Origin of the sequence: Streptomyces sp. PA03-1a (assembly GCF_033792805.1) — a bacterium.
In the GTDB taxonomy this organism is placed as follows: domain Bacteria; phylum Actinomycetota; class Actinomycetes; order Streptomycetales; family Streptomycetaceae; genus Actinacidiphila.
The window spans coordinates 1-55,975 of sequence record NZ_JARAVO010000007.1 but is presented as its reverse complement, the minus strand read 5'-3'; the positions used below and the strand labels follow the sequence as shown (position 1 = coordinate 55,975).

Sequence of the window (55,975 nt, the reverse complement as noted above, 5' to 3'; positions counted from 1 at the left end):
GACGATGACGGGGGCGGAGTACACGAGGTACGGGCCGCCGTCGAGGGAGTACTCGATCCGGTCCACCCCGGAGCCCGCATCGGTGGCGGTGACGGTGACCTTGGCGCTGGTGATGTACGCGCCATTGGAATTCCTGGTGCCGGTCACGGTCGCCGAGGTCTCCGGCGCGGTGGTGTCCTGGGTGGGCGGCGCCACGACGGTGAACGCGACGGACTTCTCGGCCGACGCGTTGCCCGCCTTGTCGGCGGCGCGGTAGCGGACGGTGTGCGAGCCGACCTGGTGCACCATCACCGGCGCGGTGTAGGTCTGCCAGGCGCCGGTGGCGCCGACCGCGTACTCGATGGTGTTGACGCCCGACCCGGTGTCCGAGGCGGTGACGGTGACCGTGGCCATCGTCAGGTAGTTGCCGTCGGCGTCCTTCTCGCCGCTCACGGTGGCCGAGGTCTCCGGCGCGGTGGTGTCGTCGGTCGGCGGCGCGACCACGTCGAAGGCGACGGACTTCTCGGCGGCGACGTTGCCCGCCTGGTCGGTGGCGCGGTAGCGGACGGCGTGGGCGCCGACCTGGTCGACGACCAGCGGTGTGGTGTACGGCTGCCACGGGCCGTCCTGGCCGATCGCGTACTCCACCGTCTTCACACCGGATCCGTCGTCGGTCGCGCTGACGGTGACCGTGGCGGAGCCGACGTAGGCGCCGTCGGCGTTCTTCTGGCCCGTGACCTCGGCCGCGGTGGTGGGCGCGGTGGTGTCCTCGCCGCCGGGCTCGGTCACCGTGAGGATGCCCTGCATCTGGCCGTGGCCGGGGATGCTGCAGAAGAAGCGGTAGCGCCCGGGTGTGAGGGTGACGTCGACGGTGTGCCGGCCGCCGCTGTCGTCGCCCGGGTTGGCCAGGATGTTGACCGGGACGTCATGGTTGTACTCGGGGTCCGACACGTCGAAGGTGAGCGTGTGCGGCATGCCGATGTCGTTGCCGGTCGCCGCGCTGTTCTCGAAGACGAGCGTCGTCGGCCCGGCGACCGCCGTGGTCGGGAAGCTCGCGTACTGGTCGGTGCGTGAGCTCGCCGTCCAGGTGAGCACCTGGGCGGCGGCCGTGGTCCCGCCGGCCGCCGCACGGTCGTCGGTGCGCCCGTAGGCGACCGTCGAGGTGAGCCCCAGCACCATCAGCAGCGCGCCCAGCAGGGCCGCCAGGGGGCGTAGAGGTCGCTGTCTCACTGTGCCGCCTTCCTGACCAGGTCCTGCGCGGCGGGGGTCGCCGCGCCGCCCGTGTACGTCACGCGCCACAGCGCGGACTGGGAGTCGGAGGTGAAGAAGCCGCGCCCGTAGTCGAGGACGTAGAGCGAGCCGTCCGGGGCGAACTTCCAGTCCATGAGGTTGCGGATGCCGCCCTGGCCGACCGGGATGATCTTCTTCAGGGACTCGGCGGTGACGGGCAGCCCGCCCTTGCCGACGGTCTTGGGGTCGGTCAGCACCGCGTGACGCGGATTGTCCGCGTCGTAGAAGTCGCCGACGAACCACTTGCCGTCCCAGTACTGCGGCCACGCGCCGGCGCCCGCGGTCGTGGCGTCGTAGCGGTAGACCGGGCCGTCCATGGCGGCCTGGCCGCCGCCCTTGAGCCACGGCAGGAGGTAGGTGGCCTCCTCGTTCTTGTAGCTCGGGACCCCATTGGCGTCCCGGGGGAAGTCGGGGGCGCCGCCCTGCGGGGAGTACCAGATGGTGTTGCCGGTGACGGGCGGGAGGTTCACCAGTCCGTCGTTGTTCGGCGACTCGTTCTTGGGGGCGTCGCAGTCGTACCAGCCCAGCGGCTTGCCCGGGTCCGGCAGGTTGCGGTCCCTGTAGGGCTGCTTGTTGCCCATGCAGAACGGCCAGCCGTGGTTGCCGGCCTTGGTGATCGCGGCGAACGTGTCGTACTTCGCCGGTCCCCAGGTCGTGCTCGGTGCGCCCGCGTCGGGGCCGACCCAGCCCGCGTAGAGGACGTCGGTCTTCTTGTCGACGGAGATCCGCGCCGGGTTGCGCACGCCCATGACGTAGATCTCGCCGCGGGTCTTGCCGCCGCCCTCGTCCTGCTCCTTGCCGGTGAAGAGGTTGCCCTCGGGCAGGGTGTAGGTGCCGTCCGGCTCCGGGTGGATGCGCAGGATCTTGCCGTTGAGGTTGTTGGTGTTGCCCGCGGTGCGGCGGGCGTCGGCGAAGGACAGGCCCTTGAAGTTGGGCTGTGGGTTGTTGCCGGAGTAACCGTCGCTGAACCCGGACGAGTTGTTGTCACCGGTCGCGATGTACAGGTTGCCCTTGGAGTCCCAGGCCATCCCGCCGCCGGCGTGGCAGCAGCTGTGGACCTGGACGGGCCACTTGAGCAGGACCTTCTCGGAGGCGAGGTCCAGCTTGTCGGTGGCGAGGTCCAGCGTGAAGCGGGAGACGCGCCGCTCCGCGACGTGCTTGTCGCGGTCGAGACCGGAGTGCGGGGTGTAGTGGAGGTACACCCAGCCGTTGGTCTCGAAGGCGGGGTCGAGCTCGATGCCGAGCAGCCCCTCCTCGACCTTGGTGAGTTCGTCGCCGCCGCCCTTGTTGCCGAAGACGGTCAGGGCGCCCGCGAGGGTCACCTTCTTCGTCGCCGGGTCGTAGACGTGGACCTGGCCGAGACCCTTGCCCATGTCGGGGCTGTTCCAGTCGGTCACGACCGGCGCGCCGTTGGCACCGCCGCCGCGGCCGATGTACAGCACCCGTCCGTCGGGGGCGACGACCATGCCGTGCGGTTCGCCGATCTGGTCCTGCTGGCCGGGCTGGTTGGGCTGGGTGACCTTCACCGCGCTGTAGTTGGCGTCGATCGTCGCCTTGCAGTCGGCGCGTGAGAGCCGGGTGGTCCACTGCAGGGCGCCGCGCAGGTGGTCGCGGAAGTCGGTCTCGGCGAACGAATCCGCCGTACCGCCCATCCCGGTGTAGAAGGACCGGCCGCCGTCGTAGTCACGGCACCAGGAGACGGGGTGGTCGACGCCGTTGGCGCCGGTTCCCGGCTTGTAGCTGCTCTCCCTGACCTTGGCCACGGTGTGCACCTTGCCGGTCGGGTTGCTCGCCCAGTTGAGCCACTTGTCGGGCCGCTTCCACTCCAGCGGCAGGTCCTTCGTGGCCGGATTGGTCCGGTCGGGGATCTCGACGACGGCGCGCTGGACGGCGGCCGGGTTGGTGGCCGCGGGCCGGGCGCCGATCAGGCCGGCGAACCAGTCGGAGTACGGTTCGGTGCGCGCCGCGTCGTGGATGCCGAGGAAGCCGCCACCGGCCTCCATGTAGGCCTCCAGGCCGGCCTCCTGCTCGGGGTCGAGCACATCGCCGCCCCCGGTCAGGAAGACGACCGCGTTGAAGGTGCCCAGGCGCTTGGCGTTGGTGAAGACCGAGGCGTCGTCGGTCGCGACGGTCTTGTAGCGCTGGGCCGCGGGCCCGGTCAGGCCGATCGCCTCGATCGCCTCGATGCCCGCGTCGACGGTCGGGGACTCCTCGGTGGCCGAGGCGTGGAACACCAGGACCTTGACGTTCTTGCCGCCCGGTGGGGACGGCAGGGATAACGTTGTCGGCACCGGCTCCGGATACGGTCTGGCCGAGGCGGTGGTACCACCCAGCAGGGATGCCGCCAGGGTCCCGGTCACCAGGACCGCGGCCGCGCCTCGCCGGGATCTCGACCGGTGATGTGGTGCGCTCTGCATCGTTCACCCACCTTCGTAGGTCACAGCAACAGCGCCTGAAGCTAGACGGCTTTTGACGGTCCGCCAACAGCTATGGACGGAATCTCACCAACTTTGTCCTGGGTGTGGATAAACGGAGATCCCTGGTCTACCGTGTGGCCGTCCCCGGGGACCCTCGCGCCCCGACCGTCTCCTCACGGCACTGGAGAGACCGGTATGGCTTTGGACAGAAGGAGTTTCAACCGGCGGCTGCTGGCCGGTGGCGTGGTCGCCGCCACCGGGACGGCCTCGCTGGCGGTGGCCTCCGCCCCCTCGGCTTCCTCCGCGGAGCCCTCACCGCCCACCGCACCGGCCGGCGGCCAGGTGCGCCACCTCAAGCTCTACGCCGAGACGTTGCCGAACGGCCGGATGGGGTACGGCCTGGAGAAGGGCAAGGCCACCGTGCCCGGCCCGCTGATCGAGCTGGTCGAGGGCGACACCCTGCACATCGAGTTCGAGAACGCCTCGGACGTGGACGCCAGCCTCCACGTCCACGGCATGGACTACGACATCGCCAGCGACGGCACCCGGATGACCCGCAGCCACGTCGAGCCGGGCGGCACGCGGACGTACACCTGGCGCACCCACGCCCCGGGCCGGCGCAAGGACGGCACGTGGCGGCCGGGCAGCGCGGGCTACTGGCACTACCACGACCACGTCGTGGGCACCGACCACGGAACGGGCGGGATCCGCAAGGGCCTCTACGGGCCGGTCGTCGTGCGCAGGAAGGGCGACATCCTGCCGGACAAGCAGTTCACGATCGTCTTCAACGACATGACGATCAACAACAGGTCCGGCGCCGACACCCCGAACTTCGAGGCGACGGTGGGCGACCGCGTCGAGATCGTCATGATCACGCACGGCGAGTACTACCACACGTTCCACATGCACGGTCACCGCTGGGCCGACAACAGGACGGGCCTGCTGACCGGACCCGACGACCCCAGCCGGGTGATCGACAACAAGATCACCGGACCGGCGGACTCCTTCGGCTTCCAGATCATCGCGGGCGAACACGTCGGCGCCGGCGCGTGGATGTACCACTGCCACGTCCAGAGCCACTCCGACATGGGAATGGCCGGTCTGTTCCTCGTCGCCAAGCCCGACGGCACGATCCCGGGCTACGAACCGCACCACCCGGACCACCCCGCGGGCGCGGCGAACTCCGGGAGGAGCGGCGCGAAGACGTCCTCCGGCGGGGAACACGCGCACCACATGGGGTGACGCGCGTCCCTTCGGTGCCGACGCCGTTCCCGCGGGTTCAGGACAGACGTGCGAGGAGGGTGCGGCACGTCCGCGCTGCCGAAGGTGGCGAGCGCGTTGAGGGCGGCGGCGGTGCGCCACCGACCGTGGCGCGCCGTGACCGCGACAATCTCGGTGAGCGTGTCTACGGCCGCCGGGCCGCCCGGTCGGACGGGCGCGGACAGCAGGGCGTTCGTGCTCGTGTCCCCCGTTCCGCGGTGAGGTCGACGCCGCCGTCCCGTGCCGCCAGGAGGCGGGCAGGGCGCGCGGCGCTGTGCCGGAGGGCACTGACACGGGCGCCGTGACGGGAATCCCGTGCGTCGCTTTGTCGATATATGATCCGCGCGGCCCCTCCCCGCCAGGGGTCGTGTTCCGGCCCGCGGGCGACGTGCACCAGAGAAGAGAGCCAGGCCTCACATGAACGCAGTGGTCCCCCCGGCGGTCGCGGAGCGGTCCGAGGCCGAGGCGATGTACCGGTTCGAGACGGAGGCGCCCGGAGCCGTGCGGGCCGCGCTCGGGATGAACGCCGCGCGGATCGGTGGCGGTGTCGTGCTGTCGATGCGCAACGACCCCACCCACTACTGGAGCAAGGCCCTCGGCTTCGGCGTCACCACCCCGGTCACGGCGGAGGTCATCCACGAGGTGTGCGACTTCTACCGCTCGGAGGGGACCGCGCAGGCCGTCCTCCAGATCGCGCCCGCGTTCCTGCCCGAGGACTGGGACGACATCCGCGGCCGCGAGGGCATCACCGCGGGATCGTCCTGGGTGAAGCTCGTCTGCCCGGTCGAGGAGGCCGTGGCGCGCGCCGAAGCGCTGGGACGGCCCGCCGCCGGGATCCGGGTGGCCCCGCTGGAGCCGGAGCAGGCCCAGGAGTGGGGCGCGGTGGTGACCCGTGCGTTCGGCATGCCCGAGGAGCACTACGCGCAGATGACCGCCGCCTCGGCGAGCCGGACCGGGTGGCATCCGTTCGCGGCCCGGCTGGACGGGGAGATCGTCGGCACGGGCACGATGCACGTCAACGGCGACGCGGCCCAGATGTTCGCCGGTGCGGTGCTGCCGCACGCCCGCAAGCGCGGCGGACAGACCGCCCTGCTCGCCGCACGGGCCAGGAGGGCACGGGAGCTCGGCTGCGGTGTGCTGGTCGCCGAGACCGGCGCCGAGGCACCGGGCACCCACAACTCCTCGCTGCACAACATGCTCCGGCTCGGCTTCCAGGTGGCGTACGAGCGCCGCAACTGGGTCTGGCGGTCGTCGCCCGAGGCGTGAGGTTCCGTGGTCGGCCGTGATGCGTCCGCCGCCCGTGCGGCGGAACGCGGCCCGCGCCGCGACGATGGGTGGACCGGGTCCGCGCGACGGGACGGGTCCGGCCCTCCCCCGGAAGGTGCCCATGACCCGCGACCAGGCAGACCGCGCCCAAGCCGCACTCATCACCGGCGCGTCCTCGGGGATCGGGCGTTGCTACGCCGAGCAGCTGGCCCGGCGCGGCTATGCGCCGGTCCTCGTCGCCCGCCGCGCGGACCGGCTGGCCGCGCTCGCCGAGTCCGTCCGGCGGGAGACCGGTCTCGAGGCGACCGTGCTCGCCGCCGACCTGGCCGACCCGGGCGGCCTCGCCCGGGTGGAGCGGGCCGTCCTCGACCACGACGGCCTCGCCGTGGTCGTCAACGCGGCCGGCCTCGGGGCCCTCGGGCCGCTGCGCGAGGCCGCGCCCGCGGACCTGGACCGTCTCGTCGCGGTGAACGTGCTCGCGCTGACCCGGCTGTCCCGGGCGGCGCTGCTCTCCTTCGACCGGCACGGCTCGGGGACGTTGATCAACGTGTCGTCGATCGGCGCGTTCCACGCCCCGCCCGGCGGCACCGCCTACGCCGCGAGCAAGGCCTACGACCTGCACTTCTCCCGGGCCCTGCAACGCGAGGTCGAGGGCAGCGGCATCCGCGTGCAGGTCGTGCTGCCGGGTCCCGTGCGCACCGAGTTCTTCGAGGCCTCCGGCGTGGACTCCGCCCTGTTCCCGCAGGAGTCGTTCGTCGACGCCGACGACTTCGTCCGCGCCGCGCTCGTCGGCCTGGACATGGGTGAACTCGTCTGCATCCCCACCCTCCCCGACATGTCGGCCTGGGAGGACGAGGCCGCGCGGGGGCAGGGCCTGCGGAACGCCGCGGGCCTGCGCGGCGTCATCAGCGACCGTTACGCCCGGCCCTGACCGGGCCCCGACCGGCCCCCGGCGGCCTCAGGAAGGCCCGGAAGCGGTGTCCAGCCGGGCGCGCAGGGCCTGGGCGATCTCACCCGCGGCGGCCATCTGCTCCGCCGTGAGGGAGTCGACGAACATCTCCCGGACGGCGCCGAGGTGCGGCAGCGTGGCCCGCCGGAAGGCCTGGGCCCCGTCGTCGGTGAGGAGCACCTCGGCGCCCCGGTTGTCGGTGGTGCACTCCACGCGCCGGATCAGCCCGCGCCGCTCCATGCGTCCGAGGTGGTGGGAGAGGCGGCTGCGTTCCCAGCCGATCGCCGCCGCGAGCTCGGAGGAGCGCAGCCGGTGGCCCTCCGCCTCCCGTAGCGTGAGCAGGACGCCGTAGTCCCCGGGGGAGAGCCCCGAGTCGCCCTGCAGGCGCGACGCCAGGTGGGAGCGGAGCCGCTCCGTCGTCTCGATGAAGTCACGCCAGATCCCGAGTTCTTCCGTGGTGGGCAGAGGCCCGTGTCCGCGTCCCATGACCGCCCCTCTATTTGACACGTCAATCATATCGATGCATGCTTGACGCGTCAATCACTTGGCCACCGGACGTGGAACCGTTCCGGAGGCGGGAGGAGGGGACCATGACGCCCACTGCCTTCGAACTGGGTCTGAACTCGTTCGGAGAGATCGCGACGGACGACGGCCGCGTGCTCGGCGACGCCGAGACCGTCCGGCTGCTCGTCGAGGAGGCCGCGCTCGCCGACGCCGCGGGACTCGACGTCTTCAGCGTCGGCGAGCACTACCGGGCCGGGCACATGGACACCGCCACCCCCGTCCTGCTCTCCGCGATGGCCACCGCCACCGAGCGCATCAAGCTCGGCACCTCGGTGACCGTGCTCAGCACCAACGACCCCGTACGGCTCTACCACGCGTTCTCCACCCTGGACGCGGTGTCGGACGGCCGCGCCCAACTCGTCCTCGGCCGGGCCTCGGTCACCGAGTCCTTCGCCCTGTTCGGCCACGACATGGCCGACTACGACCGGCTCTTCGACGAGAAGCTCGAACTGTTCATGCGCCTGCAGCAGGAGGAGACGGTCACCTGGTCCGGCACCGTCCGGTCCCCGCTGACCGACCAGCACCTGCGCCCCCGCATGCGCAAGGGCGGCATCCCCACCTGGATCGGCGTGGGCGGCAGCCCCAACTCCACGATCCGTGCCGCCCGGTACGGCCTGCCGCTGATGCTGGCGATCATCGGTGGCCGCCCGCAGCGCTTCGCCGGCCACGTCGACCTCTACCAGCGGGCGCTCCAGCAGTACGGGCACCCCGCCCAGCCCATCGGACAGCACTCCCTGGGCCTGGTCGCCGACACCGACGAAGAGGCGGTCGAGACCTGGTGGCGGTACTGGGAGCCGGTCGTGGCCGCGATCTCGGAGGAGCGCGGCTTCTACAAGCCCAGCTACGAGCGCTACCGGGCGGAACTCGTCGACGGCGCGCTGTTCGTCGGCTCCCCCGAGACCGTCGCCCGCAAGATCGCCCGGGTCGCCCGCGACCTCCACCTGGACCGCTTCGACCTCAAGTACGACATCATGCACCTGCCCCGCCAGGCCCGCGCCCGCACCATCGAGCTCCTGGGCCGGGAAGTGGCCCCGATGGTGCGTGAACTGCTCACGAAGGAACCCTCTGATGTCTGACCTCGAATTCGGCCTCGACACGTTCGGCGACGTGCCGGTGGACGGCACCGGTGCCCCCGTCTCCCACGCCGCGGCGATCCGGCAGGTGCTCGACGAGGCCGTCCTGGCGGACCAGATCGGCGTCGACGTCATCGCGCTCGGCGAGCACCACCGCCCCGAGTACTCCGTGTCGACCCCCGAGACCGTGCTCGCCGGGATCGCCACGCGCACCGAGCGGATCAGGCTCGCCTCCGGCGTGACCGTGCTCAGCTCCGACGACCCCGTCCGGGTCTTCCAGCGCTTCGCGACCGTCGACGCCCTCTCGCGGGGGCGGGCCGAGGTGATCCTGGGCCGCGGCTCCTTCACCGAGTCCTTCCCGCTGTTCGGGTACGACCTCAGTGACTACGACGTGCTCTTCGAGGAGAAGATCGAGCTCTTCGCGAAGCTCCTCGACGAGAAGCCGGTGACCTGGAGCGGCACCACGCGGGCGCCGCTGAAGGACGCCGACGTCTTCCCCAAGACCGAGTCCGGCCGGCTGAAGACCTGGGTGGGCGTGGGCGGCTCGCCCCAGTCCGTCGTCCGCACCGCGCGCTACGGCCTCCCGCTCATGCTCGCCATCATCGGCGGCTCCCCCACGCGCTTCGCGCCCTACATCGACCTGTACCGGCGCGCCGCCGACCAGTTCGGGACGACCGCCCACCCGGTGGGGATGCACTCCCCCGGTTTCGTCGCGGACACCGACGAGGAGGCCCGGGAGGGGTTCTGGCCGGGCTACAAGGTGATGCGCGACCGCATCGGCAAGCTGCGCGGCTGGCCCCCCGTCCGTCGCGAGGAGTACGACGCGGAGATCGAGCACGGCTCCCTCTACATCGGGTCGCCCGAGACGGTCGCCCGCAAGATCGCCCAGGCCGTCGGCGACCTCGGCGTCGGCCGGTTCGACCTGATCTACACCGTGGGCCCCCAGCCGGTCGCCGCCCGCATGCGTGCCGTCGAGCTCTTCGGCACGAAGGTGATCCCCATGGTCCGCGACATCCTCGCGGACTGACGCCGACACCGACACCGACACCGACGCCGACGCGGACGCCGGAACGGAACCCAAGGAACGGAGACCACACGATGAACACCGAGGGCGTGCGCACGATCGGCATCCTGGGCGCGGGCAAGGTCGGGACCGTACTGGCCCGGCTGGCCCTGGCCGCGGGCCACCGCGTGCTGATCGCGGGCTCGGGCGACCCCGCCGCCATCGCGCTCACGGTGGAGGTCCTCACCCCGGGCGCGGTCGCGGTCACCGCCGCGGAGGCCGCGGCCCGGGCCGACCTCGCGGTCCTCGCCCTCCCCCTGGGCAAGTACCGCACCGTCCCGGCCGAGGCGCTGCGCGGCAAGCTCGTGATCGACGCGATGAACTACTGGTGGGAGGTCGACGGCATACGCGACGACCTCACCGATCCGCGTACGTCGTCGAGCGAGACCGTCCAGGCGTTCCTGCCGGATTCGCGGGTGGTGAAGGCGTTCAACCACATGGGCTACCACGACCTGGAGGACGGGGCCCGGCCCGCCGGGACGCCCGGCCGCAAGGCGATCGCCATCGCCGGCGACGACCCCGACGACCTCGCCGAGGTCGCCGGCCTGGTGGACGCGCTCGGCTTTGAGCCCGTCGTGGCCGGCCCGCTCGCCGAGGGCGTCCGCCTGGAACCGGGCACCGAGCCCTTCGGCGCCAACGTCGACAGCGGCGAACTGCGGGCCATGCTCGGCCGCTTCCCGGAGACCGACCGCGGGCGCAGCGTCGCGGCGGCGCGCGCGTAGGCGGCCGGGACCGCAGGGCCCGGGCGGAAGGCGACGGCCTCCCGCCCGGGCGCTGCGTTGTCGGACCCCCGTGACACGATCCGCCGTATGGATCTCGACACCGTGTTCGCCGAACTGGACCGCGTCGCCTGGGCGGAGCTGCACCATGCCTACGGTCCCGCCGGTGATGTCCCCGCCCTGCTGCGGGCGTTGACCTCCCCGGAGCAGGAGACGGCGGAGGAGGCCGAGCAGGAGCTGTGGGGCGGTGCCGCGCTCTCGGCCAGCGTGTACGGGTCGTTCACCGCCGACGCCGAGGGGGCCGGGCTCTGGGTGCTCCGTCCACTCGGGCTCGCCCCCGACGGCGTCTTGGCGCCCTCGCCCTGCTTCCCCTCACTCGTGCACCCCGCCAGCAGCAGCGCCCCTGCCGCCGCCAGCAGCACCGGTCTGCGTAAGCCCACTCCCACCCACCCCTTCGCACTCTTCGCACCGTCTTGACGACCGGCGACCGCCGCTTGCCGCGCGCACATGCCATGGTGCGCCAACTGGCGTGCTCAGGCTATGAGTTGGCCTGCTGAGACGAACCGTGACCCCATGACCACGGCTCGGTGACAGTCCTACGGCCGCGTGACGACGGAGTCCCGCAGCGGCCCGTCCTCCCAGCGGGCCGCCTCGATGTGGCTCCGGATGCGCACCACGGTCAACTCCGGCCGTTCGTGCAGCAGTTGGGACACCCGCGCCGCCGTCTTGCCGTGGGTGGTCCACGCCCAGCGGACGATGTGCTCGGGGTCGGTGAGGATCGTCCACAGGGGCGGCTCGACGTTGCCGTTCCACAGCCGCTGCCGGCGAAGGCGACGCACCAGGGTGCGCCGGATCACCTGGCGCATGACGCGGCGCCGGGGAAGGTCCAGCCAGAGCAGCACGTCGGCGCGGGCGGCGAGGTGGGCGCGCACCGAGCCGTACTGCCACTCGGTCACCCAGCCGGGCCCGGCGCTGAAGTGGTGGACGTCGGCCTCGAACGAGGGGCGCCTGGTCCAGCCGGGGCCGTGGAAGAGCGCGTCGATCTCCACGTGCGGCACATGCAGCGCGGCGGCGACACGGGCGGCGAGCGTCGTCTTGCCCGCGCCGGACGTGCCGGCGACGAGCACCCGCCGCGGTCGGTGGGGCAGTGGGTCAGCCGGTCCCAGGAGTGGCACGCCGCCACGGTAGCAACGCCGCCGCCGGCCACCGCGCCGGGGCACCCCGCCCGTCGAACGACGCCGACGGCCCGACACCGCCCGCGCCCGACATGTACTGGACACCGTCCCTTCCCCGCAGCGACACCCGCCCGGCCGTACGGCTGCTGCACGATCTTGGGACGTGACCACCACCCCTGCACTGCGCACCCTCGACCGACGCCGTTTCCTCGCCCTCGCCGGGGGCACCTTCGGGGTCCTGGCCGCGGGCCAGTTGACCCAGGCGCTCTCCGCGCGCGCCGCGGAACTGGACCCCGCGCCCTTCTCCCTCGGCGTCGCCTCCGGCGACCCGGACCACCACAGCGTCGTGCTGTGGACCCGCCTGGTGCCCGACCCGCTCGACGCGGAGACCGGCGGCATGCCCGCGACGCCCGTCGAGGTGCGGTGGGAGGTCGCGAAGGACGAGTCCTTCCGGAAGGTCGTCGCGAGCGGCGCGGTGACGGCGCTGCCCGAGTCCGCGCACACCGTGCACGTCGTCGTCGACGACCTGGCCCCCGACCGCTGGTACTGGTACCGCTTCCAGTACGGCGAGGTCCGCAGCCGCACCGGCCGCACGCGGACCATGCCGTCGCCCGGGGCGAAGGCCGAGCGGCTGCGGTTCGCGTTCGTGTCGTGCCAGTCGTGGACGGGCGGTGCCTACCCCGCCTACCGGGACCTGGCGGAGCAGGACCTCGACTTCGTCCTCCACCTCGGCGACTACATCTACGAGACGACCGACGGCGGCCTCACCGAGTTCCGCCGGCTGCACGCCCTGTACAAGACCTCGCCCGAACTGCGGGCGGCCCACGCCCGGTTCCCGTTCTTCGTCACCTGGGACGACCACGAGGTCCAGAACAACTACGCGGCCGACGTGCCGGGTGGCGCCGGTGACGGCCGTCCCTTCCTGGAGCGCCGGGCCAACGGCTACCAGGCGTACTACGAGCACCTGCCACTGCGGCCCGAGCAGCGGCCCACCGGCCCGGACGCGCTGATGTACCGTCAGGTGCGGTTCGGGAAGCTCGCCGAGTTCAGCGTCCTCGACACCCGCCAGTACCGCACCGACCAGGCGTACGGGGACGGCCGCAAGGAACCGGGCCCCGAGGTCTGGAACCCGGAGCGCACGATGACCGGCCCGGAGCAGGAGAAGTGGCTGCTCGGCAACCTGGACCGCTCCAAGGCCCGGTGGAACGTCATCGCCCAGCAGACCATCATGGCCGCCTTCGACTACGACCTCGGCCCGGGGAAGATCGTCAACCTCGACCAGTGGGACGGGTACGCGGGTGCCCGCGCCCGTATCCTCGACTTCCTCGCCGACCGTGACGTCGCCAACCCGGTGGTGCTCAGCGGCGACTGGCACACCCACTGGGTCAACGACCTCAAGACCGACTTCGACGACCCGCACGCGCCGGTCGTCGCCACCGAGTTCGTCGGCACGTCGATCTCCTCCGGCGCCGGCTGGGACGCCGACGTCCGGGCGGGTCTCGTCGCCAACCCGCACGTGAAGTTCTACAACGGCACCTACCGCGGCTACGTGATGTGCGACGTGACCCGCGACCGGTGGCGCGCCGACCTGCGCATCGTCCTCAAGGGCGACGACGCGGCCTCCCCGGCCTTCACCATCGCCGCCTTCGAAGTGTGCGACGGGCGCCCCGGGGCCCGGCGGATCGACGCCGGCGACGGACTGGTCGGCCGGATCACCGACAAGGTCACCGGCAAGCCGCTCGCCAACGTCCAGGTGACGGTCACGGCGGCGGACGGCACCCGGTTCGCGGCCGTCACCACCGACACCACCGGCGAGTACCTGGCCTTCGCGCCGCCCGGACAGTACGCGGTCGCCGTGGGCGGCGTCGGCTACGAACCGGCGACCGCCACGGCCACCGTGCGCGCGGGCGCGCAGACCCGGGGCGACGTGGCCCTGACGCGTGCCGCCGTACGGGCCGGCACCGGCCGTGCGGTGCCCGGGCCGCAGTCGCAGGCGGCGGCCACGGACGTCACGCTGTCCAACGGCATGCTGTCGCTGGCCGTCTCCGCGGGCTCCCAGGACCCCCAGCTGTCCGGGGTCACCCTGGGCAAGCCGCTGGACCTTGCGGCCGTGGGTCACCTCGACCAGCTGGACTGGATGAACCTGCCGTACGCCTCGGCGGCCCGGCCGCGCGGGAGCAGCGCCTGGCAGCAGCTGACCGTGCGGTCCACCGCCCTGGAGGTGCTCGCCGCGGGCGGCCCGGTCGCCTCCGCGCGCGCCACCGGGGCGAGCACCCAGGTCCCCGACGTCGAGGTGGTCACGACGTTCACGATCGGCGACGGCGAGCCCTGGGTGACCGCTGAGAGCGTCTTCACCAACCGGGGAACGCAGTCCCGCACCTTCTGGCTGGGCGACGTGCTGGACCACGACGGCGCCGGCCAGCGCAGCGGCGTCGCGGGGCACGGCACCGTGACCGCCTCCGCCCCGGCCGACTTCGAGCCGACGGCGCCGTGGGTGGGCATGACCGGTTCCGACGGTCAGACGTACGGGCTGCTCTACGACGAGCCTGGCTTCACCGTGTACGCCTGCGGGATATGGGCGATGACCCAGCGTCAGGTGACGATCGAACCGGGCGCCGCGTTCACCCTGCGGCGGCGGATCGCCGCCGTCGACAACGGCGGCGCGGCCGACCCGTTCGCGGTGCTCGCCGGGCTCTGATCCGGGCACGGAGCCGCCGCGGCGGCGGTCCCCCGGTCGCGGGGACCGCCGCCGCGGCGCTCGGTCGGTCGTCAGCGGTTGGTGGACTCCAGCGCCCGCGCGGTGTAGCGCGCGCCGCTCACCTCCCGGGCCGGGACGGCGGCTCCGAGCGCGGCGCGTTCGTCCCGCGACAGGACGAGGTCGGCCGCCGCGGCGTTCTCCTCGAGGTACTTCCGCCGCTTCGTACCGGGGATGGCGACGGCCCCCTGCGCGTTGACCCAGGCGAGCGCGACCTGGCCCGGTGTCGCACCGCGCGCCTCGGCGATCTCGCGTACGCGCTCGACCAGGGCGAGGTTCGCGGCGATGTTCTCCGGCGAGAAGCGGGGCAGTCCGCGCCGCGCGTCGTCCGGCGCCAGGTCGTCGACGCTGCGGATGGCCCCGCTGAGGAAGCCGCGGCCCATGGGCGAGGAGGCGACCAGGCCGATGCCCAGTTCGTCCATCGTCGCCTTGCGGCCGTTGTCCAGCAGGTCCTGGGTGAACAGCGACATCTCCGACTGGACCGCGGTGAGGGGGTGGACGGCATGGGCCCGGCGGATGGTCTCCGAGGAGACCTCGGAGAGCCCGATGTAGCGGACCTTGCCGGCGGTGACCAGTTCGCCCATCGCGCCGATGGTGTCCTCGACGGGCGTCCCCGGATCGACCCGGTGCATGAAGTAGAGGTCGATCACGTCCGTGCCCAGGTGGCGCAGCGAACGCTCCACGGCCCGGCGGACGTGCTCCGGACGGCCGTCGAGGGGACCGGGCGTACCGTCGTCGGCGAAGTCGAGGCCGAACTTCGTCGACAGGATGACCTCGTCCCGGCGGTGTCCGAGGGCGCGGGCGATCAGCCTCTCGTTCTCGAAGGGGCCGTAGGACTCGGCCGTGTCGATGAACGTGACGCCCAGGTCGACCGCGCGGTTGAGGGTGATCACGGACTCCCGCTCGTCCCCCGCACCGTAGTCCACGCTCATCCCCATCGCACCCAGGCCCTGCACCGGCACGCGCAGTCCCTGACCGCCGAGGTCCACCGTCCGCATCGCCATTCCCTCCCGCAGTGGTGTCGATCCGCCCCGGTGCGCCGGCGCGCACGGCGGTCGTCAGCTACCTGCATGACCGGACAGCTCCCGTGTCCGTGACACCGGCGGCGACAGGGCCCCGCGGCTACGCGTTCCGGATGGCGTGCACCAGGCCGGCGACGAGGGTCGCCCGTTCGGCCATGGCGTCGACGACCACGTACTCGTGGTCGGCGTGCGCCCCGCCCCCGACCGCTCCGAGACCGTCGAGGGTCGGCACTCCCAGCGCGGCGGTGTGGTTGCCGTCGCTCCCGCCGCCGACGGCCCTGCCCTCGATGCCGGGCAGCAACCGCTGCGCCAGGGCGAAGAGCGCCGCGGACGCCGACTCCGCCATCGGAGGCCGCCGGACGCCGCCGCGGACCGAGATGGCGGCTCCGTCCAGGTGCGGGGTCAGAGCGGCGAAGCCGGCTTCGACGCGTTCCTTCTCCTCGGCCGTCTCGACCCGTACGTCGGCGACGACGGTCGCCTCGGCGGGCACCACGTTGTCGACGGTGCCCGCCGACGCCACGGTCGGGGTGACGGTCGTACCGGCCTCGGGCCGGCTGAGCGCCGCGACGGCCAGCACCTGGTGCGCGGCCTCGACGAGGGCGTTGACCCCGGCCTCGGGCTCCAGTCCCGCGTGCGAGGCGCGGCCGGTGACGGTGACCTCGAACGTGCCGCAGCCCTTGCGGCCCGTCTTCAGCGCCCCGCCCTCGGCCGCGCCCTCGAAGACGAGCACGGCGCCGCAGGCGAGGGCCCGCTCCTCGATGAGGGCCAGGGAGTGGGCGGAGCCGACCTCCTCGTCGCAGGTCACCAGGATCTCGACGCCCGACCGGTCCTCCAGGAGCGCCACACCGTGGACGGCCTGCACGAGACCGCCCAGCATGTCGAAGACGCCGGGGCCGGTGGCGTGGCCGCCGGCGACGGTGAACGGGCGCCGTGCGAGGGTGCCGAGCGGGAACACCGTGTCGTGGTGTCCCAGGATCAGCACCTTGGGGTCGCCCCCGGAAGACCAGCGGACGTGCGGCCCGACCGGGCTCTCGACGCAGACGGCCTGACCGCCGAGGCGCCTTTCGATGACGCCGGCGACGGCCTTGGCCGATGCCGTCAGGGCGTCGACGTCACGTGAGGGGGACTCGACCTCGACGAGCGTCCTGAGGTCCTCGATCATCGCGTCGACACTCACGGGGCCGATCTTGTGCATCGTCATCCCGCCAGCGTAGTGAGCACACCGCCCGGCACGCTCGGGTCACTTGCCGGCCTCGCGTGCCACGCGCTCGAGCCGGGCGCGGTACTCCTCCCACCAGGCCCGGTCGTCCGACGGGATGCTGTCGTTGCCCTGCAGGAAGCCGACGCTGCCGTCGATCAGCTCGCGGAGGATGTCGGCGTGGCCGGCGTGCCGCTGGGTGTCCGCGATCACGCGGACCAGGACGTGGTTGAGGGTCACCGCACGGCGTTCCTCCGGCCACCACGGGACGTGGCCGACCGCGTCGAGGGGCAGCTCCTCGATCGTGGCGTCCGCGTGCTCCCAGGCCCGGCGGTACAGCCCGGTGATCTCCTCGCGCGTCTCGTCCGCCGTGGCCCACATGTCCGCGTTGGCCTCCGCGTCCTCCCGGTACCAGGAGGGCCGCTCCGCACCGAAGAACGGCCGCCCGAAGGTGTCGCCGAGGTAGCCAAGCTCCACACCGGCGGCGTGCTTGACCAGCCCCAGCAGGTTCGTCCCCGTGGGTGTGAGGGGGCGGCGGACGTCGTACTCCGACAGCCCGTCCATCTTCCACAGCAGGGTGTCCCGCGCGTCCTGCAGGTACCGGAGGAGGTCCGCCTTGGGATTCGGTTCGATCATGCCGGGCAGTCTCCCACCCGGCACCGACACCGGCCCCCGTGCGCGGGCGGTCGCGGACGCGGAGAAGCCGGGCGGTGCGCAGCGGTCGGCGGTCTGTCCTTCACCCTCCGCTCCCCCGGAGTTCGCGTGGACGATCTCCGGCCGCGTCAGGGTCGAACCCTGCCCTGTCACCGGATCCACCGAGGGGAACCATGCGCGTACGGACCAAGATCGCTTCAGCCGCGGCAGCCTGCCTTGCGGCTGCGGCACTCATGGCGGCCACGGGCCTCGGATCCGCCGAGGCCTCGACCCCGGCGGTCGCGAAAACGGCGGTCGCCAAGGCGGCCCCCACGGAGTACACGGCCGAACTCCGGCACACCTTCGCCGCCTTCGACGCGCGGCAGGGTGTGGCCGTCGACCGGAAGTACTTCTACGCCGTCAACAACCAGACCATCACCAAGCACGACAAGGCGACCGGCAGACCTCTCCTGCAGTTCGTCGGCGACGCCGACGGCCCGATCATCCACATGGACAGCGCCACCGTGGTCGGCGACAAGCTGTACGCGGCGACCTCGAACTACAACACCACGCCCGAGAAGAGCTCCGTCGAGGTGTTCGACACCCGGACGATGAAGCACGTCGACACCTTCAGCTTCGGCATCGACCGCGGTTCGCTGACCTGGCTGGACCGGCACGACGGGGCGTGGTGGGCGGCCTTCGCCAACTACGACAAGCCCCCGGCGGGCTCCACGGAGCCGTACGGCGGTACCGACAACACGCAGATCGTCAAACTCGACGACCGGTTCCGCGTCGTGGAGGCCTGGACGCTGCCGCAGGAACTCCTGGACAAGATCCGGCCCATGAGCAACTCCGGAGGTTCGTGGGGCCCCGACGGCCGACTGTGGATCACCGGCCACGACTACGACGAGGCCTACGTGATGGACGTCCCGTCCGAGGGCTCGGACCTGCGCTGGGTGGCGACCGTCAAGCTGCCCGACGTCGAGGGCCAGGCCATCGCCTGGGACCGCTCCGGCAGGACCCCCGAGCTGTGGACCATCAAGCGCTCCACCGAGCAGGTGCTGGTCTTCCAGGCCCCCTACACCTCGATCGAGGACCCGCACACCCGCCAGTGGAAGGTCGTCGGCCCGGGCCACTTCGTGGAGTGACGCCGCTCGCGTCCGCCGGGCGCCGTGGGGCACCCACGCCACCCGGCGGACGCAGCGCGGGTTCGATCCCCGTCGCCCGCTCCAGCGGAAAGCCCCGGGCAAGCAGCCTGGGGCTCCTTTCCCGTCGAATCCGGATGCGGCGTCCCCGCGCCGGGACCCGTGCCCGATGCCATGTCATCCGCCTCCGCACGCCGGCTCCCGGACCGGGCGCATGGGACTCAAAGCTCGGGCAACCGTATGGTCATCCCGTACAGTCGGGTGGTCTGCATGGCGCTCTGGTTGTCGTCAGTGACCATGAGGACCTTCAAACGGCCGTCCGGGGCGGTCCCGGTGATCGTCATGCCCTCGATGTTGCCGAGCAGGGGGTTGGCCTGCGACTGCTTGTTCGTGGCTCCGAGCGGCGGGCAGTTGACCATGTCGACCAGCAGGGTCTTGTTCATCAGGGAAACGTCGTCCTGGCCGGACAGCTTCTCGACGTGGGTGATGTCGTCCGCCTCGCGCGGGTCGGCGAGATAGACCCGGATGATATTGCCGACGCTCTTGTCGAAGCCTCGCTCCAGAACGAGGAGCCTGCCGTCACCGGACGCGCAGATGTCCGACAGCAACAGGCCCTTGTCTCGCACGTAGCCCCACTGCACGCCGATCCGGAACTCGTCGCCGGTCGTCTCGCGTTTCCACGCCTGGAAACGCACGTAGGCGCTCTCGTCACCCCTCAGCGCACCCTCCATCGACGCCACCAGGGTGAGGCCGCCGGGCTGCATGGCGAGGCCCTCGAAGGTCTCGTTGACCACGGCCCGGCCCGCAGGCGCGAGGAGGAGGCTGTCCGGCACCGGCAGCCTGTCGATGAACTTTCCCTCCGGGGTGTAGCGACGAACGGCCGGCTCCTCGGAGGCGATCAGGAGCGTGCCGTCCTCATCGAAGACCAGGGCCTCGAAGTCCGTCTCCTTCCCGTTCTCGTCGTACAGCGCCACGACTTCGACGGGCTCGTGGGTGGCGGCGTCCAGGTGGAAGAGCAAGGAGCGGTCCGCGAGGGCGGCCACACGTCCCTCGGGGCTGACCGCCAGGGCCGACATGTTGCCGACGAACTTCTCCTCGAAATAGGTCTTGTCGAGGGCATCGGAGAACCAGTCGACAACGGCCCAGGCGGAGCAGGCGTTCGGCTCCGAACCCTCAGAAAATTCGGTCATCGTGAACCCCTTCGCATTGGGTCGAAAACCCTCCACATCCGACTTCTCGGCCGTGCCCGTCACCTGGGATGTTCTCGCAGTAAGTTCCAGCGATTCCCCACTACCGCGCGCGAAGGCGTTGCCGCCATGGAGCGATCCTGCTGCGCGGGAGTGATCACGGCGTCGGAACCCTACTGGATGGCCTTGTTCGCCGGACCGGGTCCACGGCGGTCCGGCAAGCCAGTGATGATGCGCGGCCACGGCGAGGACACGGTCAGCACGGGCCGCCCCTGACGCCCCCTGGAGGACCGGATACTGACGGTCGCGGCGGATGACGCGCACACCTCACGATGCGACAGTTCGCCCCGCTGTTTGGTGTCCGATGCGCTCGCGGAAGCGGAAGTCGGGGCGCCGTCCCGCCCATAGCTCGCGCGGGACCGCAGTCCGAATGACCGGCCCGCAAGGGGAATCGTGTCAGCGGCCTGGTCTAGGTTCGGCCCATGCACGAGAGCCGTTCCAGCGCCGGGGCGCCCGTTGAGCCCGACGTGCCGCCCTACCGGGTGGTCCTGGCGGAGACCCCTTGGGGCTCGCTCCAAACTGCTTTCGGGAGCGGCGAGGACCTTCCCGACGTCCTCGCGCGACTGTTGGAGCCCGATCCCAAGATCCAGGTCACCGCTTTGTCGGAGCTGGGTGAGATGGTCAACCACCAGAACACCATCTACGAGGCCACCGAACCCGTCGCCCTGTACGTCGCCGGCATCCTCACCCACCCGGCGGCCGCGAACCTCCGTGCCTATCGCAACGTCCCCATCCGCGCGACGCTGTTGAACTGGCTGGTTTCCACGGCCTACGACGCCTCCGACGAGATCGTCGGCCGCATCGAGCAGTGGTTCCCCGGTTTCCTCACCCGCGGCACCACCATGGCGTCCTTCCGGGACCTGCGCCCGATGGTCTACCGGGCCGTTGCTCCCTTCCTGCAGGACCGCCACGAGAACGTGCGCGAAGCCGCCGTCATCGCCGCGCTCATCCTCGCCGAACACCCCGCACTCGCCGAGCAGCGTGATCACCTCACCGTGCACGCGCGCCGCGTCCTCGACACCAACGGCCACGAACCCAACCGCCGCGTCGCCCGGAGGGCCCTTGAAACGTGGGGCTACGACGTCCCCGGCCCCAAACCTTTCCAGGCGGAGCCCTGGGACCGGGGGCCGCACAGCGACGGCCGCGGCGATCTCGAACCTCCCTTCTGACCCATATGCGCAGGGCCCACCGGCGGAACACCGCGGCAGGTGGGGGACACCAGCCCAAGGACGCGCGCCCTCCGCGGACCCGCGAAGGGCGTTCCGGGCCGGACGCGGCATCAGATGTCGCACCCGAGGGGTGCGATCAAGGATCGCCTACGATCCAGCCATGAGCGCTCTGGCCCGGTATCGGACGATGTGGTCGAACCTGCGGCGGCGGGACCCCGTTCTGCTGTCCCCCGCCGTCCTGACCGCGGTCATCGGGGTCCTGGCGATCCTCACCCCCCAGGACGTCCCCTTCACCCGCCTGCTGCCGGCGGCGCCCGCGCTCGCCGCGTCGCTCTGGTCCGTGCGGGCGACCCTCACGCTCGGGATGATCTGCCTGCTCCCGGTCATCGGCTACGCCCTGGCCTTCTCCGACATGTCCGCCCTCTACACCGCCGGGGCGATCGGCGCCGTCGGTCTGGCCGCCGCCTACGCGAGCCACCTGCGCCTGCAGCGCGAACACACCCTCGCCCAGGTCCGCGCCGTCGCCGACGCGACGCAGGAGGTCCTCCTCAGGCCGGTACCCGAACGCATCAGGAACCTGGAGATCGCGACCCTCTACCTCGCCGCGGCCCCCCAGGCGCGCATCGGGGGCGACTTCTACGCCGCGGCCGACACCCCCCACGGCCTGCGCCTGATCCTCGGGGACGTCCGCGGCAAGGGCCTGCGCGCCGTGGGGGTTTCGGCCGCCCTCCTCGGCTCCTTCCACGAGGCCGCCTACGAGGCCCCCGACCTGGCGCACCTCGCGCACCGTCTGGAGACCACCATCACCCGGTACTCCGCGGCGGTGCCCGCCGAGGACGACTGCGAACGCTTCGCCACCGCCGTCATCGTGGAGATCCCGCCCGCAGCCGACCATGCCTCCGTGCTCAGCTGCGGGCACCCGCCTGCCCTGCTGGTGCACGACGGCCGCACCCGGGCCATCGAACCGGTGGCCCCCTCACCACCGGTCAACCTGGCGGCACTTGTCGGCTCCGGCTACCACGTCGACCGCGTTCCCCTGGCCGTCGGCGACCTGCTGCTGCTCTACACCGACGGCGTGAGCGAGACCCGCGACCCGGGCGGCGCCTTCTTCCCCCTCACCGCCTGGACCCGACAGGCCGCCACCACCGCACCGGCCGGGTTCCTGCGCCTCCTTCACCAGGCCCTCCTCCGCCACAGCGACGGCGGCCTCAACGACGACATCGCCTGCATCGCCATCCGCAGGACCGCCGCGGGCACCCCGTGATGCGGTCGCCGCCGAGTATTTCCTATTGAATTGATGGGAAAGCATTGACGGTGGTCCGACAGGCTGCGCAGGATGAGGAACGTGCCCCAGACGCCCATGGACGTTGAGACCGCGCCGTCCGGCTCCGCACCGCCGCCGGAGCCGGAACCGGAACCGACCGGGCCCGGCCGCGCGCACTGGCTGCGGGTGGCCCGTGAGACGGCGGACGACCTGGCCACGGACGCGGTCGCCAGGGACCAGGCCGGCAAGCCCCCGTTCGACGAGGTCTCCCGGCTGCGCGAGGCGGGGCTGCTGCCGCTGCTGGTGCCCGCCGGGTCCGGCGGCGGGGGCGCGGACTGGGCCACGGCGTACGCCGTGGTCCGCGAGATCGCGGCGGCCGACGCCGCGATCGCCCAACTGCTCGGCACGCACTACTTCGTGTCGTGGAGCGCCCGGCTCCTCACCGGGCCCTCGGCCCCCACGGGGCTGGAACGGCGTTCCGCGGCCGGGCAGTGGTGCTGGGGCGGTGGGTTCGCCCGCCAGGACCCGCCGCTGACTCTGGCCAGGACCACGGGCGGCTACCGGCTGGAAGGCCGGCAGAGCTACGTCACGGGCGTCCTCGTCGCCGACCGCATCGCCGTGCGCGCCGCGCGGGCCGACACCGGGGAACCGCTCGCCGTCGCCGTCGACCCCGCCCGGCACGGCGTCGCGGTCGGCGCGGAGGACGATCCCTTCGGCCAGCGGCTCGCCGCCGGGGGCGGCGTGGAGTTCGTCTCCGTGGCGGTCACCGCCGACGAGGTGCTCGGTTCGCTCTCCGCAGAGGAGGAGGTCCTGCCGCCCCTGGCCTCGCTGGCCTCGCCGCTGGGGCGTCTGATGTCGGTCCAGCTCCGGCTCGGCACGGCCGAGGGCGTGCTCGCCGAGGCCCGTGAGTACAGCAGGGCGGGCCAGCGGCCGTGGCACCCGGAGTGGCCGGCCGGATCGCCCCAGGACCCCCACGTGCTCGCCGCGTTCGGCGAGCTGACCGTCCTCACCCGCTCCGCCTCCGCGCTCGCCGGTCAAGCGCTGGAGGCACTGGAGGGCGGCCTGGCCCGAGGGGAGGCCCTCGGCTACGAGGAGTGCGCGGAGATCTCGGCGCTCGTGGCCGTGGCCGAGGTCGCGACGTCCACCGCCGTGCGGGAGAGCACGACGCGCGCCCTGGACGTCATCGGGCCCCGCTCCGCGTCCGCGCGCCTGGGCCTGGACCGTTTCTGGCGCAACGCGCGCACCCACACCCTGTACGAGCCCGTGGCCCCCCGCCTCCGCGACGTCGGGGACTACTTCCTCAACGGCACGCACCCCCCGTTCACGCTGCCCGTTTGACATCCTCCCTGCCCTAAAGGACGGGGATTCCTGGCTCACGTGGGCTGGGAACCAGCGGTCCGCCAGCGCTTACACGATCGGCACCAGCCGGGTTGAGACCAGCCCGGACCAGCATCACGCGGGCGGAGTTCTTGTCCCTGGGAGACACGGCTCCGCACGCGGTGCAGGTGTAGGTACGTTCCGAAAGAGGAAGTGCGTGCTTGGTTCTCGCTCCGCACGACGCGCAGTCCATGGTGGTGTGCGCGGGATGCACCAGGCGGACGTCCCACCCGTGCTTGCGGCCCATCTCGATCAGCGCCGTCTTGGTGGCGCCGATCGCGGCGTCCGCCGCCTTGCGCGCCATGGTGGTCCGGCTGAGGAACTTCGGCCGGAAGTCCTCGACCGCGATGACGTCGTGGTCGCGCACGACGCGCTCGGCCCACTTGCGGGCAGTGTCCTGCCGCCGGCGGGCGATCTTCTTGGACACCTTCGCGGCGGCCCGGCGGGCCTTGCGGTAGCCGCGCTTGTTCTTCGGGGTACGTCGGCGGGCCATCATCTTCTGGTAGCGGGCCAGTTTCGCCGCGGCATTCCTCCCGTGCTGGGCGTGCGGCAGGTCGTGGGCGTCGCTGGTCGTGGTCGCGGTCTCACGCACGCCCCAGTCGATACCGATCACCGCGCCGGTGGCGGGCAGCGGCTGCACCTGGACGGCGACGACGAACGAGGCGTACCAGTGGCCGAGGCTGTCCCGGTACACGCGTACCGACGTGGGAACCGCGGGTGGTGTAGTTCAGCGACGGTGCGGCCTCGCGCTTGCGCTTGATCCGGGGCATCCCGGCCCGCTGCCTCATCGGCAGCCGCGCCGCGATGTCCTTGATCGCTTTGGTCCGGGACTTGGCGAAATCCCGGATGACCTGCTGCTGCGACACCGAACTGCCCGCCCGCAGCCACGCCATCGACCGCCGGGCCTCGGTCAGCATCCTGTCCAGCTACGCGGGGCCGCACGTGATCTTCTGCCCGGCGGTCTGGTTCAGGCCGTGGACCTTGCGGGACACCGCCACGCACTCGTTCCACACCCACCGGCACCGCGCCCACTCCGCCTCCAGACCGGCACGCGCCGTGGACGACACACGCAACCTGTAGGTGTACCGGGCATGCCCGCACCCCTGCTCCGCCGTCGCTGTCGCCGTCACGCTGCGGAACCTAACAGCGCCCACCGACAACGAAAGAGAACACAGGTCACAACAGATGGGCAGCCAACTCCGCCGCATCGCGGCTCCAACCAAAGGACGCCTTCCTCTCCGGCCTGAAGGCCCGGGCATCCTAAAGTGACCCGGAACCGACACCACCGGCACCCGACGGGATAATGCGCCCATGCGGATCTCAGCCAGGGCGGACTACGCGGTACGTGCCGCGCTGCAGCTCGCCGCGTCACCGGAGGCCGGGCCGATGAAGGCCGAGGCCATCGCCGCCGCCCAGGACATCCCGCACAAGTTCCTCGAGGGCATCCTCAACGAGATGCGCCGCGCCGGTCTCGTCCTCAGCCAGCGGGGCGGCAACGGCGGTTACCGCCTGGCCAGGCCCGCCGGGTCCATCAGCATCGCCGACGTCATCCGCGCCGTCGACGGACCGCTCGTCTCGGTCCGCGGGGTCCGCCCCCCGGACCTGGCGTACACGGGCCCCGCCGAGTCGCTGCTGCCGCTGTGGATCGCGCTGCGGTCCAACGTGCGCGAGATCCTCGAAGGCGTGTCGCTCGCCGACGTCGCCGGGGCCGAACTGCCGCGCGGCGTCCTGGCCCTGACGGAGGCCCCCAGCGCCTGGACGAACCCCTGACCGGGCACCGCCCGGACCTGCACGCACCGTGAGGGGCGGCTCGCCGTGCGCCGGGAACGGCGGACGGCGGCCCGCGGCGACGTATCGTTGTTGATCTCTTCGACGGGAGCCGCCATGACCACGCCGCAGGACCTGATGATCGTCAGCATGGATGCGCCTTCGAGCCCTCCCGTCGAACCGGGCGACCTGTCGCTCGCGCTCGCGGGGGCCGAGGTGATCGACCTCCTCGGAGCGCGGGCGGTCACCCTGGACGGTGACCGCCTGGTGCCGGCGCACGGGCCGGCCACCGGTGACCACCTGCTGGACCAGGCGGCGTCGGCGCTCGTCGACCAGGAGCCCTACGAGTCGGTCGAGGACTGGCTGTGGCGCAGGGGCCGCAACCTCTCCTCGGTCTACCGCGGCGCGCTGCAGGCGACCGGCCTGACCGCCGTGAGCCGCCCCCGGTGGCGGCCCTGGGCCACCGGGGAGCAGGTGCTGCTGGACTCCCCCGCCCGCCGGGAGGCGCTCGGCCGCCGGTCGTCCGGGGAGCCCGTGCTGGCCGCCCTCGCCTCCGCCGCCGGGGTCCCCGGGGACCGGACCGCCGGCGACCTCGCCGACGTCGGCGACGACGCCGTGGAGACGGTGCTGGCCGCGGTCCACGACGCCGTCGAGGAACTGCAGTCGGTGCGGCAGCGGAAGGACATCGAGAAGGCGGCCTTCGACAACATCTGGCGGGCCTGAGGGCGGGGGGGGCGGCTCAGGAGGGCCGTCAACGGCGGCTCACCCGGTGGGGTTCCCTCGAACTTGTCCTGACCGTACGCGGGTTCACCCGTCAAGGGCTCCTCCCCCACCGCGGGGCCGGACGCTGCACCTGCACCCCGGCACCGTGAAGAGGCATCTCAACTACGCTTGGAAAAAGTCGAGTTGGGTCGAGCAGGTCTCTCCCGGCTCGCTCACGGGCCTGCCCCGCACGGGACTTCGGCGGCGGGGCGTTCGGCCGGGACGCCCACGGTGAACACCGCCCCAACTCGCTGAGTACGGGGCGGTTCCGCACGGTGAGGGCGGAGGATGGGTACGATCCGGCAGCAACATCCCATACACCAGGAAGCGGCTGTCGTGTCCCACAACACAACCATTCAGGACCGGTATGCGGCGCGTCTCGCAGAGGACCTGGAGAACAACGCCAAGGAACAGGAAGCGGTCCGGGAGCAGGTGGCCGGGCTCCAGGCCCGCCTGACCCGGCTCGAGGACGAGCGGGCCTGGCTGACCCGGCTGCAGGGCAGCGTGACGACCGGTGGACGCCGCGTCGCCCCGCGCGACGAACCTGCCGATGCCGTGCCGGCCGAAGAAGTCCCGGCCGAGGAGGTTCCCGCCGAGGTGGTTCCGGCCGCCGACGTGGCCGGGGCGCCGGAGGAGGGTGCTCCCCGGGCCGTCCCGCGGCCCCGCACACGGAAGCCGGCCGGCGGGGCCAAGGCCCGGAAGGCCGGCAAGAAGGCGGCGCAGTCCCGCGACAAGGAGAAGCCGACCCTGCGCGGCCTCGTCGCGGACGTCCTCACCGCCGATGAAGAGCCGCGCATGGTCAGTGAGTTCGTCGACGCACTGGCCAAGCGGCATCCGGATCGCTCCGCCCCGAGCGCCCCCGTCGTGCGCAACGCCCTGGAGGCGTTGGTCGCGAAGGGGCTCGCCGAGCGGTCCCGCCGTCAGGGCAGCGTCTTCTACACCCCTGTCACGCCGTCCGCCGGGACCACCGGTGACGGCGCGGGCGCGGCAGCGTCCGAGGCCGGGGAGCCGGTCGCGGCGAAGGCCTGACCGGGCGCCGTGGCAGGGGCACGCCTCTGCCACGGCGGAGTGGCCGGGGAGCCGGGGTGGGCCCCTCGGCCGTACGGGGCGGTCAGGTGGCGACGTTCCTCAGGGCCGCGCCGAGCGCCTTGAGGTCCAGGCCTTCGAGGTGGTCGAGGAAGTGACGGCGCACGGACATCAGGTTGGTCTGCCACGCCTCCTTGAGGCGGGCGAGGCCGGCGTCGGTGAGGACCGCGTTCCAGCCGCGGGCGTCCTCGGCGCACTTGACGCGCTGCACGAGCCCGTCGTTCTCCAGCCGGTGGACGACGCGCGTCATCCCGCTGACCGACAGTTCGCAGGCCCCGGCGAGGTCGCTCATACGCATCTGCCGACCGGGCGCCTCGGAGAGGTTCATCAGTGTCAGGTACTCGATGAGCGGGAGCCGCTGCTCGCGGACCAGATCAGCGTCCATGACACGAGGCAGGGCGTAGATGACACGACTCAGCGACCGGACGACCGCTTCCTCGTCGGGACTGAGCGGCACTATCGCCTCGGGGGCCGCTTCCTGCCGCGGCATGACGTCTGACATACCTCTAGTTTACTTGCGCGGCGAAGGAAGTGAACGCTTCCTAACCGCGGGATCCTGGAATCCTCACCCATCCGGAATTATGACCCGTTTCGTCCGTTCCGACGGTCGCGGGAGGTCACCGGCAGCCACTGCCTGCCGTTCTCGTTCCCGTGTGGGAGCAGATGCTCATATCATGGGGAGGATGCTCGGGAGGAGATCATGACCGCTGCGGCGTCGAAAGCCGACTCATGCAACAACCTGGCGCTGCGCAAGGCGGCCCGGTACCTCGGCGCGACCTACGACAAGGCCCTCGCCCCGGTCGGCTTGCGTGCGACGCAGTTCAGCATCCTGCAGCAGCTCAGCGTCCACGAAGAGATGACGATCACCGCCCTCGCCGACATCATCGCGATGGACCGTACGACGATGGCCTCCAACCTCAAGCCGCTCGCGCGGGAGGGCCTGGTCACCGTCGAGACCTCGGCGACCGACCGCCGCGCGCGGATCGTCACGCTCACACCGGACGGCCTCGCCAGGATGAAGGCGGCGCTCCCCCTCTGGAACGACGTCCAGAACCGGTTCGAGGAACGGTTCGGGTCCGCGGACGCGGCCCTGCTACGCCGGTTCCTCGACGCCGTGCTGGACACCGGCTTCGAACCGTGGGCGGAGTGAGCGGCTCCCGCCGCGGCGCGTCATGACCGGCCGACGGCGACGTCGTCGGGGGCGGGGGCCTCGACGGCGGCCGGGGCCGGGTCGGGGCGGCCGGGTGCGGTGCGCCGTCGCCGGCGGTCGTTGCACCAGGCGACCGCGCACGCCGCCCCGTACAGCAGGCTGATGGGCGTGGCGAGCAGCAGCATGCTGATCGGGTCGGTGCTGGGGGTGGCGATCGCCGCGAAGGCGGCGACCCCCATGAGCATGCCGCGCCACCAGCCGGTCATCCGCCGGGCGCTGATCACCCCGCCGAAGTTCAGCAGCACGAGGAGCACGGGGAGTTCGAAGGAGAGGCCGAAGACGATCACCATGCGGGTGGCCAGGTCGAGGAAGTCGTCGACGGGCAGGATGTTGGTGGCGTTGTCGGGCGTGAAGGAGATCAGCACCCGGGCCGTCGTCGGCAGCGTCCGGTACGCCACCGCGGCGCCGGTCAGGAACAGGGGGATGCCCGCCCCGAGGAAGGCCAGGGTGTACTTCCGCTCGCGGCGGTGCAGTCCCGGCGCGACGAAGGCCCACAGCTGGTAGAGCCACACCGGGCTCGCGCCGACCACTCCCGCGGTGAGCGACACCTTGAGCGCGAGGGAGAACGGCGAGAGGAGACCGTTGAGCGAGATCACGCCGCAGTGACCCGCACCGTCCGCCCCGGAGGCCCCGGTCAGGCGGCCGGGGGCACAGCCGGGCAGCGGATCGATGAGGAACCCGATGAGCTGCCGGTGGAACAGGGCGGCGGCGACGGTGACGAGCAGGATCGCCCCGACGGCCTTGAGCAGGCGGTTGCGCAGTTCTCGCAGGTGCTCCCGGAGGGGCATCCGATCGGGGTCACGCGGGGTACGGGTGGTCATGGCCGGTCCGTCCGGGGCGCTTCAGCGCCGGTGGGGGGCGCCCGCCGCGGTGGCCTCGGGCGCCGTGTGCGGGGTCGCGTCCCCGGGCTCACCGGTCGCGGACCCGGGCCCGAGGGCCGCGGTCCGCACGGCACCCGTGGGTTCGTCGGAGCCGTCCTCCCGCATGGCCTTGGTCTCGCTCCTGAGGATCCGGAGCGACTGCCCGAAGGAACGGGCCATGTCGGGAAGCCGTTTGGCCCCGAAGAGGAGGAGGACGACGACGAGGATGAGCAGGATCTCGGGTGCTCCGAGCCTTCCGAACATGGTTGTTTCCCTTCTGAGGTGCCGAGGTGACGAGGTGCCGCACGCGGATCCGGGTGCCGCCGGATGGCCCCGTCACGGCCGGTGGCCGCCGGCGGGCGGATCGCGCGGGTCGAGGTCCGTGAGGTCCAGGTCCCGCAGTTCGGGCGGGAGTTCGTCCCGGAGGCCCGCCCGGGCGCCCTGCGCGAGCTCACGGAGCCCGCGCAGGGCACGCACGGTGTCGGAGACCAGCCCGGGGAGCCTGTCGGGTCCGACGAGGACGACCGCCACCACGAGCAGCGTCAGGACCTCCAGCGGGCCGATGTCGGAGAACACCGTGCCTCCCGTCTGTGGATGGGGTTCGCCGGGACGGACCCGGCCGGGGGTTACCGCGAGGCGCCGGCGGCGCGGCGGTACGGGGCGAGGAACGTGCCGAGTTCCGCCAGCATCTCCTCGGGTGCCTGCTCGGCGACCCAGTGACCGGCGCCGCGGAGGACCACGCCCCGTACGTCCTCCGCCAGGGGCTCCATCGCGCCCGCGACGGCACCGCCCCAGCTCTCGGATCCGCCGATCGCCAGGACCGGCATCGTCAGCTTCTTTCGCGCGCGGTCCTCGTTCTGACCGGTGGTGCCGTCCCACGCGCGGTAGAACCCGAAACTGCCGCGCAGCGTCGCGGGGTCGGAGAAGAGGCGGACGTAGTACTCGCGCGCGTACCGGGGCAGCTTCTCCCCGCCCTGGATGTCGAACTCGTAGCCGAAGAAGTCCGCTTCACGCCCCCTGACCAGCCGTTCGGTCAGCTCGTGGTCGACCCGGTTGAACGGGATGTGCCAGAGCCTGTCGTTGTCCCGCTCGTCCACGAAGAGGATCGGTGAGGCGGACTTCCGCGGGGGTCCGGGGACCTCGGCGAGGGCCACTCGGGCTACGCGCTCCGGGTGGTCGGCCGCCAGCGCGTAGCTGATGATCATTCCGGTGTCGTGGCCGACGACCGCGAACCGCTCGTGGCCCAGGGCGTCCATCAGGGCGACCAGGTCGCCCGCCAGGGAGCGGGTGTCGTACCCGCCCATCGGCTTGTCGGTGAGGCCCATGCCGCGCTGGTCGACGGCGATGACGGTGTGGTGCCGGGCCAGTTCCGGCATCAGCATGCGCCACGCGTACCAGTTCTGCGGCCAGCCGTGCACCAGGAGCAACGGCGGCCCGTCGCCTCCGGTCACCACGTGCTGGCGCAGCCCGCCGGCCCGCACGAAGCGGCTGCTGAAGGTCTTGGTGAACCCGGCCGGCAGCCGGGGCGCCGAGGAGACCGAGCCGAACCCGTGCGGCGTGCGCAGGGGCGGGGTCGCGGAGGCCGACGGCAACCCGCCCGCCAGCGAGATGCCGGCGACGGTGACGGCGGAGGCGGCCGCGCCGCCGACGAAGGCGCGTCGTGACAGTCCGCGCGGGGCACGGTGCGACACCGGCCTCGCGCCGGGGCCGTCCTGCTCGGACGGCTCCACGGGGGGCATGTTCACGGGGTTTCCTTCCACTAGGAACGAGCATATGCACGTATTGGGGTGCAGGAGGGGCCGCGTCCGTACGGCTCCGTACGCCCTGCGGTGAGGGGGTGGGTCAGCGGCCGGGGAACCGCTGCTTGATCTCCTGGAGCACCCAGCCGTTGCCGTCCGGGTCGCTGAAGGTGGCGAACGAGCCGTACGAGGCACGGTCGGGCTGCAGGCCCGCGAGCCGCCCCTGGCCCTCCTGCCGGTGGGTGATCTCCCCACCCTCGTGGCCGTGGAACAGCAGCCCGCCGGCGTCGTGGAACACCTCGCTCACCTCGATGCCCCGGGCGACCAGCTCCGCACGGGCCTCCTCGATGTCGAGGACGGCCAGGTACAGCCCCTGGGCCGAGCCCGGCTCGGCGGAGGTGAGCCCCTGACCGAACATCACCGAGCACTCCGAGCCCGGCGGGGTGAAGTGCACCGCGCGCCAGTCCTCACTGACGGCCTTGTCCAGATCCAGGCGGAATCCCAGCGCCTCGTAGAACGCCTTGGCCCGGTCGACATCGGTCACGGGCAGCACGACGAGTTCCAGCTTCGTGTACATGGGGGTCTTCCTTCGTAGACGACGGTGCGCCGCACGCCGGCGGTCACCGTTTTCCGGGGGACGAGGACGGCGGAGCCACACCGGCGCCACACGCCGGATCCCCGGCCGGGTCGCCGAAGGCTTCGAACCGCAACTACTGGAGCGGCTCAGCCTGTCTTCGTGGTGATGACCGTAGGCCATTAGGTCGCAACTCGCAACGCGCATCCTCACGAAATGGGGCGAGCGTGACACACCTCACCGCGACCCCACTGCTCCTCACCGGACTCCACCACACGGGAAGAGAATGACCACCGTCTCGGTTTCACCCACAACGGGGAGTGATCTAGACTGGCCCGGAAAGGGAGGCCCGCACGATGCCGACGCCCACGACCGAGCGCAGTCCGCTGACCCAGCCCGCAGCCGTCGACGCGCTCCTACGGTTCCTCAACACGCACGCTTCGGGGCCGAGGCAGCTCCCGGAGCGCTTCACGGACGCCCGCAGCATGCACGCATGGCTGCTGGAGCACGACCTGGGCACGGGGTCCACCCACGTCACCGAGGCCGACGCGGCCGCCGCACGCGAACTGCGCGACGCCCTGATCACCGTGCTGCTGGCGCACGCGGGCGACAAGAACACCACACCCGAGGCACTCGCCCGGGCGGAGGAGCACCTTCGCGGCGTCGCCGCCCGCTACCCCCTGGCCACGGTCGTCACCGCCGAGGGAGCCCGTTTGGCGAGCACGCAGAGCGGCATCCCCGGGCTGTTCGGGACCGTACTGGCGAGCGTCACCGAACTCGCGCACGCGGGCGTGTGGGACAGGCTGCGGGCATGCCGCCACGAGCCGTGCCACTTCTGCTTCTTCGACCGGACGCGCAACAGCTCGGCCGGCTACTGCGGCCCGAGGTGCGGTTCCCGCGCGTCCATGCGGGCCTACCGGCAGCGCAGGAAGGAGCAGGCCGCCGGAACGGCGGGCTGACCTCCGGCTGTGTCGCACCGTTGGTGCACCCCCGGCGCCCCGTGCCCGTGATATGAACCTCGAAGGACCGAACAGGCACAAAACGGGCGGGCCGTCCCGCGGGGGGCCCGCCCCGCAGCCAGGACGTCCGGACATCTGCTGACCGGCGGAAGGCGGGCGGACATGGCGCACTACGATCTTGTGGTCCTCGGCGCGGGCAGCGGCAACATGCTGATCGGGGACGAGTTCGCGCACCTGCGCTGCGCCATCGTCGAACCGGGCCGCTTCGGCGGTACGTGCCTGAACCGGGGCTGCATCCCCAGCAAGATGTTCGTCGTCGCCGCCGACGCGGCCGAGGGCGCACGGGCGGCCGCGCGCCTCGGGGTCCACGCCACCGTCGAACCGGTGGACTGGAAGACCGTCCGCGACCGGGTGTTCCACCGGATCGACCCGCTCCACGACAGCGCGGTGGACTACCGACGGGACCACGGCATCGACGTGTACACCGGGGAGGCCCGCTTCGTCGGGCCGAAAGTGCTGCAGGTGGGCGAGGAGCGGATCACCGCCGACACCATCGTCGTCGCGGTCGGCTCACGGCCCGACGTGCCGGACGTCCCCGGACTGGACACCGTGCCGTTCCACACCTCCGACACGATCATGCGGATCGAGGACGCGCCCGCTTCGCTGGCCGTCATCGGCGGCGGGTTCATCGCGGCCGAGTTCGGCCACGTCTTCGGCGCGTTCGGGTCGGACGTCACGATCATCCAGCGGGGGCCGCGCCTGCTGATGGCCGAGGACGAGCAGGTGTCCGAGCGCTTCACCGAGCTCGTCTCCCGTCGGCACCAGGTCATCCTCGGCGCCACCGTCACCGCCGTCGAACGTCGCGCCGACGGTGTCGAGGTGAGTGTGACCTGCGCCGAGGGCGAGCAGGTCGTCCAGGCAGAGATGCTGCTGGTCTGCACCGGCCGCCGGCCCAACACCGACCGGCTGGACGCGGCCGCCGGCGGGCTGGAACTCGACGGGCACGGGCACATCGTGACCGACGACACCTACCGCACGTCCGTACCGGGGGTCTGGGCCCTCGGCGACGCGGTGAACCACTTCCAGCTCAAGCACATGGCCAACGCCGAGTCCCGTGTCGTACGGCACAACCTGCTCCACCCGGACGACCTGCACACCCTGTCCAACAAACTCGCTCCGCACGCGGTCTTCACCAGCCCGCAGATCGCGAGCGTCGGACTCACCGAGCAGGAGGCGCGCCGCCACGGCGTCGCGTACCTGGTGAGCGTCCGCGACTACGCGGACACCGCCTACGGATGGGCCCTGGAGGACACCACCAGTTTCGTGAAGGTCCTGGCGGACCCCCACGACCGGACGATCCTGGGCGCGCACATCATCGGTCCCCAGGCCGCGACGCTCATCCAGCCGCTGATCCAGGCCATGGCACTGGGGCAGACGGCCGACCAGGTCGGCCGGGAGGTGCTGTACATCCACCCCGCGCTGACCGAGGCCGTCGAGCAGGCCCTGCTGGACCTGTAGGCCCGGGGTCCGGGTCCGCCCGGAGCGGTCCCGCCCGAGACGGGACCGCTCCGGGCCCGGACGCCCGGGCGGTGGGGGCTACATCTTCATGTGCTTCATGTCGTGCGCGTCCATTCCCCGGCCCATGTCCATCAGCATCCGGTGGATGTCGTGGACCGGCGACGGCATGACGACGAAGGGCCGCATCATGCCCTCGTCCTCGTGGTCGAGGAGGTGGCAGTGGTACATGACCTTGCCGGTCTGGTCGGCGAGACGTCCCGCCACGGTGACGAGGGTGTTGGCGTTGACGGTGATGGTGTCCTTCCAGCCGGACTCCTCCGGGGCGACCGGGACCGGAGCGCCGACCGTGATGGGCTTCCTGGTCTGCGCCGTGGCGAAGTCCACACCGGAGGAGTCGACGGCCCGCCGGTCGACGACCTGGAAGTTCATCAGGTGGATGTGCATCGGGTGGTAGATGGGCACGCCCTCGGGGGCGGCGCTGATGAAGTGCCACTTCTCCCAGGTGCCGGAGGCGGCGAAGAAGGTGGTGGTGTCCTCGAACATGGTGCCCGTTCGGCGCAGCGTGACGGTGCCGCCCGGCATGTCGACCCTCACGATGCCGGTGCCCGGCGCCGTGTCGGCCGGGACCTGCTCCATCTCCCAGATCTGGGGCATGGCGCCGGTCTTGTCGAAGCCGAGCAGGACGAAGCGCTCGGTGGCGTCCTTGGGCACGTCGGCGAGGGTGAGCTTGCGGAACGACTTCGACAACGTTGTCGGAAGCGGGTGCAGCGCGCGTCGCTTCTTCTCGACGCGGAACTGCATGACCTCGGGGAACGGGATCACGAAGTCCGGCAGGGCCGCTCCGGCGGTCTGGCCCGGGATCGTGTTGACGAGCTTGAGCTTCCTCCCGGGGAAGGCCGCGAAGTCGACGACGACGTCGGCGCGCTCGGCGGGCGAGAGGGAGATCGCCTCGTCGATGGTCTGCGGCTTGCCGAGCAGCCCCATGTCGGTGCCGATGAGCTTCATGGCGCCGCGCACGACCCTGCCGGTCTCCTCGTCGACGACGACCAGGCGGTAGACGCGGGTGGTGGAGACGTTCACCAGACGGAAGCGGTAGGCGCGGGCCTGCACGTCCAGGTACGGCCACACCACGCCGTTGACCATGGTGAACGGGTTCAGGCTCGCCAGGGCGGGCGGGATGGTTCCCGGCATCGGCATCGCGCCGCCGCCCAGGATCCGCTTGGCGAGGACCTGGCCGGTGAGCCGGCCCTGGGCGTCGGTGTCGAAGTTGACGTCCTGGATCGTCAGCGGGATCTCGTGCTCGCCGCGGGGCAGTCCGAGCCGGTCCTCCTCCGCGTCGCGCACCACGTAGTTGCCGACCAGACCGGCCTGGACGTTGAGCGAGGTCACCGACATGGCGTGGTCGTGGTAGAAGAGGTGGGTCGCCGCCTGGTCGTTGGCGTACTCCCCCAACTGCCCGTTACCGGAGGTGACTCCGAACTCCGCGGCGCCGTCGCTCAGGGCGTTCTGGTGGCCGCCGTGCACGTGGACGGTGGTCCAGGCGGTGAGCCGCTCGACCTCGGGACGGGCGGCGGCACCCTCGGCACCGGGCCGGTTGTAGGGCAGCAGGCCGGGGCCGGGCCCCTCGGGGTTCACCCACACCGCCTTGACCGGCGTGCGGCCCTTGAGCTTGTTGTTCCAGGCGATGCGTACCCGCTCCCCGCTGCGGACCTCGATGGTCGGGCCGGGGAAGTGGCCGGCGTAGGTCCACAGCCGGGTCGGCGGCATCTGGGAGTGCAGCCGGACCGAGGACCGGACCATGTCGATCTCCGTGATCCCATGGCTCTTGGGGCGCAGCGTCGGCGGGACGCGAAGCGCGTCCCGGAACGGTTTCAACGTCGTGAACGTGGGCTCGTTCACGCCGTGCAGCGCGTCGGCCGCCTCCGCCGTGCCCTGGAAGACGCCGGCGGAGCCGAGGACTCCGGTGCCGGCGACGGCGACGGCCGCCGCGGTGACCCCGGCCATGCCGAGGACGGTCCGCCTGCTGGTCGTTGACATGTAAGTGTTCATCCTGTTCTGGGTGGTACGAGCGCGGGAGGCGGAGCTTCGAAGGGACGCACATGCGCTCCCCTGGGTCCGGGGAGCGTCGTTCCGCGCGCCTCAGGACGGCGATGCCGAGCGGTCGACCTGCGGCCTGGGGAAAATCGGGCGCGGACGGATGCCGTCAGGCCTGTCGGCCACCGTCATCCCGCGTCAGGGCAGGCACGTCGGCCTGCCGGCCGGTCCCGACGAGGGTCCTGTCGGTCCGGCGTTCCCGGAGCGCGCATCCTCCCGGTGGGTTCGCCACCTCGGTGCGGCACTCGTACCCGGGCATTCCCCCCCAGCCCGCGCTGAGCCCCCGCGCACTACTTGCTCGGTCAAACAAGTAGAACATTGGATTACTTGTACGTGCAAGTAGCTTGATTCGTCATCAAACCGGCGGCGGCAACACGGGCCCGCGGACGCACGGCGGACCCCGCTCCGGCATCCCCGCGGGATGCCGGAGCGGCCCCGCGCGGGCTCAGCCCAGGTAGAAGTCCCGGCGGGCGGCGACGAACTGCTCGACGGTCCGGGCGGGCACGCCCGTCACACGCTCGACGTCGTCGGACGCCCGGTCGTAGCGGTTCTCCCGGTGCAGCCGGCCCATGGTGGCGATGTGGGCCTCGACGTGCGGCGGCAGACCGGCCCGGCTGAGCACCTCGTCCCGCCACCGCTCCGGCGGCACGTCGACGTAGGACACCTCACGTCCCAGCGCCCGGGAGAACTCCTCGGCCATCTCGGCCATGTCGAGCGTGCGCGGACCGGTCAGTTCCAGGACCCGGCCGACGTGCGGGACCGGGTCACGCAGGACCGTGGCGACGACCCGGGCGACGTCCTCCACGGCCACCGGAGAGGTACGCCCGGTGCCGAACGGCAGCGCGATCGTCCCGGTCTCCCGGATCGACCGTGCCGCCAGTGCGGTGAACAGCGGATTGTCCAGGAAGGACGTCGGGCGGACGTGGACCACCGGCAGGCCCGACCAGTTCAGCACCTGCTCCGCCAGCCAGTGCAGCCGCTGTTGGTGGGACTCCCCCGTGCTGGTCGCGGTCATCTGCGACACCGTCATCTGCGACATGCCCACCAGCGCGTCCAGCCGCCCGTACGCGCGGGCGACGCTCGCCACCACGGTCGCCGCGAGCAGGTGATCGGTCGAGACGGGCATCGCGAAGTACATCCGCCGCGCACCCTCCAGTGCCGCCGCCACGGTCTCGGGCCGGGTCAGATCGCCGGTGACGACCTCCGCGCCGAGCGCGCGCAGCGCGTCCGCCCGCTCGTCGTCGTGGCGGACCATCGCGCGCACCGGTACGTCCTGCTCACGCAGGAGTTCGAGGACGGCACGGCCCACGCCGCCGACCCCGGTGACGAGGACAAGATTGCCGGCAGCCATCGGTCGGTCTCCTTCTGGGTTGGCTGAGTTCCGGGTGACGGGTGTGGCCACGGACTCCCGTGGCGTCCGAGGTGCCGCAGGGCGCGCACCCCCACCCGCACTATTACGAGCATATGCTCCTATCTGCCGAGCGGCAAGCGAGGTCTTCGCCCCTGAGCGACCGGCCACCCGCGCACCTATACTCGCGAGGAGGAGCCGTTCGATGACGAGCAACAGCGCAGTCGGAGAACACCGCCGCGAAGGCGGGCCCGCACGGATCGAGGGCACGGGTCTCGAGGAGGTCCTGCACGGCACCCTCCGTGAGGCCCTGTTCCGGATGGACGCCGTCGCCGCGGCGGTCTATCTGCTGGACGGGAGCGGCGCCGAACTGCGAGCGGCGATGATCGCCGGCAGCCCGCCCTCCATGTTCACGATCCCCTGCCGGATGCCCATGGACATGCCCCGCGCTTCGACCCGCGCCGTCACCACGGGCGCGACGGCGGTGCTGCCCGATCCCGACCCGGCCGACCCGGACCAGCGCTTCGCACTGCCCTATCCTTACGCGGCCCTGGCGTCCCCGGCCACCGCCGGCGGGCACCGCTTCGGCGCGCTCACCGTGCTGCGCCTCGAGAGCCACGGCGACTACGGCCCCGCCGACCACACGGTGCTGCAGGAGATCGCGGACGCGCTGGCCACCGCCCTCGCCGAACTCGTGCGTCACGGCGTTGCCGTCGTGAGCGGCCCCGCACCCGCCCTCGTACCGGTGTTCCACGCGAGCATCCACACCCCGGGCTGGGGGGTGCGCGGCGTCCCCGGCTCGTCCGGAGCCAGCCTGATGTACCCCCTGCGTCATTTCGCCGAGCGCCTCAACCAGGCCACGACGGTGGACCACGTCGTCGCGGCGGCCCGGGACTGCATCATGTCCCCCTTCGGCGCCGGAGCCGTGGTGCTGGCCTCGGTGAGTGCGGGCCGGCTGTGGGTCCTGGGACACAGCGGACCGTCCTCCGCCCTGGTCCGCACCGTCCACGGCGCCAGACTCGGCGCGAGCACTCCCGCGGTGGAGGCGGTACGCGGGCACGCACTGTTCCTGTCCGAGGGCGCACCACCGGACACGGACCCGGACCGGCACGACGCCGGGCCGCGGGCCGAGGCCTACCTGCCGCTCGTCGTCGGGAGCAGGAGCGTCGCCGAGGTGTCCCTGATGAACCCGCGCATCGTCGGGGTGTGCTGCCTGGAGTTCGAGGGGGCCCGCGCGTTCCCGCCCGAGGAACGGACGGTGCTCGGCATGATGGCCGGCATGCTGGGGGCGACGGTGGAACGCGTCGAACTGGGCACCCGGCAGCGCGAGATCGCGGAACACCTGCAGCGCAGGCTCCTGCCGCCCGTCCTGTCCGAGCTGCCGGGGCTGGCCACCACCGCGCGCTACCGGCCCGCCACGACCACCTGCCAGGCGGGCGGCGACTGGTACGACGTGATCAAGGTGTCGGACGACCGGATGGTGCTCGCCGTCGGTGACGTGGAAGGCCACGACCTGGACAGCGCCGCCGTCATGGGCCAGGTGCGCACCGCGCTGACCTCGTACGCGACCGAAGGCCACTGCCCCGCCGCGGTGATCGACCGGACGGGCCGGCTGCTCGCCGAACTCGGCACGGAGCAGCTCGTGACCTGTTGCGTGGTCGCCCTGGACACCGCTGACGGTATGGCAGAAGTGGCTCTCGCCGGGCATCCGGCGCCGGTCGTACGGCGGCCCGACGGAAGCGTGGACGTCCTCGACGCGCCCGCGAACCTCCCCCTGGGCGTCACCACGCAGCACCCTTACCGCGGTTGTGAGCACACGCTGTCCCCAGGGTCCGTGCTGATGCTCTACTCCAACGGCCTGACCGACTCCCTCACCGGGGACCACGGCGCGTGCGCGCGGACCCTGCTCCGTGCGGGGGTCCGGGAGTCCGGGGCCGACCTGGAACAGGTCGCCGACCGCATGGTCGCCGAGGTCTCCGGCCCCCGGTGGCGCCGGGACGACGCGGTGCTGCTCCTGGCCCGGTACGAAGGCGCCGCGGGCAAGGGGGCGCCACTGACCGCGAGCCTGCACGTGCAGCGGCGCGATCTGCACGGGGTCAAGGCGGCCCGGGAGTTCGTCGACGAGCAACTGCACGCGTGGTCGCTGCCGGTCGTGTCGGACACCCTCCAGCTGATCACCTCGGAGATCGTGACCAACGCCCTCATCCACGCGGGCAGCGACGTCGACGTCCGGCTGCGGGCCTTCGGCGACCACGTCCGGCTGGAGGTGCGGGACTCCGACAGCAACCCGCCCGTCCCCTCGCCGCTGGCCCTGGACGAGGAGGAGAACGCCGAGGCCGAGCACGGCAGGGGTCTGCTCATCGTCGAGGCCCTGGCCGGGCAGTGGAACGCCTCGCCCAACGGCCGCGGCAAGACCATCTCCCTGGACCTGCCCATCCCGCACGGCTGACGGACCGGGCCGGGAGCGGTGCCTGCGGTCAGTGCCGATGTGCGTGGTCGTCGTGGTGGTGGTCGCCGTGGTCGTGGCCCGCGGGCCGGCCGGCCAGGGTCCGGGCGCGCGCGGTGACCTCGCCCGCACGGACCACGTCCTGTTCGGTGAGCACGTCCTCCAGCGCGGCCAGCCAGAGCCGGTAGTAGTTCCAGGCACCGTCCGCGTGCGGCGCGCTCTCCCAGGCCCGGATGCGCGCGATCAGCGCGGCCTGGAACCGGGGCCAGGCGAAGGCACCCGCTTCGTGGAGGCCGACGGCCATGCCGAAGGCGCGGCTCTCCCACGGCTCGGTGAAGACCAGCTCGCCGTTGGAACGGGGCGGCGCGGCCGGACCGTCGACGTCCAGGGGCACGGTCACGGCGCCGTCACCTTCGCCACGCCGACCATGGCGTCCCGGGTCACCAGCGGCACGAGTTCCTCCTCCGTCAGGTGCTCGGTGCCGGCGGGGCGTTCGGGCAGCACCAGCCAGCGCACCTCGCTGGTGGAGTCCCGGACGGTGATCCGCACGTCGTCGGCGAGGTCGAGTCCCATCTCGGAGAGCACCGTGCGCGGTTCCCTCACCACGCGCGCACGGTAGGCAGGATCCTTGTACCAGCTCGGCGGCAGGCCGAGAACCGGCCACGGGTAGCACGAGCACAGCGTGCAGACCACCACGTTGTGGGTCGTGGGGGTGTTCTCCACGACGACGATGTGCTCACCCTGCCGCCCGGCGAAGCCCAGTTCCGCGATGGCCGCGGTGCCGTCCTGGAGCAGCCGGCGCTTGTACTGCGGGTCGGTCCACGCCTTGGCGACGACCTTGGCGCCGTTGAGCGGGCCCACCTGGGTCTCGTAGGTGGCGATGATCGTGTCCATCGCCGCCGGGTCGATCAGGCCGCGCTCGGTGAGCAGTTGCTCGAGCGCCTCGGTCCGCAGGGCCGGGGGGAGGTGGTCGCCCGGTCCGCTGGTGGAGGTCATCAGGGGGTCTCCAGGTAGCTCTCGTACAGCTCGGCGGTGACGGAGAAGGGCTCGGCGCCGGCACCCCACAGCTCGCGGGAGTCGAACCGGACCGAGTAGACGTGCTGCGGGTTCTCGCCCAGGAAGTGCGCATGGGTGTCCGGCAGCAGCGCGGCGGGCTGCACGAGGTCGACGACGCCGGGGTGTCCGCGCAGGTAGCCCGGCAGCCGCGTGTGCCCGGGCGGGGACATGTCCTTCGCGCGGACCCGCTCGCCGACGGCGAAGGCCGGCGGGGTGTCCACGGTACGGAGCGAGCCCGGGGCGGTGGGAGCGTAGTCGGGGCGGGCCGGTTCGGGGACCGGTGGCTCCTCGACGCCGGCGCCGCGCAGGTTGCGGGCGCGGGCCTCGACCGCGGTGGGCGCCAGGACGGCGCTCTCGGTGAGCATCAGTTCCGCGGCGTTCAGCCACCGGCCGAAGTAGCCGTCGTCCAGGTAGGCGGCCCGGTCCAGACGTTCCGTGGCGTGCCGGAAGGCGTCCACGTTGTACCCGGACACCTGGGTGGAGAGGATCGCCAGCGCGAACGCCCGGCCCTGCCAGGGCTCGGCGAAGACCGGTTCGCCGGGTCTCGGCGGCCGGACGGGCCCCCATCCCCGCGTGCCCCCCATGTCCGCGATGCCCTCCATGGCGCGCCCTTTCGTGTGCCGGGATCACTGGCACATCAGCTTGACCCCTGGGCGGCCGGTGTCCCCGGCGACACGGCCCGCGCGCCTCCCGGTTCCATCCGATGGGCAGTCGGGCCCGCGTCCTACCGGGGGTGGAGGAACTCCCGGGCTCCGCGCAGACGGGTCCGTATGCGCCGCTGGGTGGCGCTGCTGTCGAGGCGGACGTCGAGGGGGCCGGGCACGGGGCCGTCGATGCGGCGTCCGGCGCGCAGCGCGGTGGCGTCGAGTCCGTCGCGGCGGGCGATGAGCCCGCCCAGTTCGTAGCGGTTGAGGGCGTCCGTCCCGGCGAGGTGGAACACGCCCGAGGCGTCGGACACCGCGAGTTCCCACAGAGCGGAGGCGAGGTCCTCGACGTGCACCGGGCAGCGGACGTCGTCGGTGAACAGGACGCCGTCGCGTACGCCTGCGGCCAGGTCGTGGACCAGGCGCTCGTGCGCGGATCCGCCGTCGCCGATGATCAACGAGGTACGCGCGACCACGGCGGCCGGCGCCAGGAGCCGCACCGCGGTCTCGGCGGCGGCCTTCGCCGCGCCGTACGGGCTGATGGGATCGGGCAGGCAGGTCTCGTCGTAGTGGACCCGGCCCCCGGAGAAGACGGCGTCACTGGAGACGTGGACCAGGCGGCAGCCGTGTTCCGCGGCGGCCAGGGCCACGCGGACCGAACCGTCGGCGGTGACCTCCCAGTCGCTGTACCCGCTGCTGGCGTTGACGACGGTGTCGGGGGCGACCTCGGCCAGTACCTCGCCGAGGTGCCCCGGGGCACGGAGGTCGAGGTGGTGCCACGGGACACCGGGGACCCCGCCGGGGTGCCGGGAGCGGTACGTCGCGGCCGTCTCGAGACCCGCGGCCGCGGCCTGTCGTACGAGTTCCCTGCCAAGGAACCCGCTGCCGCCGACGATGAGGACCTTCACGGGCTTCACGGTAGGGCAGACGCAGGACCGGCGGGGCTCCTCCGCCCCGGAAGACGGCGAAGGCGGGGGAGGAAGTTCCCGACGGGGCGACGCCCCCTCACCGGCCCGGGGACGAGTCGTGCTCGGGGCGCCGCTGCGGGGGGATCACGCCGGACGGGGAGTGCGCGCCGGTCGCCGGGGCGCCCGTGGTGTTCCAGGCCTTGATGACGGGGCGGTCGTGCTCGGTGCCGAGCCGGCTGACGGTGCCGGTGTCCAGGGCGAACAGCGATCCGGCCGACGGCGGCAGGCCGAGGCGACGGGCGGTGAGGACGCGCAGGATGTGGCCGTGCGCGACGAGCAGCACGTCGCCCGCGGCGGGGTCGCGCAGCAGCGGCTCGACGCGCGCGAGCACGCGGTCGGCGCGGCGGCCGACGTCCTCGGGGCCCTCCCCCGGATGATCAGCGGGGCCGGGGGCCACGCCGTCGGCCCACAGGTTCCAGGTCGGACGGGTGCGGTGGATCTCGGCGGTGGTGACGCCCTCGTAGCCCCCGTAGTCCCATTCGCTCAGGTCCGGGTCGATCTCGGCACCGGGCACCCCGGCCAGTTCGGCGGTGCGTACGGCGCGGCGCAGGGGGCTGCTCAGGGCGAGGGCGATGTCGTGCCCGCGGAGCAGGTGGGCGACGCGGGCCGCCTCCCCCTCGCCGTGCGGTGTCAGGGGCAGGTCGGTGTGGCTGGTGTGCTGTCGGGACAGGGTCCACGCGGTTTCGCCGTGGCGGAGCAGGAGCAGGTCGCCCATGGTCGTTCATCCACTTTCGGCACGGAGGAGGAGGGTGGTGCGGGTGAGGCGGTACGGAGCCCGCGCCGGCGGGCGCGGGCTCCGGCGGTGGCTAGGCCTTGTCGTCCGCGGTGGTGACGGCGTGGCCGCCGAACTGGTTGCGGAGCGCGGCGATCATCTTCATCTGCGGGGAGTCGTCCTGGCGGGACGCGAAGCGCGCGAAGAGCGACGCGGTGATCGCGGGCAGCGGCACGGCGTTGTCGATGGCCGCCTCGACGGTCCAGCGGCCCTCGCCGGAGTCCTCCGCGTACCCCCTGAGTCCGCCGAGGTGCTCGTCCTCGTCGAGGGCGCCCACGGCCAGGTCCAGCAGCCAGGAACGGATGACGGTGCCCTCCTGCCAGGAGCGGAACACCTCGCGCACGTCGGTGACCGAGTCGACCTTCTCCAGCAGCTCCCAGCCCTCGGCGTAGGCCTGCATCATGGCGTACTCGATGCCGTTGTGGACCATCTTCGCGAAGTGGCCGGCGCCGACCGCGCCCGCGTGGACGAAGCCGAAGTCGCCCGCGGGCTTGAGGGCGTCGAAGACCGGCTGCACCTTCTCCACGTGCTCCGCCTGGCCGCCGACCATGAGGGCGTAGCCGTTCTTCAGGCCCCAGACGCCTCCGGAGACACCGGCGTCCACGAAGCCGATGCCCTTGGCGGCCAGCTCCTCGGCGTGCTTCTCGTCGTCCGTCCAGCGGGAGTTGCCGCCGTCGACGACGATGTCGCCCGGCTCCAGGAGGCCGCCGAGCTCGTCGACCACGGACTGGGTCGGGGCGCCGGCCGGCACCATCACCCACACCACGCGGGGTGCGTCGAGCTTGTCGACCAGTTCGGTGAGGCTGCCGACGTCGGCCAGGTCGGGGTCCCGGTCGTAGCCGACGACGGTGTGGCCGGCGCGGCGGATCCGCTCGCGCATGTTGCCGCCCATCTTGCCGAGGCCGACGAGTCCGAGTTGCATGTCAGGTGCTCCTTCTGTGTGTCGCAGGTGTGGTCGGCGGGCGGCGCGCACCCGTGGCCGGGCGGCGCCGCCGTGGGAGTTCCCCCGGGTCAGTTGCCCCGCAGGGAGCGGTACGCGGCCACCAGGGCCGCGGTGGAGGGGTCGAGTCCGGGCACGTCGGCTTCGCCGGTCAGGGCGGGTTCGACGCGCTTGGCGAGGACCTTGCCGAGCTCGACGCCCCACTGGTCGAAGGAGTCGATGTTCCACAGGGCGCCCTGGACGAAGACCTTGTGCTCGTAGAGCGCGATGAGCTGGCCCAGGACCGCGGGGGTCAGTTCGGTCGCCAGGACGGTGGTGGTCGGGTGGTCGCCGCGGAAGGTCCGGTGCGGGACCTGCTCCTCTGGCACGCCCTCGGCGCGGACCTCGTCGGCGGTCTTGCCGAAGGCGAGCGCCTGACCCTGCGCGAACAGGTTGGCCATCAACAGGTCGTGCTGGGCGGTGAGTTCCGCGGACAGCTCGCCGGCCGGGCGGGCGAAGCCGATGAGGTCCGCCGGTATCAGCTTCGTGCCCTGGTGGATGAGCTGGTAGTACGCGTGCTGGCCGTTGGTGCCGGGCGTGCCCCACACGACGGGGCCGGTCTGCCATGCCACGGGGTGCCCGTCGCGGTCCACGGACTTGCCGTTGGACTCCATGTCCAGTTGCTGCAGGTAGGCGGTGAACTTGGAGAGGTAGTGGGAGTACGGCAGGACGGCGTGCGACTGGGCGTCGAAGAAGTTGCCGTACCAGACGCCGAGCAGTCCGAGGATCAGCGGCGCGTTGGCCTCCGCGGGTGCGGTGCGGAAGTGCTCGTCGACGGTGTGGAAGCCGTCGAGCATCTCACGGAACCGTCCCGGGCCGATGGCGATCATCAGGGAGAGGCCGATCGCCGAGTCGAAGGAGTAGCGGCCGCCCACCCAGTCCCAGAACTCGAACATGTTCTCCGGGTCGATGCCGAACTCCGCGACCTTGCCGGTGTTGGTCGACAGGGCGACGAAGTGCCGGGCGACGGCCTTCTCCTCCCCGTCGAGCCCGGCCAGCAGCCAGCTGCGCGCGGAGGTGGCGTTGGTGATCGTCTCGATGGTGGTGAAGGTCTTGGACGCGACGACGAACAGGGTCTCGGCCGGGTCGAGTCCCTGCAGGGCCTCGTGGAGGTCCGCGCCGTCGACGTTGGAGACGAAACGGAACGTCAGCGAGCGGTCGGTGAACGGCCGCAGCGCCTCGTACGCCATGGCGGGGCCGAGGTCGGAGCCGCCGATGCCGATGTTGACGACGTTCCTGATCCGCTTGCCGGTGTGGCCGGTCCACCCACCGGAGCGCACCCGGTCGGCGAAGGCGGACATCTTGTCGAGCACCGCGTGGACCCGCGGCACGACGTTCTCGCCGTCCACCTCGACGACGGCGTCCCGCGGCGCGCGCAGGGCGGTGTGGAGGACGGCCCTGCCCTCGGTGACGTTGATCTTCTCGCCGCGGAACATCGCGTCGCGCAGCTCGAACACGCCGGTGGCGGCGGCCAGGTCGCGGAGCAGGGCGAGGGTCTCGTCCGTGACCAGGTTCTTGGAGTAGTCGATGCGCAGGTCGCCGACCTCCACCGTGTAGCGCCGCGCGCGTGCGGGGTCCGCCGCGAACAGCTCGCGCAGGTGCGGTCCCGGCCGCGTGGCGGCGCGGTGCTCCGCCAGTGCGGCCCACTGCGGGCGGTGGCTCGGCTCGGGTGTGTCAGGCATCGTCCTTCTCCTGGTTCTCGTGCTGGTGCGCGCGCTGCGGCGGCACCGGGGCGGCCTTCGCGGAACGGGCCCTGGTGGAGGCGGCCTTCGCCGCCCGGGCCGGGGCGGCCTTCGCCGGGAGGGCCTTCGTGCGGGGCGCCTTGACCTGGGCCCGCAGCGCGGCGGCGTAGGCCTCGTCCGGGTCGAGACGGCGGAGCTCCTCCGCGATGAGCTCGGCGGTGGTGCGCACCTTCAGCGCCAGGGCGCGGGTGGGCTGTCCGGGGATGGACAGCCGGGCCACGGCGCCCTCGGGGCGGTCGATGGTGACGTCGCCGTCCGGGGTGCGCAGCCGGACCGCGGTCACCACGGGCCCGTCGGTGACGACCCGTTCGACGGGCACGCGCAGCCGGTCGGCGAACCAGCGGGCCAGCAGTTCGGCGCTGGGGTTGTCGGCCTCGCTCTCCACGACCGCGGACGTGACCCGGGCCTGGGCCTGGTCCAGCGCGGCGGCGAGCATGGAGCGCCACGGCGTCGTCCGGGTCCACGCGAGGTCGGTGTCGCCGGGCGCGTACGCACCGGCCCGGGCCGCCAGTGCCTCCAGCGGCCGGTCGACCGCGTAGGCGTCGGTGATGCGGCGCTGGGCGAGGGCGCCGAGCGGGTCCTTGGCCGGTACGTCGGGTGCGTCCGCGGGCCACCAGATGACGACGGGGGCGTCGGGCAGCAGCAGCGGCAGGACCACGGAGTCGGCGTGCCCGGCCACTTCACCGAACAGCCTCAGCAGCACCGCCTCGCCGGATCCGGCGTCGGAGCCGACGCGGACCTCGGCGTCGACGCGGGAGGGGGTGCGCCGGCCGCTGGTGCGCGACGGCCGCTTGATGACGACGAGCGTGCGCGAGGGGTGCTCCTGCGCCGCCTGCTCCGCCGCCTTCAAGGCGTCGTGGGCGTTCTCCTCGTCGGTCACGATGACCATGGTCAGGACCATGCCGACGGCGGGGGTGCCGATGGCGCGGCGGCCCTGCACCAGGGCCTTGTTGATGTGGCTTGCCGTGGTGTCGGTCAGGTCGATCCTCATGGCCTGCGCCAGCTCCGTCCGTCTCGTGCGAGCATCTCGTCGGCCTCCGCGGGGCCCCAACTGCCCGCGGTGTACTGCGCGGGCCGTCCGTGCGTGTCCCAGTACCGCTCGACCGGGTCGAGGATCTTCCAGGACTCCTCGACCTCCAGGTGGCGGGGGAAGAGGTTGGCGTCACCGAGCAGCACGTCGAGGATGAGCCGCTCGTACGCCTCGGGGCTGGACTCGGTGAAGGACTCGCCGTAGGCGAAGTCCATCGTCACGTCGCGTATCTCCATCGACGTCCCGGGCACCTTCGAGCCGAAGCGCACGGTGATGCCCTCGTCGGGCTGGACGCGGATGACGATCGCGTTCTGCCCGAGTTCCTGCGTCGCCTCCGGGCCGAAGGGGGAGTGCGGGGCGCGCTGGAAGACGACCGCGATCTCGGTGACGCGGCGGCCCAGGCGCTTGCCGGCCCGGAGGTAGAAGGGGACGCCCGCCCAGCGACGGTTGTCGATCTCCAGCTTGATCGCGGCGTAGGTGTCGGTCCTGGACTCGGCGTCGATGCCGTCCTCCTCCAGGTAACCGTCCACCTCCTCCCCGCCCTGCCAGCCGTGCGCGTACTGCCCGCGCACCGTGTGCGCGCCCAGGTCGCCGGGGAGCCGTACCGCGCGCAGCACGTTCAGCTTCTCGGACAGGAGCGACTCGGCGTCGAAGGAGGCGGGCTCCTCCATGGCGGTCAGCGCGAGGAGTTGGAGCAGGTGGTTCTGGATGACGTCGCGCGCGGCGCCGATCCCGTCGTAGTAGCCCGCGCGGCCGCCGATGCCGATGTCCTCGGCCATCGTGATCTGCACGTGGTCGACGTAGGAACGGTTCCACAGCGGCTCGAACATCGTGTTGGCGAACCGCAGCGCCAGGATGTTCTGGACCGTCTCCTTGCCCAGGTAGTGGTCGATCCGGAAGACCTGCTCCGGGGCGAACACCTCGTGGACGAGCGCGTTGAGTTCCCGCGCGCTGGCCAGGTCGTGGCCGAAGGGCTTCTCGATGACCGCGCGTCGCCAGGAGCCCTCGGGGGCGTCGGTGAGTCCGTGCTTCTTCAGCTGCCGCACGACCTTGGGGAAGAACTTCGGCGGTACGGACAGGTAGAACGCGTAGTTGCCGCTGGTCCCCCGGGTGGCGTCCAGCTCGTCCACGGTGACGGCGAGCTGCTTGAACGCGACGTCGTCGTCGAAGTCGCCGGGGATGAAGCGCATGCCCTCGGCGAGCTGCTGCCAGACCTCCTCCCGGAACGGCGTCCGGGCGTGCTCGCGCACCGAGTCGTGCACGACCTGGGCGAAGTCCTGGTCCGCCCAGTCGCGGCGGGCGAAGCCGACGAGCGAGAAGCCCGGCGGCAGCAGCCCGCGGTTGGCCAGGTCGTACACCGCCGGCATCAGCTTCTTGCGGGACAGGTCACCCGTCACGCCGAAGATCACCAGCCCGGACGGGCCGGCGATGCGCGGCAGCCGCCGGTCGGACGGATCACGCAGGGGGTTGGGCCACGGGGTGGTGGCGGGTGCGGTCGGGTCCTTGCTCATCGCGCGTCGGCTCCCTTGCCGTTCAGTGCTGTTCCGATGGCCTGCAGCAGTTCGGCCCAGGCCGCCTCGAACTTCGCCACGCCCTCGTCCTCCAGCCGCCGGACGACCTCGTCGAGGGGGATCCCCAGTCGTTCCAGGGCCGTCAGGTCGGCGCGGGCCCGGTCGTGGCGGCCGGTGACGGTGTCACCCTCGACGCGGCCGTGGTCGGCGACGGCGTCGAGCGTCGCCTCCGGCACGGTGGTGACCGTGCCGGGCGCGACGAGTTCCTCGACGTAGCGGGTGTCCCGGTACGCCGGGTCCTTCACACCCGTGGAGGCCCACAGGGGCCGCTGCTCGTGGGCACCTGCCGCGGCGAGCGCGGCCCAGCGGTCGCCGGCGAAGAACTCCCGCTGCGCCCGGTACGCCAGCCGGGCGTTGGCGAGCGCCGCCCTGCCCTTCAGGGCCGACGCCTCGTCCGTGCCGAGCTCCGTCAGCCGCCGGTCGACCTCCGTGTCGACGCGGGAGACGAAGAAGGAGGCGACGGAGTGGACGGTGGACAGGTCGATCCCGGCCGCACGCGCCCTCTCCAGACCGGCCAGGTAGGCCTCCATGACCTCGCGGTGGCGCTCCGGCGAGAAGATCAGCGTGACGTTCACGCTGATGCCGAGGGCGGTGACCTCCGTGATGGCGGGCAGGCCCGCCGCGGTCGCCGGGATCTTGACCATCACGTTGGGGCGGTCGACCAGCCAGGCGAGCTGCCGGGCCTCGGCGACGGTCGCCCGCGTGCGGTGGGCCAGGCGCGGGTCGACCTCGATCGACACCCGGCCGTCCCGGCCGCCGGTCGCCTCGTACACGGGTCGCAGGAGGTCGGCCGCGGCACGCACGTCGGCGGCGGTCATCATGCGGACGGCTTCGTCCGGGGTGACGCCGCGCGCGGCCAGGTCGGCGAGCTCTTCCCGGTAGTCCTCCCCCGAGCCGATGGCGGCCCGGAAGATGGACGGATTCGTGGTGACGCCCACCACACGTCCCGATGCGACGAGTCGGGCGAGGTCGCCGGAGACGATGCGTCTGCGCGACAGGTCGTCCAGCCAGACCGAGACTCCCTCGGCGGCCAGTCGCTGCAACGGTTCCGCGGTTGCGGTTGCTTCTTGGTTCACTGTGATCATCTTCTTTCTGCGCTCGCGTCAACCGCGGCGGGCCCCAAAGGATTCCCGGCTGCTGGGGACGTGTTTCCGCAGGTGACGGAGGTTTCCCTCCCCGCGGGCATGACAGCGCGGGCCCCGGGAATGTGACGAGCGACGAAGATCACGCCGCGCATGGGTGCCGCAAGGGCCCGCCGGCCCTTGCCCGCGGCCTCCCCACGCGACGGCGTGTCATGCGGATCCGCTCCGCCCGGCACCGACGAGGTCGCCGCTGGCGTACTCCTGCTCGGACGCCGCCACGCGCGGGCCTTCGGCCGCCCACAGCCGCAGCCGGGCGTCGTGCAGCCAGTACGCCGCAATTGCCGCAGAAACATCCATGATGTCTGCTATCTCCTGATAGGCGAAGCCTTCAACGGCCGCGAGGTACACGGCGAACCGCTGCTCCCTCGGCAGCGTGAGGAGGGCGGCCCGGACGTCCGCCTCGGACAGCAGGACGAACTCGTCCAGCGCGGACCCCCGCACCCCCTGCGGGATCCCGGACTCCGGCGGCAGCACGCACACCTCCGGATGAGGGCCGACGAACGCCGCGGCCAGGAGGTCGTAGAGCCAGGCCCGGTGGTCGACGCCGTCGAGGAGGCGCGGGAACGCGGCGTACGCCCGGGTGAACACCTCCAGGACGAGTCCCTCCGCCTCGGCCGGGTCGCCCGTGACGCCCAACGCGGCCCGGTACACGGGGTCGAGGAGGGTCAGCACGTCACGCTCGAAGCGTGCCTCGCGCCCGGCGGAACCGTCCTCGTCGCCGACGGCCGCCCGCACCGGAGCCTCGGCAGCCTGCCGGGCCTGCGGGGCGCGGACGGTCCTGCGGTGACGGCCGCTCCCGGGCGCCGTACTGCTCCCCCGCGCGTACGGCTCACCGTCGACGCTCCGGCCCCGGTGCCGGCCACCGCCCTGGCCGGACACCGCGTAGCGGATTCCTGCGGTGGACTGGGCGTTCGTCAGCGACTGAGGCATGTTGCGTCTCTTTCCGGGATGACCCGCTTGGTCGGTACGGTCGCGCGGGCAGGGGTGGCCACACCGCACGGCTCGGCGTTAATTGCTTCGCGCAGCAAATATATATCCTTCGCGAAGCAAGTAAAGTGGGGGGCATGCACGATGCCGCACACCGCCCGGAATCCGCACCGGATCTGCTGGATCCCCTCAATCCGGACGAAGAAGCCCTCATGCGGTCCCTCAGCCGTGTCATCTACGCCCTGCCCCGCGCTCTGGACGCCGACATGACCCGCGAGCAGCGGCTCCCCCTCATCGAGTACCGGGCGATGATGAACCTCTCGGAGGCGCCCGGGCGGCGGTTGCGGATGAGCGACCTCGCCGCCGCCTGCGAGATGTCGCTCAGCGGCATGACGGGCGTGGTCCGCCGGATGGAAGGCCAGGGGTTCATCCGGCGGGTCAGGTGCGAGCGGGACGCCCGGGGCTCGAACGCCGTCCTCACCGACGCCGGGCTGGCCCGCCTGGAGGAGGCCTGGCCGACCCATCTGGCCTCCATGCGCCGCCACTTCCTGGACCACCTCGCCGGTCTCGACCTCCGGGCGCTCAGCGCGGCGCTGCGTACCGCGGCAACCTGAACCCGCCTCTTTCCCGAGGTCAGAGCCGCACCGACGGGCCCGTACCCCCGCAGCCGTGCGGCGACCTGATCTCGCGCCGCCCCGTAGGGGACGTGCATACTCAGGCCCTGCGGGCGCGCCGGCACCCGCGACGATCGGGAGGTACGCGATGGTGTCGTCGTCAGGGACGGAATCCCGGAGGGTCACTATCCATGACGTCGCCCGGTCCGCGGGGGTGTCCCGGCAGACCGTGTCGCGGGCGCTCAACGACAAGGACGAGATCGACGGCACCACCAAGCAGCGTGTGCTGGAGGCCGCCCGCGAGCTCGGTTACCGGCCGAGCCGCTTCGCCCGCGGCCTGGTCCGGCAGGACACCACCACGATCGGGCTGGTCATCCCCGACCTGCTCAACCCGTTCTTCACCGAGGTCGCCGCGGCCGCGCTGGAGGCGGCCCGGGCGCGCGGCTGGCACGTCGTCGTCTACGACACCGGGGACAGGGCCGAGGAGGAGTTCGGCACCCTGCAGGTGATCGCCTCGCAAGTGGACGCGGTCGTCGGCTACTTCAGCTGCTCCGAGCACGACCTCGAACGCTTCACCCGCGGAGTGCCCGTGGTGCTCATCGGGCGTGAGCACCACACGGCGCGGTTCAGCTCGATCCGCATCGACGGCGAGGAGGGCGTCAACGCCGCGGTCGCACACCTGGTCGCCGCGGGCCACCGGCACATCGGCATGCTCGACCACGACGGCCGCGCCGAGCCGAGCGTCCGGCGCGAGTGGTTCGCCACGGCCGCGGCGGCCCACGGGATCGACGCGGGCAGAGTGGTCGGGGCCGCCCAGTCGGCCGACGGCGGCGGGACGGCGCTCAGGAACCTGCTGGCCGCGCATCCCGACGTCACCGCGGTCTTCACCTTCAACGACATCATCGCCATCGGCGCCCTGCGCGAGGCGCGCCGGCTCGGCAGGGCCGTCCCCGAGGACCTCGCCGTGGTCGGCTTCGACGGACTGCAGCTCGGCACGCTCGTGGAGCCCCCGCTGTCCAGCGTCGCGCTCGACACGCGCCGGCTCGGCGCGCTCGCCATCGACCAGGTCGCTCGGCTGCTGACCGGGCTGGAGCCGCTCGGGGCCGACGACCTCGTCGTCCGCGCCGAACTGCGGCTGAGCGGCTCCGCTTAACCTGCCGGACCCGTGTGCGCCGCAAAGTCTTGACACTTGACGGCACCGGAGCGCACACTTCCGAACAATTCTCAATGGCCCCGTGAGCGTTCACGTGAACGCTCACGTGAACGCTCACGGGACCGGAACACGTGGTTTTGCCCAACCTTGCGACGGCGCTCGGTGCGTGCACCGGAACCCGTCGCTCCCCCTGTCCCTTCTCTCCAGCACGGCCCGCCTGAGGTGTCAACGTCGACCCGGCTGGCGCCCACGCCAGCCGTCCTCCGGAACGGAAACCATGAGCAGCACAGTCACGCGCATCCGCGTCGCCGCCGTCGCCGCGGCAGCCAGCATCGCCGTACTCGCCGGATGCTCATCGCCGGCCCCTTCGGGTGACAGCGCATCGGCAGACGCCTGCGCGCCCGCGAAGGGCAAAGTCACCCTCCAGTACTGGAACACCGTTCCCGGCATGGACGAAGTCGTCGCGCTGTGGAACAAGAAGAACCCGAACATCCAGGTGGAGACGAAGAACATCTCCAACGACCAGTACGGCACCATCGGCAACGCCCTCAAGGCGGGCAAGGCGCCGGACCTCGCCCAGGTCGGCTACGACGAACTGCCCAACCTGCGCAGCCAGGACGCCTTCGCGGACGCCTCCGCCTGCAAGGCGGCCACCGACGCCAAGTCGGCGTTCGTGCCCTGGACCTGGTCGCAGGCCAGCTTCGGCGGCACCGGGGTGTTCGCCATCCCGCAGGACACCGGCCCGATGGCCCTGTACGTGCGCAGCGACATCTTCAAGAAGCACGGCCTGGAGATCCCCAAGACCTGGGACGAGTACGCGACCGAGGCGCAGAAGCTGCACAAGGCCGACCCGAACCTCAGCATGACGTTCTTCGACCCGAACAACGCCGAGTGGTTCAACGGGCTCCTCTGGCAGAACAGCGCCGAGATGTACTCCTACTCCGGCGACAAGTGGCACGTCGCGGTCGAGTCCGAGCAGAGCAAGCAGGTCGCCGACTACTGGCAGAAGCTGATCGACGCCAAGCTGGTGCGGACCGACCTCGCCCACGGCTCGACGCAGATGTACACGGCGTACCAGAAGGACCAGATCGCCACCTACGTCGGCGCCGCCTGGGGCTACAGCATGTTCCGCGACAACCTGCCCAAGCAGGCGGGCAAGTGGTCGATCGTGCCCATGCCGACCTGGGGTTCGAGCGCCGCGTCCGGTGACTGGGGCGGCTCCACCGTCGCCTTCATGAAGGGCGGCAAGCACCCGTACGAGTCGGTCAAGTTCAACACCTGGCTGAACACCGACCCCGAGGCCCTCGCGCTGGAGAACAAGCTGGGCGGCCTCTACCCGGCGGCCACCGCCGGTCTGGCGCTCCCCGCGCTCTCCCAGGGCGTGGCCTACTACGACAACGAGAAGATCTTCGACGTCTTCGCCGAGTCGTCCAAGAACATCGACACCGACTTCACCTGGGGCCCGACCCAGAAGACGGTCAACCTGGCGCTCCAGGACGCGATGGCCAAGGCGACCGCCGGTGACGGCACCGTCGCCGGCGCCCTCACGGCCGCCCAGGACGCCGCGCTGAAGTCCATGAAGGACCAGGCGATCCCGGCCACGGCGGGCAAGTGACCGTCGCATGACCGACCTCGCAACCCGCGCGACGCGCGGGGTGGCGACCACCGAGGGCCGCCGTCGCCGCCACAACGGCGGCGGCCCCCGGGCGGGCACCATCGCCGCGTTCGTGACCCCGTTCTTCCTGCCGTTCGTCCTCTTCTACCTGGTGCCGATCGGCTACGCGTTCTGGCAGAGCCTGCTCGTCGTGCGCCGCACCGGCGGCCAGTACGGCACGTCGTACACGACCTTCGGCGGTCTGGAGCAGTACACGCAGGTCTTCCAGAACACCGAGTTCTGGGGCAGCATCGGCCGCATCGGGCTGTTCGGCATCGTGCAGGTGCCGGTGATGCTCTTCGTTGCGCTGGTCATGGCGCTGCTGCTCGACACCCCCCTGCTGAAGCTCAAGGCGTTCTTCCGCATCTCGGCGTTCATGCCGTACGCCGTGCCCGGCGTCATCGCCGCGATCATGTGGTCGTACCTCTACTCGCCGCAGATCAGCCCCGTCGTCGACCTGCTCAAGGGCGTCGGCCTCCAGCCCGACTTCCTCGGTCCGGGGGCCGTGCTGTGGTCGACGGCGAACGTGTCCACCTGGCTGTGGACCGGCTACAACATGCTGATCATGTTCTCCGCGCTGCAGTCGATCCCGCAGGAGCTCTACGAGGCCGCCAAGCTCGACGGCGCCAGCAACTGGGCCATCGCGTGGCGGATCAAGGTGCCGATCATCGCCCCATCGGTCGTCCTGACCACGGTGTTCTCCATCATCGGCACGCTGCAGCTGTACGCCGAGCCGGCGGTGCTGCGCCAGATCTCCTCGAACATCCCGAGCACCTTCACCCCGAACATGCTCGCGTACACGGTGGCCTCCGGGAACAACTACCAGCAGGCGGCAGCGATCTCCGTGGTCATCGCCGTGATCACCTTCGTCTTGAGCTTCGGGTTCATGCGACTGACCTCGAAGAGGGCCGGACTGTGAGCGACCAGACCCCGATCCGCGAGAGCCGCGTCAGCCGAACGGCCGCCACGGCCCTGATGTTCCTGCTGGCGGTCTACTTCCTGCTGCCGGTCTACTTCCTGGTCGTGGCGGCGACGAAGCCGCAGGGCGACCTCGCCTCCACCAACGGCCTGGCGTTCTCGCACTTCGACCTCTTCGCCAACCTCGACACCCTCTTCACCCGCAGCGACGGCATCTTCGGGCGCTGGGCGCTGAACAGCGTGCTGTACGCGGTGCTGGGCGCGGCGGTCGGCACCCTGATCTCGGCGCTGTGCGGCTACGCGCTCGCCAAGTTCCCCTTCCGGGGCCGCGAGTTCCTCTTCTCCGTCATCCTCGGCGGGATCCTCGTACCGACCACCGCGCTCGCGCTGCCGCTGTTCCTGCTGTTCTCGGCGACCGGGCTCGTCAACACCTACCTCGCGGTGTTCCTGCCCAGCATCGTCAGCCCGTTCGGCGTCTACCTGGCCCGGATCTTCGCCGCGTCGGCCGTCCCCCAGGAGATCCTGGAGTCGGCGCGCCTCGACGGGGCCGGGGAGTTCCGGACGTTCTTCTCGGTGGCGTTCAAGCTGATGACGCCCTCGCTGGTGACCATCTTCCTGTTCCAGTTCGTCGCGATCTGGAACAACTTCTTCCTGCCCATGGTGATGCTGCAGAAGGAGTCGCTCTTCCCGATCACGCTCGGCCTGTACCAGTGGAACGGCCAGACCGCCCGCGCCCCGCTGCTGCAGGAGTCGGTGATCACCGGTTCGCTGGTCTCGATCGTGCCCGTGATCGTCGTGTTCATCCTCCTCCAGCGGTTCTGGCGCACCGGACTGGCCGCCGGCTCGCTCCGCTAGCCCCGCGCCGGCACCCCTGCCC

51 protein-coding genes and 2 pseudogenes (1 of these 53 cut by a window edge) are annotated in these 55,975 nt (G+C 71.8%); 25 read left to right on the top strand and 28 right to left on the bottom strand.

Annotation, left to right across the window (positions count from 1 at the left end):
* Together PV341_RS02910 and PV341_RS02905 are read right to left on the bottom strand one after the other, a co-directional pair.
* A protein-coding gene (locus PV341_RS02910) for an OmpL47-type beta-barrel domain-containing protein (RefSeq protein WP_500356604.1) crosses the window boundary here: on the bottom strand, window positions 1-1,158 show its 5' portion. The gene continues 1,008 nt to the left of window position 1, outside the view; 1,158 of the gene's 2,166 nt are visible here — the first part of the coding sequence; it begins with the start codon at window positions 1,156-1,158; the stop codon falls past the left edge of the window.
* Between the two features lie 47 nt (window positions 1,159-1,205).
* Window positions 1,206-3,686 carry a ThuA domain-containing protein gene (locus PV341_RS02905; protein ID WP_500356590.1) on the bottom strand — a complete coding sequence of 827 codons (2,481 nt, stop codon included), beginning with the start codon at window positions 3,684-3,686 and terminating at the stop codon, window positions 1,206-1,208.
* 201 nt (window positions 3,687-3,887) lie between these two features.
* On the opposite strand from PV341_RS02905, the gene PV341_RS02900 reads away from it, so the two are divergent.
* From PV341_RS02900 to PV341_RS02890, 3 genes are all read left to right on the top strand, one after another.
* Window positions 3,888-4,928: a multicopper oxidase domain-containing protein gene (locus PV341_RS02900; protein ID WP_500356602.1), complete on the top strand. Its 1,041-nt coding sequence runs from the start codon at window positions 3,888-3,890 to the stop codon at window positions 4,926-4,928.
* A 435-nt stretch (window positions 4,929-5,363) separates the two neighbouring features.
* Complete coding sequence (locus PV341_RS02895) at window positions 5,364-6,212, top strand: GNAT family N-acetyltransferase (protein WP_500356588.1); 849 nt, start codon at window positions 5,364-5,366, stop codon at window positions 6,210-6,212.
* 121 nt (window positions 6,213-6,333) lie between these two features.
* Window positions 6,334-7,143: an SDR family NAD(P)-dependent oxidoreductase gene (locus PV341_RS02890; protein ID WP_500356586.1), complete on the top strand. Its 810-nt coding sequence runs from the start codon at window positions 6,334-6,336 to the stop codon at window positions 7,141-7,143.
* Between the two features lie 27 nt (window positions 7,144-7,170).
* On the opposite strand, the gene PV341_RS02885 is transcribed toward PV341_RS02890, so the two are convergent.
* Window positions 7,171-7,647, bottom strand: a complete 477-nt coding sequence (locus PV341_RS02885; RefSeq protein WP_500323681.1) for a MarR family winged helix-turn-helix transcriptional regulator — start codon at window positions 7,645-7,647, stop codon at window positions 7,171-7,173.
* A gap of 104 nt (window positions 7,648-7,751) precedes the next feature.
* Between PV341_RS02885 and PV341_RS02880 the strand changes: the two genes are divergently transcribed.
* The 4 genes from PV341_RS02880 (at window position 7,752) to PV341_RS02865 (ending at window position 11,057) form a co-directional block, all read left to right on the top strand.
* A complete protein-coding gene (locus PV341_RS02880; protein WP_500323680.1) occupies window positions 7,752-8,801 on the top strand; it encodes an LLM class flavin-dependent oxidoreductase in 1,050 nt (349 codons plus the stop codon).
* Window positions 8,794-9,825, top strand: coding sequence for an LLM class flavin-dependent oxidoreductase (locus tag PV341_RS02875; RefSeq protein ID WP_500356584.1), 1,032 nt, complete (start codon window positions 8,794-8,796; stop codon window positions 9,823-9,825). Before PV341_RS02880 ends, PV341_RS02875 begins: the two co-directional genes overlap by 8 nt.
* 71 nt (window positions 9,826-9,896) lie before the next feature.
* Entirely contained in the window at window positions 9,897-10,583 is a 687-nt protein-coding gene (locus PV341_RS02870; protein WP_500323678.1) for an NADPH-dependent F420 reductase, read from the top strand.
* An 87-nt stretch (window positions 10,584-10,670) separates the two neighbouring features.
* Window positions 10,671-11,057 (top strand): hypothetical protein, encoded by a 387-nt coding sequence (locus PV341_RS02865; protein ID WP_500323677.1) that lies wholly within the window; start codon window positions 10,671-10,673, stop codon window positions 11,055-11,057.
* Between the two features lie 119 nt (window positions 11,058-11,176).
* Here PV341_RS02865 and PV341_RS02860 read toward each other — a convergent pair whose 3' ends face one another.
* The gene (locus PV341_RS02860; protein ID WP_500323676.1) at window positions 11,177-11,755 is read right to left on the bottom strand and encodes a P-loop NTPase family protein; all 579 of its coding nucleotides are present in this window, start codon (window positions 11,753-11,755) and stop codon (window positions 11,177-11,179) included.
* A gap of 163 nt (window positions 11,756-11,918) precedes the next feature.
* Between PV341_RS02860 and PV341_RS02855 the strand changes: the two genes are divergently transcribed.
* Entirely contained in the window at window positions 11,919-14,453 is a 2,535-nt protein-coding gene (locus PV341_RS02855; RefSeq protein WP_500323675.1) for an alkaline phosphatase D family protein, read from the top strand.
* Window positions 14,454-14,524: 71 nt separating this feature from the next.
* On the opposite strand, the gene PV341_RS02850 is transcribed toward PV341_RS02855, so the two are convergent.
* The 3 genes from PV341_RS02850 to PV341_RS02840 all read right to left on the bottom strand — a co-directional run bounded on the left by PV341_RS02850 (window position 14,525) and on the right by PV341_RS02840 (window position 17,366).
* Window positions 14,525-15,508: an aldo/keto reductase gene (locus tag PV341_RS02850; protein WP_500323674.1), complete on the bottom strand. Its 984-nt coding sequence runs from the start codon at window positions 15,506-15,508 to the stop codon at window positions 14,525-14,527.
* Window positions 15,509-15,632: 124 nt separating this feature from the next.
* Window positions 15,633-16,733, bottom strand: a complete 1,101-nt coding sequence (locus PV341_RS02845; RefSeq protein WP_500323672.1) for a M20 family metallopeptidase — start codon at window positions 16,731-16,733, stop codon at window positions 15,633-15,635.
* A gap of 39 nt (window positions 16,734-16,772) precedes the next feature.
* Window positions 16,773-17,366, bottom strand: a complete 594-nt coding sequence (locus PV341_RS02840) for a DinB family protein (protein WP_500356583.1) — start codon at window positions 17,364-17,366, stop codon at window positions 16,773-16,775.
* 251 nt (window positions 17,367-17,617) lie between these two features.
* On the opposite strand from PV341_RS02840, the gene PV341_RS02835 reads away from it, so the two are divergent.
* Window positions 17,618-18,511 (top strand): hypothetical protein, encoded by an 894-nt coding sequence (locus PV341_RS02835; protein WP_500323669.1) that lies wholly within the window; start codon window positions 17,618-17,620, stop codon window positions 18,509-18,511.
* 218 nt (window positions 18,512-18,729) lie between these two features.
* Here the strand turns inward: PV341_RS02835 and PV341_RS02830 are convergent, their stop codons facing one another.
* A complete protein-coding gene (locus tag PV341_RS02830; protein ID WP_500323667.1) occupies window positions 18,730-19,761 on the bottom strand; it encodes an esterase-like activity of phytase family protein in 1,032 nt (343 codons plus the stop codon).
* A 63-nt stretch (window positions 19,762-19,824) separates the two neighbouring features.
* Here PV341_RS02830 and PV341_RS02825 point away from each other — a divergent pair.
* The 4 genes and pseudogenes from PV341_RS02825 to PV341_RS02810 all read left to right on the top strand — a co-directional run.
* Window positions 19,825-20,057, top strand: a pseudogene (locus tag PV341_RS02825) (IS5/IS1182 family transposase); the annotation flags it as partial.
* A gap of 120 nt (window positions 20,058-20,177) precedes the next feature.
* A complete protein-coding gene (locus tag PV341_RS02820) occupies window positions 20,178-20,924 on the top strand; it encodes a hypothetical protein (RefSeq protein WP_500356581.1) in 747 nt (248 codons plus the stop codon).
* A gap of 187 nt (window positions 20,925-21,111) precedes the next feature.
* The gene (locus PV341_RS02815) at window positions 21,112-22,188 is read left to right on the top strand and encodes a PP2C family protein-serine/threonine phosphatase (protein ID WP_500323717.1); all 1,077 of its coding nucleotides are present in this window, start codon (window positions 21,112-21,114) and stop codon (window positions 22,186-22,188) included.
* A 96-nt stretch (window positions 22,189-22,284) separates the two neighbouring features.
* Window positions 22,285-23,526, top strand: a complete 1,242-nt coding sequence (locus PV341_RS02810; RefSeq protein WP_500323716.1) for an acyl-CoA dehydrogenase family protein — start codon at window positions 22,285-22,287, stop codon at window positions 23,524-23,526.
* A 13-nt stretch (window positions 23,527-23,539) separates the two neighbouring features.
* Here PV341_RS02810 and PV341_RS02805 read toward each other — a convergent pair.
* Window positions 23,540-24,557: pseudogene (locus PV341_RS02805) on the bottom strand (RNA-guided endonuclease InsQ/TnpB family protein).
* 319 nt (window positions 24,558-24,876) lie between these two features.
* On the opposite strand from PV341_RS02805, the gene PV341_RS02800 reads away from it, so the two are divergent.
* The 3 genes from PV341_RS02800 (at window position 24,877) to PV341_RS02790 (ending at window position 27,123) form a co-directional block, all read left to right on the top strand.
* Window positions 24,877-25,335 (top strand): RrF2 family transcriptional regulator, encoded by a 459-nt coding sequence (locus PV341_RS02800; protein WP_500323664.1) that lies wholly within the window; start codon window positions 24,877-24,879, stop codon window positions 25,333-25,335.
* Window positions 25,336-25,449: 114 nt separating this feature from the next.
* On the top strand, window positions 25,450-26,055 hold the full coding sequence (locus PV341_RS02795; protein WP_500356579.1) for a GOLPH3/VPS74 family protein: 606 nt from the start codon (window positions 25,450-25,452) through the stop codon (window positions 26,053-26,055).
* Window positions 26,056-26,430: 375 nt separating this feature from the next.
* Window positions 26,431-27,123 (top strand): hypothetical protein, encoded by a 693-nt coding sequence (locus PV341_RS02790; RefSeq protein WP_500323662.1) that lies wholly within the window; start codon window positions 26,431-26,433, stop codon window positions 27,121-27,123.
* A gap of 82 nt (window positions 27,124-27,205) precedes the next feature.
* Here the strand turns inward: PV341_RS02790 and PV341_RS02785 are convergent, their stop codons facing one another.
* The gene (locus PV341_RS02785) at window positions 27,206-27,682 is read right to left on the bottom strand and encodes a MarR family winged helix-turn-helix transcriptional regulator (protein ID WP_500323660.1); all 477 of its coding nucleotides are present in this window, start codon (window positions 27,680-27,682) and stop codon (window positions 27,206-27,208) included.
* 198 nt (window positions 27,683-27,880) lie between these two features.
* On the opposite strand from PV341_RS02785, the gene PV341_RS02780 reads away from it, so the two are divergent.
* Window positions 27,881-28,330, top strand: a complete 450-nt coding sequence (locus PV341_RS02780; protein WP_500323659.1) for a MarR family winged helix-turn-helix transcriptional regulator — start codon at window positions 27,881-27,883, stop codon at window positions 28,328-28,330.
* A 20-nt stretch (window positions 28,331-28,350) separates the two neighbouring features.
* On the opposite strand, the gene tatC is transcribed toward PV341_RS02780, so the two are convergent.
* The 5 genes from tatC to PV341_RS02755 all read right to left on the bottom strand — a co-directional run bounded on the left by tatC (window position 28,351) and on the right by PV341_RS02755 (window position 31,566).
* On the bottom strand, window positions 28,351-29,211 hold the full coding sequence (tatC, locus tag PV341_RS02775) for a twin-arginine translocase subunit TatC (protein ID WP_500356577.1): 861 nt from the start codon (window positions 29,209-29,211) through the stop codon (window positions 28,351-28,353).
* Between the two features lie 21 nt (window positions 29,212-29,232).
* Window positions 29,233-29,514 carry a Sec-independent protein translocase subunit TatA gene (tatA, locus tag PV341_RS02770; RefSeq protein WP_500323657.1) on the bottom strand — a complete coding sequence of 94 codons (282 nt, stop codon included), beginning with the start codon at window positions 29,512-29,514 and terminating at the stop codon, window positions 29,233-29,235.
* A 72-nt stretch (window positions 29,515-29,586) separates the two neighbouring features.
* Window positions 29,587-29,826, bottom strand: a complete 240-nt coding sequence (locus PV341_RS02765; protein ID WP_499516191.1) for a twin-arginine translocase TatA/TatE family subunit — start codon at window positions 29,824-29,826, stop codon at window positions 29,587-29,589.
* Window positions 29,827-29,876: 50 nt separating this feature from the next.
* Window positions 29,877-30,989 (bottom strand): alpha/beta fold hydrolase, encoded by a 1,113-nt coding sequence (locus PV341_RS02760; protein WP_500323715.1) that lies wholly within the window; start codon window positions 30,987-30,989, stop codon window positions 29,877-29,879.
* Window positions 30,990-31,092: 103 nt separating this feature from the next.
* The gene (locus PV341_RS02755; RefSeq protein WP_500323656.1) at window positions 31,093-31,566 is read right to left on the bottom strand and encodes a VOC family protein; all 474 of its coding nucleotides are present in this window, start codon (window positions 31,564-31,566) and stop codon (window positions 31,093-31,095) included.
* 353 nt (window positions 31,567-31,919) lie between these two features.
* On the opposite strand from PV341_RS02755, the gene PV341_RS02750 reads away from it, so the two are divergent.
* Window positions 31,920-32,522, top strand: coding sequence for a CGNR zinc finger domain-containing protein (locus PV341_RS02750; RefSeq protein ID WP_500356575.1), 603 nt, complete (start codon window positions 31,920-31,922; stop codon window positions 32,520-32,522).
* Window positions 32,523-32,684: 162 nt separating this feature from the next.
* Complete coding sequence (locus PV341_RS02745; protein ID WP_500323653.1) at window positions 32,685-34,040, top strand: mycothione reductase; 1,356 nt, start codon at window positions 32,685-32,687, stop codon at window positions 34,038-34,040.
* A 78-nt stretch (window positions 34,041-34,118) separates the two neighbouring features.
* Here PV341_RS02745 and PV341_RS02740 read toward each other — a convergent pair whose 3' ends face one another.
* Together PV341_RS02740 and PV341_RS02735 are read right to left on the bottom strand one after the other, a co-directional pair.
* The gene (locus PV341_RS02740) at window positions 34,119-36,077 is read right to left on the bottom strand and encodes a multicopper oxidase family protein (RefSeq protein WP_500323652.1); all 1,959 of its coding nucleotides are present in this window, start codon (window positions 36,075-36,077) and stop codon (window positions 34,119-34,121) included.
* A 502-nt stretch (window positions 36,078-36,579) separates the two neighbouring features.
* Window positions 36,580-37,485, bottom strand: coding sequence for an NmrA family NAD(P)-binding protein (locus PV341_RS02735; RefSeq protein ID WP_500323650.1), 906 nt, complete (start codon window positions 37,483-37,485; stop codon window positions 36,580-36,582).
* A gap of 202 nt (window positions 37,486-37,687) precedes the next feature.
* On the opposite strand from PV341_RS02735, the gene PV341_RS02730 reads away from it, so the two are divergent.
* Entirely contained in the window at window positions 37,688-39,931 is a 2,244-nt protein-coding gene (locus PV341_RS02730; RefSeq protein WP_500356573.1) for a SpoIIE family protein phosphatase, read from the top strand.
* Window positions 39,932-39,959: 28 nt separating this feature from the next.
* Here PV341_RS02730 and PV341_RS02725 read toward each other — a convergent pair whose 3' ends face one another.
* From PV341_RS02725 to PV341_RS02675, 11 genes are all read right to left on the bottom strand, one after another.
* A complete protein-coding gene (locus tag PV341_RS02725; protein WP_500356572.1) occupies window positions 39,960-40,328 on the bottom strand; it encodes a nitrile hydratase accessory protein in 369 nt (122 codons plus the stop codon).
* Window positions 40,325-40,924, bottom strand: coding sequence for a nitrile hydratase subunit alpha (gene nthA / locus PV341_RS02720; protein WP_500323645.1), 600 nt, complete (start codon window positions 40,922-40,924; stop codon window positions 40,325-40,327). Before nthA ends, PV341_RS02725 begins: the two co-directional genes overlap by 4 nt.
* A complete protein-coding gene (gene nthB, locus PV341_RS02715) occupies window positions 40,924-41,586 on the bottom strand; it encodes a nitrile hydratase subunit beta (protein WP_500323643.1) in 663 nt (220 codons plus the stop codon). Before nthB ends, nthA begins: the two co-directional genes overlap by 1 nt.
* 122 nt (window positions 41,587-41,708) lie before the next feature.
* A complete protein-coding gene (locus PV341_RS02710; RefSeq protein WP_500323714.1) occupies window positions 41,709-42,536 on the bottom strand; it encodes an SDR family oxidoreductase in 828 nt (275 codons plus the stop codon).
* Between the two features lie 97 nt (window positions 42,537-42,633).
* Window positions 42,634-43,311 carry a histidine phosphatase family protein gene (locus PV341_RS02705; protein ID WP_500323641.1) on the bottom strand — a complete coding sequence of 226 codons (678 nt, stop codon included), beginning with the start codon at window positions 43,309-43,311 and terminating at the stop codon, window positions 42,634-42,636.
* Window positions 43,312-43,402: 91 nt separating this feature from the next.
* The gene (gnd, locus tag PV341_RS02700) at window positions 43,403-44,290 is read right to left on the bottom strand and encodes a phosphogluconate dehydrogenase (NAD(+)-dependent, decarboxylating) (RefSeq protein WP_500356570.1); all 888 of its coding nucleotides are present in this window, start codon (window positions 44,288-44,290) and stop codon (window positions 43,403-43,405) included.
* Window positions 44,291-44,379: 89 nt separating this feature from the next.
* Window positions 44,380-46,029, bottom strand: coding sequence for a glucose-6-phosphate isomerase (gene pgi / locus PV341_RS02695; RefSeq protein WP_500323639.1), 1,650 nt, complete (start codon window positions 46,027-46,029; stop codon window positions 44,380-44,382).
* Window positions 46,022-47,080, bottom strand: coding sequence for a glucose-6-phosphate dehydrogenase assembly protein OpcA (gene opcA, locus PV341_RS02690; protein ID WP_500323638.1), 1,059 nt, complete (start codon window positions 47,078-47,080; stop codon window positions 46,022-46,024). The genes pgi and opcA overlap by 8 nt, the downstream gene beginning before the upstream one ends.
* On the bottom strand, window positions 47,077-48,630 hold the full coding sequence (gene zwf / locus PV341_RS02685; RefSeq protein ID WP_500323637.1) for a glucose-6-phosphate dehydrogenase: 1,554 nt from the start codon (window positions 48,628-48,630) through the stop codon (window positions 47,077-47,079). Before zwf ends, opcA begins: the two co-directional genes overlap by 4 nt.
* Window positions 48,627-49,775 (bottom strand): transaldolase, encoded by a 1,149-nt coding sequence (gene tal, locus PV341_RS02680; protein ID WP_500323636.1) that lies wholly within the window; start codon window positions 49,773-49,775, stop codon window positions 48,627-48,629. The genes zwf and tal overlap by 4 nt, the downstream gene beginning before the upstream one ends.
* Window positions 49,776-49,982: 207 nt before the next feature.
* Window positions 49,983-50,762, bottom strand: a complete 780-nt coding sequence (locus PV341_RS02675) for a sigma factor-like helix-turn-helix DNA-binding protein (protein ID WP_500323635.1) — start codon at window positions 50,760-50,762, stop codon at window positions 49,983-49,985.
* A gap of 134 nt (window positions 50,763-50,896) precedes the next feature.
* Here PV341_RS02675 and PV341_RS02670 point away from each other — a divergent pair, with 134 nt between their 5' ends.
* The 5 genes from PV341_RS02670 (at window position 50,897) to PV341_RS02650 (ending at window position 55,953) form a co-directional block, all read left to right on the top strand.
* Complete coding sequence (locus PV341_RS02670) at window positions 50,897-51,373, top strand: MarR family winged helix-turn-helix transcriptional regulator (protein ID WP_500323634.1); 477 nt, start codon at window positions 50,897-50,899, stop codon at window positions 51,371-51,373.
* 148 nt (window positions 51,374-51,521) lie between these two features.
* Window positions 51,522-52,526, top strand: a complete 1,005-nt coding sequence (locus PV341_RS02665; protein WP_500356568.1) for a LacI family DNA-binding transcriptional regulator — start codon at window positions 51,522-51,524, stop codon at window positions 52,524-52,526.
* Window positions 52,527-52,803: 277 nt separating this feature from the next.
* Window positions 52,804-54,141: an ABC transporter substrate-binding protein gene (locus tag PV341_RS02660; RefSeq protein ID WP_500323632.1), complete on the top strand. Its 1,338-nt coding sequence runs from the start codon at window positions 52,804-52,806 to the stop codon at window positions 54,139-54,141.
* Window positions 54,142-54,148: 7 nt separating this feature from the next.
* Window positions 54,149-55,099, top strand: coding sequence for a carbohydrate ABC transporter permease (locus tag PV341_RS02655; protein WP_500356566.1), 951 nt, complete (start codon window positions 54,149-54,151; stop codon window positions 55,097-55,099).
* 56 nt (window positions 55,100-55,155) lie between these two features.
* Window positions 55,156-55,953, top strand: coding sequence for a carbohydrate ABC transporter permease (locus PV341_RS02650; RefSeq protein WP_499517036.1), 798 nt, complete (start codon window positions 55,156-55,158; stop codon window positions 55,951-55,953).
* Window positions 55,954-55,975 lie beyond the last annotated feature (22 nt).

What these genes read in the sequence shown, in the direction of transcription:
- PV341_RS02905 (WP_500356590.1), bottom strand. Translation starts at nt 3,686, where the DNA reads ATGCAGAGCGCACCACATCACCGGTCGAGATCCCGGCGAGGCGCGGCC.
- PV341_RS02895 (WP_500356588.1), top strand. Translation starts at nt 5,364, where the DNA reads ATGAACGCAGTGGTCCCCCCGGCGGTCGCGGAGCGGTCCGAGGCCGAG.
- PV341_RS02890 (WP_500356586.1), top strand. Translation starts at nt 6,334, where the DNA reads ATGACCCGCGACCAGGCAGACCGCGCCCAAGCCGCACTCATCACCGGC.
- PV341_RS02885 (WP_500323681.1), bottom strand. Translation starts at nt 7,647, where the DNA reads ATGGGACGCGGACACGGGCCTCTGCCCACCACGGAAGAACTCGGGATC.
- PV341_RS02880 (WP_500323680.1), top strand. Translation starts at nt 7,752, where the DNA reads ATGACGCCCACTGCCTTCGAACTGGGTCTGAACTCGTTCGGAGAGATC.
- PV341_RS02875 (WP_500356584.1), top strand. Translation starts at nt 8,794, where the DNA reads ATGTCTGACCTCGAATTCGGCCTCGACACGTTCGGCGACGTGCCGGTG.
- PV341_RS02870 (WP_500323678.1), top strand. Translation starts at nt 9,897, where the DNA reads ATGAACACCGAGGGCGTGCGCACGATCGGCATCCTGGGCGCGGGCAAG.
- PV341_RS02865 (WP_500323677.1), top strand. Translation starts at nt 10,671, where the DNA reads ATGGATCTCGACACCGTGTTCGCCGAACTGGACCGCGTCGCCTGGGCG.
- PV341_RS02850 (WP_500323674.1), bottom strand. Translation starts at nt 15,508, where the DNA reads ATGCGGACGGTGGACCTCGGCGGTCAGGGACTGCGCGTGCCGGTGCAG.
- PV341_RS02845 (WP_500323672.1), bottom strand. Translation starts at nt 16,733, where the DNA reads ATGACGATGCACAAGATCGGCCCCGTGAGTGTCGACGCGATGATCGAG.
- PV341_RS02840 (WP_500356583.1), bottom strand. Translation starts at nt 17,366, where the DNA reads ATGATCGAACCGAATCCCAAGGCGGACCTCCTCCGGTACCTGCAGGAC.
- PV341_RS02835 (WP_500323669.1), top strand. Translation starts at nt 17,618, where the DNA reads ATGGCGGCCACGGGCCTCGGATCCGCCGAGGCCTCGACCCCGGCGGTC.
- PV341_RS02820 (WP_500356581.1), top strand. Translation starts at nt 20,178, where the DNA reads ATGCACGAGAGCCGTTCCAGCGCCGGGGCGCCCGTTGAGCCCGACGTG.
- PV341_RS02815 (WP_500323717.1), top strand. Translation starts at nt 21,112, where the DNA reads ATGTGGTCGAACCTGCGGCGGCGGGACCCCGTTCTGCTGTCCCCCGCC.
- PV341_RS02810 (WP_500323716.1), top strand. Translation starts at nt 22,285, where the DNA reads ATGGACGTTGAGACCGCGCCGTCCGGCTCCGCACCGCCGCCGGAGCCG.
- PV341_RS02800 (WP_500323664.1), top strand. Translation starts at nt 24,877, where the DNA reads ATGCGGATCTCAGCCAGGGCGGACTACGCGGTACGTGCCGCGCTGCAG.
- PV341_RS02795 (WP_500356579.1), top strand. Translation starts at nt 25,450, where the DNA reads ATGACCACGCCGCAGGACCTGATGATCGTCAGCATGGATGCGCCTTCG.
- PV341_RS02785 (WP_500323660.1), bottom strand. Translation starts at nt 27,682, where the DNA reads ATGTCAGACGTCATGCCGCGGCAGGAAGCGGCCCCCGAGGCGATAGTG.
- PV341_RS02780 (WP_500323659.1), top strand. Translation starts at nt 27,881, where the DNA reads ATGACCGCTGCGGCGTCGAAAGCCGACTCATGCAACAACCTGGCGCTG.
- tatC (WP_500356577.1), bottom strand. Translation starts at nt 29,211, where the DNA reads ATGACCACCCGTACCCCGCGTGACCCCGATCGGATGCCCCTCCGGGAG.
- tatA (WP_500323657.1), bottom strand. Translation starts at nt 29,514, where the DNA reads ATGTTCGGAAGGCTCGGAGCACCCGAGATCCTGCTCATCCTCGTCGTC.
- PV341_RS02760 (WP_500323715.1), bottom strand. Translation starts at nt 30,989, where the DNA reads ATGCCCCCCGTGGAGCCGTCCGAGCAGGACGGCCCCGGCGCGAGGCCG.
- PV341_RS02755 (WP_500323656.1), bottom strand. Translation starts at nt 31,566, where the DNA reads ATGTACACGAAGCTGGAACTCGTCGTGCTGCCCGTGACCGATGTCGAC.
- PV341_RS02750 (WP_500356575.1), top strand. Translation starts at nt 31,920, where the DNA reads ATGCCGACGCCCACGACCGAGCGCAGTCCGCTGACCCAGCCCGCAGCC.
- PV341_RS02745 (WP_500323653.1), top strand. Translation starts at nt 32,685, where the DNA reads ATGGCGCACTACGATCTTGTGGTCCTCGGCGCGGGCAGCGGCAACATG.
- PV341_RS02740 (WP_500323652.1), bottom strand. Translation starts at nt 36,077, where the DNA reads ATGTCAACGACCAGCAGGCGGACCGTCCTCGGCATGGCCGGGGTCACC.
- PV341_RS02735 (WP_500323650.1), bottom strand. Translation starts at nt 37,485, where the DNA reads ATGGCTGCCGGCAATCTTGTCCTCGTCACCGGGGTCGGCGGCGTGGGC.
- PV341_RS02730 (WP_500356573.1), top strand. Translation starts at nt 37,688, where the DNA reads ATGACGAGCAACAGCGCAGTCGGAGAACACCGCCGCGAAGGCGGGCCC.
- nthA (WP_500323645.1), bottom strand. Translation starts at nt 40,924, where the DNA reads ATGACCTCCACCAGCGGACCGGGCGACCACCTCCCCCCGGCCCTGCGG.
- nthB (WP_500323643.1), bottom strand. Translation starts at nt 41,586, where the DNA reads ATGGAGGGCATCGCGGACATGGGGGGCACGCGGGGATGGGGGCCCGTC.
- PV341_RS02705 (WP_500323641.1), bottom strand. Translation starts at nt 43,311, where the DNA reads ATGGGCGACCTGCTCCTGCTCCGCCACGGCGAAACCGCGTGGACCCTG.
- gnd (WP_500356570.1), bottom strand. Translation starts at nt 44,290, where the DNA reads ATGCAACTCGGACTCGTCGGCCTCGGCAAGATGGGCGGCAACATGCGC.
- pgi (WP_500323639.1), bottom strand. Translation starts at nt 46,029, where the DNA reads ATGCCTGACACACCCGAGCCGAGCCACCGCCCGCAGTGGGCCGCACTG.
- opcA (WP_500323638.1), bottom strand. Translation starts at nt 47,080, where the DNA reads ATGAGGATCGACCTGACCGACACCACGGCAAGCCACATCAACAAGGCC.
- zwf (WP_500323637.1), bottom strand. Translation starts at nt 48,630, where the DNA reads ATGAGCAAGGACCCGACCGCACCCGCCACCACCCCGTGGCCCAACCCC.
- tal (WP_500323636.1), bottom strand. Translation starts at nt 49,775, where the DNA reads ATGATCACAGTGAACCAAGAAGCAACCGCAACCGCGGAACCGTTGCAG.
- PV341_RS02675 (WP_500323635.1), bottom strand. Translation starts at nt 50,762, where the DNA reads ATGCCTCAGTCGCTGACGAACGCCCAGTCCACCGCAGGAATCCGCTAC.
- PV341_RS02670 (WP_500323634.1), top strand. Translation starts at nt 50,897, where the DNA reads ATGCACGATGCCGCACACCGCCCGGAATCCGCACCGGATCTGCTGGAT.
- PV341_RS02665 (WP_500356568.1), top strand. Translation starts at nt 51,522, where the DNA reads ATGGTGTCGTCGTCAGGGACGGAATCCCGGAGGGTCACTATCCATGAC.
- PV341_RS02660 (WP_500323632.1), top strand. Translation starts at nt 52,804, where the DNA reads ATGAGCAGCACAGTCACGCGCATCCGCGTCGCCGCCGTCGCCGCGGCA.
- PV341_RS02655 (WP_500356566.1), top strand. Translation starts at nt 54,149, where the DNA reads ATGACCGACCTCGCAACCCGCGCGACGCGCGGGGTGGCGACCACCGAG.
- PV341_RS02650 (WP_499517036.1), top strand. Translation starts at nt 55,156, where the DNA reads ATGTTCCTGCTGGCGGTCTACTTCCTGCTGCCGGTCTACTTCCTGGTC.